The following is a 57,671-nucleotide window of genomic DNA, read 5'->3' as shown; positions in this document are numbered from 1 at the left end:
ATCGTCGGCGAGGAGTTCGGCGAGAAGGCCGGCGTCACCAACCGCAAATGGGTGCTCGACCCGATCGACGGCACGCGCAGCTTCACGGTCGGCCGCGCGATCTTCGGGACTTTGATCGCACTGGTCGAGGATGGCTGGCCGGTGCTCGGGATCATCGACCAGCCGGTCCAGCGCGAGCGCTGGGTCGGCGTCGCCGGGCGGCCGACGACGCTCAACGGCGTGCCCGTCCGAACGCGCGCCTGCCGCGAACTGGCGGGTTCGACGATCGCCACCACCAGCCCGCACCTCTTCGACGAAGACGACGTGCAGCCGTATTTGGCGCTGGTCGCAGCGATCTCCGGCGGCAACCCGAGGCAGGGCCCGGTGTACGGCGGCGACTGCTACAATTACGGCCTGCTCGCGAGCGGCCATCTCGATGTTGTCTGTGAATCCGGCCTCAAGATCTACGATTTTGCCGCGCTGGTCCCGGTGGTCGAAGGCGCCGGCGGCATGATGTGCGACTGGAACGGCGACCCGCTGACCGCGGCAAGCGAAGGCCATGTGCTGGCGATCGGCGACCCCGCCCGCATGGACGACGTGCTCGAGGCGATGCACCGGTTGCAGCATGGACAAGACCATGGGCACGGCCACTAAAAGTCCCCCTCCCGCCTGCGGGAGGGGCTAGGGGAGGGCACGACGTACGTACCGGCGTCCGGCCCGCGAGGCGATCCCCTCCCCCGACCCCTCCCGCGAGCGGGAAGGGAGCAGAAGCGCATAAACCGCTTCGCCTCCTACTCGCACTTTGGTCCGTCATCCCGGCGGACGCCGGGACCCATGGACGCGGAACGCTAGCCATCCACGCGCGCCCAACGATCGGCAACGGCGCCAGCCTGATGCCAGGATGGGCGATCTAGGGAGGGGACCGCACGGTTAGCCCCCGCGCCCTCAGAAAATCCCTAGAAACTTCTTCCGCTGTGCCTTGCCCTCGGAGCGGGTCGGCTTCCCGTCCTCGGCCTTCGCCGTCGTCCCGCGCCCGACATCATCGCGCGCCTCCCCCTTTGTCGTCCGCTGCGCCGCCGCGGTTGCCCCTGCCAGCACCGGTCCGCACGCCGTCGACTTCGCATCGCCCACATCGACGAACGCCAGGATACCCGCCACCGGCGTCGCCACCAGTGCCAGACCGAGCCCGCTGCCGACGCGCGCCAGCAGGTCCTTCGAGATTACCTGCAGCTTCGGCGCGGCGAACATCCCGCCGACACTCACCGGCGACTGCCCCGCGAACAGGCTGAACTTCTTCGAATCCGCGCGAAATGCGAGGTCGACCGCCTCGTTGCGGAAACTGAACCCGCCGCGCCCGACGATGACGTTCTTGCGCGTGTCGATCAGGATCGGATCCGCCGCCGCAACGCCGCCGCGGACGGTAAAGCCGACCAAACCGCAGTTCATCTGCACCGGCTCGTCGAGCTTCCCCTGGAACATCCGCTGCGCGAACGTGCCAATGTCGAGTTCGGCGAGCTGCACGTTGCGGACCGACAGCGCCCCCGATGGCAGCACGAACGCGATCCGCCCCCGCGACGACGCGAGTGAATCGTGGATCGAGTCGCCACGCCCGTCGAGCTTGATTCGACCCTTGACGGTCCCGGTCGTCCCGGCCTCGGTCAGCCCATAGCCCTTGAGCAGCTGGCCCAGTGGTGTCGGTGCGAGACGAATGTCGTAGGACACCGCGCTGGGTCGCGCGCGCGTATCGAAGATGACGTCCGAGGCCACGTTGCCGCGCGCCATCGAGAAGGTAAGCGGCGACAGCGCTAGTCGCCCGCGCTCCAGATCAAGCGTCAGGTCGACGTTGGAGATCGGCAGGTTACGCGACTTTACCTTGCCGATCGTCCATTTCAGGTCCGCATCGAAGATCTGCATCGTCGCGACCGGCAAATTCCCGTCGGGCAACAGGCGCTGCGGTGCGGCGCCCGTCGCCGCCGCCGCCGCCACCGCGCCGCGCGTTTCGACGATGTCGGGATTGAAGCCGATGAACGGCGCCGCGTCGATGATGTCGAGGCTCTTCGTCGTCAGCACGGAGTCGAGATGGATGCGCTCGCCATTGACGATCGTCAGCTTGCCCGCGAGATCGGTCCGGCCAGCGATACCCCGCAGTCGCGTAAAGGCGTACTCGTCACCCTGTTTGATGAGCTGCGCGCGCAACTTGTATTTCCGCGTGTTCGGAATCGCGACATCGATGATGCCGAGCAGCGTCGACAGGTTGGCGCCGCGCGCGGTAACCGCCAGCGGCACGTTCTCGACATCGGCGATGCTCGGCAGCGTCCCCGCGACGTCGATGATGTTGCCCGCCGCCCGCGCCCGCGCGACCAGCATGTTCTGGCCGCGATTAGCGGTCGCATCCGGCGACAGCAGTTGCGCGGTCAGCGTGAACGGCGTCTCGCGCAGTCGGCCTCGTCCTGTCAGCCCGACCGCGCGCCCGATCGTCGCGTCGACCGATCGGATGTCGGCGATATTGAGGTCCGCGACGATCCGCATCCGCGGGTCGAGATAGCGCACCGACGTGCCGGTCACCGTCGCGACGTCGATCCGCGGAAACTCGAGCGGCTTGCCCCCCTTCTTCTCGGAGAACGTCCACGTATTCGCGCTGTGCGCCTTGTTCCACTCCAGATCGACGTCGCCGTTGACGAGATCGAGCCAGTAGAGCCGCCGCTTGCCGAAGATCAGCGACAGCGGCGCGATCCGCGTGTCGAGCTTGTCGGCGCGGAACAGGTTCGGCCGGCTCGCCCAATCGGGGTTCGAGAGTGTGAAGTTCTCCGCGTACAGCTTGATCCGGAACGGCGCGAAATAGAGCTGGAAATCGCCGCGCACGGTCAGCGTCCGGTGGGTGAGCGACCCGACGACCCGCTCGAACGGATGCTTCAGGAAGCGCCCCTTGGTGATATACAGCACTAGCCAGATCGCGACGATGACCGCGACGATCCCCAGCAGGATGTTGCGGATGATCCGCCACTTGCGCCATTTTCGCGTCTCGACCGCAATCGGCGCCGGCGCGGGAGCCGGGGAGGGGGCGTCGATCGGCGGCGTAGGGCTGGCGTCCATGCAGGCCCTATCGCATGGCAATCGCGCGAGTTCCACAATGCGGGGTCCGCGACGGTTGATATTTGCGACCAATGCGGATAGTGCGCCCGCTTCCTCGAAGGGAACGCATTCGACGAATCGCCCGGCCAGTGTGGGCTGCCGCGGCGATTTCAGCGTCCTCCTTCGTAACCGAAAGGATAAAAATGCCCAAGCTGAAGACCAAGAGCGGCGTCAAGAAACGCTTCAAGCTCACCGCCACCGGCCTGCTCAAGCACGGCGTCGCCGGCAAGCGTCACCGTCTGGCGCATCACAACGGCAAGTACATCCGTCAGAACCGCGGCACCAAGCTGCTGTCGAAGGCCGATACCGCAGCAGTGAAGGCCTGGGCGCCTTACGGCCTGCGTTGAGCTGAGAAGGAATTAGACAATGGCACGCGTAAAACGGGGTGTTACCACCCGCGCCAAGCACAAGCGTATTTTGGTTCAGGCGAAGGGCTATTATGGCCGTCGCAAGAACACCATCCGCATCGCCCGTCAGGCCGTCGAGAAGGCCGGACAGTACGCATATCGCGACCGCAAGGTTAAGAAGCGCACGTTCCGTGGCCTCTGGATCCAGCGCATCAACGCCGGCGTCCGCGCCGAGGGCCTGACGTATTCGCAGTTCATGCACGGCGTGAAGCTTGCAGGGATCGAACTCGACCGGAAGGTCCTGGCCGACATCGCCATGCACGAGGGCGCTGCGTTCAGCGCGATCGTCGCACAGGTGAAGGCGGCGCTTCCCCAGGCCGCGTAATTCGCGACTGAGGTGAGTTTCGGGAGGGCGTCGGTGGGATACCACCGGCGCCCTTTCTGCGTTTGGGTGTTCTCGCTTGGAGCGTGACTGAAGCGGGACGCCCCGAAATCGTCACCTCTTGTACCCATCTGTCCCGCCCACCCCTCCTCCGTCATCCCGGCGAACGCCGGGACCCACGGTTACGGCGGACCCGGCGATAACGTGCTAACATCACCCGCCCGCTACCGTGGGTCCCGGCGTCCGCCGGGATGACGGAGTTAAAATCACGGATGCTAATGATCCGGGACGCGGTGATCAGGGGAGCACGAAATGCGCGAAACCTTCCAGCCGTGCGTCTACATCCTCCACTCCCGCCGCCACGGCACGCTCTACATCGGCGTCACCTCAAACTTGCTCGCAAGGCTGGTTCAGCACCGAGAGGGGTTGATCCCCGGCTTCACTCGCCGGTACGGCATCAAGCGTCTCGCCTATTACGAGATGTTCGACACGATGGAGGCCGCGATCGTACGCGAGAAGCGGCTGAAGGAATGGCGAAGAGCGTGGAAGATCGACCTGATCGAAGCGCACAACGAAAGTTGGGACGATCTGGGTATCGGCCTCGGGCTGCCCCGCCTAACCGAACCCGCCCTGGGAGTATGACGTGACCGAAGACCTGAACCAGATGCGCGATCACATGCTGACGGCGATCGCCGCCGCATCCGGGCTCGACGCGCTCGACGCGTGCCGGGTCGAGGCGCTCGGCAAGCAGGGCACGATCACCGCGCTGCTCAAGACGCTCGGCAAGATGACGCCGGAAGAACGCCTCGTCCAAGGCCCGCTGATCCAGGGCCTCCGCGAAGCCGTCGCCAACGGCATCGCCGAGCGCAAGGCCACGCTCGAACGCGCCGCGCTCGACGCGCGTCTTGCCAGCGAAACGCTCGACATGACGCTCCCCGCCGACGCCACGCCCGCCGGCACGATCCACCCGGTCAGCCAGGTCATGGACGAACTCGCCGAGATCTTCGCCGACCTCGGCTTCGCGGTCGCCACCGGTCCCGAGATCGAGACCGACTGGCACAATTTCACCGCGCTCAACATCCCCGAGACGCACCCCGCGCGGGCGATGCACGACACCTTCTATCTCCAGCAGGGGATCGACGCGAAGACCGCCGGCACCGCCGACGAGAAGACGACCTTCTCGCTGCTCCGCACGCACACGTCGCCGGTCCAGATCCGCACGATGTTGAGCCAGAAGCCCCCGATTCGCATCATCGCCCCCGGCCGCACCTATCGCTCGGACTCGGACGCGACGCATACGCCGATGTTCCACCAGGTCGAGGGCCTCGTGATCGACAAGGGCATCACGCTCGGCCACCTGAAGTGGACGCTCGAGACGTTCGTGAAGGCGTTCTTCGAGCGCGACGACATCGTGCTCCGCCTGCGCCCCAGCTACTTCCCCTTCACCGAGCCGTCGGTCGAGATCGACGTCGGCTACACGCTGGTGAAGGGCAAGCGCGTCGTCGGCGGCGCCGAGCCCGATGGCTGGCTGGAAATCCTCGGCTCCGGCATGGTCCACCGCAAGGTGATCGAAGCGTGCGGGCTCGACCCCGACGAATGGCAGGGTTTCGCGTTCGGCTGCGGGATCGACCGCCTGGCCATGCTCAAATACGGCATGGACGATCTCCGCCCGTTCTTCGACGGCGATATCCGCTGGCTCAAGCATTACGGTTTTTCGAGCCTCGACGTCCCCACCTTGTCCGGCGGAGTCGGCGCATGAAGTTCACCCTCAGCTGGCTCAAGCAGCACCTCGAAACCACCGCCACGATCGACCAGATCGTCGAGGCGCTGACCCGCATCGGCCTCGAAGTCGAAGGCGTGGAGAACCCCGGCGAGAAGCTGGCCGCGTTCAAGATCGCCAAGGTGCTCAGCGCAGAACGCCACCCGCAGGCCGACAAGCTCCAGATCCTGTCGGTCGACGCCGGTAACGGCCCGCTGCAGGTCGTCTGCGGCGCCCCCAACGCGCGCGCCGGTCTGGTCGGCGTGTTCGGCGCACCCGGTGCCTACGTCCCCGGTCTCGACATCACGCTCAAGCTTGCGAGCATCCGCGGCGTCGAATCCAACGGCATGATGTGCTCGACGCGCGAGCTGGAACTCGGCGAGGACCATGACGGCATCATCGAACTGCCCTCGGACGCGCCGATCGGCACGCCGTACCCCGACTATGCCGGCCTGACCGATCCCGTCATCGATGTCGCGATCACGCCCAACCGCCAGGACTGCATGGGCGTTCGGGGCATCGCCCGAGACCTCGCCGCCGCTGGCCTCGGCACGCTCACGCCGCTGACGTTCGACGCATTCACGAGCGAGGGCGCAGGCCCCGACGTCCGCACCGACGACACTGCCGGCTGCCCCGCGTTCTTCGCCCAAACGGTCACTGGCGTAACCAACGGCGAATCCCCCGAGTGGATGCGCCGCAGCCTGATCGCGATCGGCCAGAAGCCGATCTCCGCGCTCGTCGACATCACTAACTATCTGATGATCGACCTCGGCCGCCCGTTGCACGTCTACGACCGCGCGAAGCTTTCCGGCGGCCTCGTCGCGCGGAAAGCCAAGGACGGCGAACAGGTCGTCGCGCTCAACGGCAAGACCTACACGCTCGACGCGACCATGACCGTCATCGCCGACGACGCTGCCGTGCACGACATCGGCGGCATCATGGGCGGCGAGCATTCGGGCATCTCCGCGGACACCACCGACGTGCTGATCGAATGCGCGTATTTCGATCCCGACCACATCGCGCGCACCGGCCAGAAGCTGACGCTCGCCTCCGACGCGCGCAGCCGCTTCGAACGCGGCGTCGACCCCGCGTTCCTCGAAGATGGCCTCGCGATCGCCACCGCGCTCGTGCTCCACATCTGCGGCGGCAGCGCGAGTGAAGTCACCCGCTCGGGCGAAGCTCCGCTCGAACCCCGCGTAATCCACTACGACCCGCGCCTCAGCGCAGACCTCGGCGGCCTCCACGTCGCCCCCGAGCGCCAGGCGCGCACGCTCCTGTCGCTCGGCTTCACGATCGGCGCGATCAAATCGGCCGATGCGTTCAGCGACGCGCTGTTCTCGACGATCGAGGGCAAATGGCCGGTCACCATCCCGACCTGGCGCCGCGACGTCGACGGCCCCGCCGATCTCGTCGAGGAAGTCGTCCGCATCGAGGGCATCGGTTCGATCCCATCGACACCGCTCCCGCGCATGCCCGGCGTCGCCAAGCCCACCGCCACGCCCGAGCAGAAGCTCGAGCGTCGTGCACGTCGCGCGGCAGCAGCCCGTGGCCTCGACGAGGCGGTAACCTGGAGCTTCCTCTCCGACGCCGAAGCCGCGCCTTTCGGTGGCGGCGCGTGGACGCTCGCCAACCCGATCAGCGAAGACCTCAAGGTCATGCGCCCCTCGCTGCTCCCCGGCCTGCTCGCCGCTACGGGACGCAACCTCAAGCGCGGCCAGCAAAGCGTTCGCCTGTTCGAGATCGGCCGCCGCTACCTGGCGGACGCCGAACGCGCGACGCTAGGCGTAGTCCTCGCCGGCGACCGCCGCCCCCGCGGCTGGCGCGAAGGCAAGGCTGCGAGCTTCGACGCGTATGACGCGAAGGCCGAGGCGATTGCGCTGCTCGCGGCCTCGGGCGCGCCGGTCGATAACCTCCAAGTGATGGGTGAGGCCGGCGACGCTTGGCACCCGGGCCAGTCGGGCACGCTCCGCCTCGGGCCGAAGACGGTGTTGGCGAGCTTCGGCATGCTCCACCCATCCGTGCTGAAGGCGTTCGACCTCGATGGCGCGGTGGCCGCGGTAGAAGTCTACCTCGACGCGATTCCGCCTAAGCGCGCCACCGGCTTCGCGCGTCCTGCCTACACGCCGCCAGCACTCCAAGCAGTCCGCCGCGACTTCGCGTTCCTCGTGCCCGCGGCGCTCGCCACGGACACGCTGGTCCGCGCGGTCAAGGGGGCCGACAAGGCCGCGATCGTCTCCGCCCGGGTGTTCGACGTGTTCACCGGCGCTGGGGTGGAGGACGGCCACAAGTCGGTCGCGGTCGAGATCGTCCTGCAACCGACCGCCAAGAGCTTCACCGACGAAGAGATCAAGGCGATCGCCGACAAGGTGGTAGCCACGGCAGCAAAACAAGGCGCGACCCTGCGCGTTTAACCGTGCCCTCACCCTTCCCACGGCCAAGCGGCCGCGGGCCCCTTCCCTTACCCCGAGGGGAGAGGGAGAGACGCCGAAGGCGGCGAGGGTGAGGTTACGTGCTGGCGTCCTCATACCACCCCGGCGAAGGCCGGGGCCCAAGTGGCAAGGCCATCGTGATGAAGCGATGCCCTTCGTTAACACCGTTCTCCAATTGGGCCCCGGCCTCCGCCGGGGTGGTGCTGATGTCGCGGGTTGTCTTGTGAGCGTTACGCGGCCTCGCGCGTTAAGAATGACGGAAGGAACCCCATGACCGACCTGATCACGATCGCCAACGCCCACCTCACCGCCCAAATCAACCCCCACGGCGCCGAACTCACCCACCTCCACGACGCCGACGGCCGCGAGTTGATGACCGACGCCGACCCGGCATTCTGGACCGGTCGCGCGCCGGTCCTCTTCCCCGTCGTCGGCGTCGTCAACGAAGGCGTCATCCGCCTCGACGGCCAGGCCTACCCGATGCAGAAGCACGGCTTCGCCCGCCACTCGACCTTCGAGGTCGTCGCACAGACCGAAACCTCCGCCACCTTCCGCCTCACCGACAGCGAGGAAACCCGGAAAGCCTACCCTTTCGCGTTCGCGCTCGACATCGTCTTCACGCTCGACGGCGCGACGCTCGCGATCGAGGCGCGCATCCACAACCGCACCGACGCGGCGATGCCGGCAAGCTTCGGCTTCCACCCCGCCTTCGCCTGGCCACTCCCGTACGGCGAGTCTCGCGCAGACCACCGCATCACGTTTGACGCCGACGAACCCGGCAAGTTGAAAGCGATCAGCCCCGACGGCCAGATCGCCATCGACGAACGCCCCTCGCCGGTAGAGAACCGCGTGATCGCCCTCCGCGACGAACTCTTCGCGAAGGACGCCCTCGTCTGGGATCCGATCCACTCCGACGCCGTCACCTACGGCGCCAAGACCGGCCCGCAACTCCACATCGCCTTCCCCGACACCCCCAAGCTCGGCATCTGGACCAAGCCCGGCGCGGCCTATGTCTGCGTCGAACCCTGGCACGGCATCGCCGACCCCGAGGGCTATACCGGCGATTATCGCGACAAACCCGGCGTGTTCGAGATCCCCGCCGGCGGTACGAAGCGCATCGAAATGAGCGTGACGCTGGTCCAGGAGCACTGACGAACTCCCCTCCCTGAAAGGGAGGGGCAGGGGGTGGGTCGGTTTCCGCATCACGGCACGGTTGCGACCAAAGCTGACCGACCCACCCCCAACCCCTCCCTTCCAGGGAGGGGAGAGCGTTGCGTTTGGGGAGCAGAGTCGCTCCTGCCACCGGTCCTCATCGAGGCCCCCTCTGTCCTACACGCCCCGCATCTGCCAATAGCACGCGATGATCGCTGCATGCCGCCTCCTCCCGATCCCGCCGCGTCCCGCGCGGGAAGGGGATTGCGAGCGGCACGTAGCCTGAACTTCCTTACCTTCCGAGCCCAGACTCGGCTCACCGGACCCACGCCATGACCCAATTTCCCCGCCGCACCTTCGCGATCATCTCTCATCCCGATGCCGGCAAGACCACGCTGACCGAAAAGCTGCTTTATTTCGGCGGCGCGATCCATCTCGCCGGCGAGGTGAAGGCGCGCGGCCAGACCCGCCGCGCCCGCTCCGACTGGATGAAGATCGAGCAGCAGCGCGGGATATCGGTCACCTCGTCGGTGATGACCTTCGAGCGCCAGGGGATCACCTTCAACCTGCTCGACACGCCGGGCCACGAAGACTTCTCCGAGGACACCTATCGCACGCTGACCGCGGTCGACTCGGCCGTCATGGTGATCGACGCCGCCAAGGGCATCGAGCCGCAGACGCGCAAGCTGTTCGAGGTCTGCCGCCTGCGCAACGTGCCGATCATCACCTTCGTCAACAAGGTCGACCGCGAGGGCCGCGATCCGTTCTCGCTGCTCGACGAGGTGGCGGAGATGCTCCAGCTCGACGTCTGCCCGATGAGCTGGCCGGTCGGCATGGGCGGCGAGTTCGAGGGTGTCTACGATCTCTACGCCAACACGCTGAGCCGCCCCGAAGGGGACAGCCGCGAGTTCATGGGCAAGGCGATCCCGTTCACCGGCATCGACGATCCCGAACTCGCCAAGATCCTCAGCCCCGAAGCGATGATCCGCCTGAACGACGAAGCCGAACTCGCGCAGGGCGGCTATTCGAGCTTCGACCCCGAGGCCTATCGCGCGGGCAACCTGACCCCCGTCTATTTCGGCTCGGCCCTCAAGGACTTCGGCGTTGCCGAACTGATCGCCGCGCTCGCCGACTACGCCCCGCCACCGCGCGCGCAGCCAGCCGAGCCTGCGCCCGTGTCCCCGGACGAGCCCGAAGTCACCGGCTTCGTGTTCAAGGTGCAGGCGAACATGGACCCCAACCACCGCGACCGCATCGCGTTCATGCGGCTGTGCTCGGGCGTGTTCAAGCGCGGCATGAAGCTCACCCCGACCGGCCACGGCAAGCCGATCGCGGTCCATTCGCCGATCCTGTTCTTCGCGCAGAACCGCGAACTGGCGGATGAGGCATTCCCCGGCGACATCATCGGTATCCCCAACCACGGCACGCTGCGGGTCGGCGACACGCTTAGCGAGAAGGCCGCGATCCGCTTCACCGGCCTGCCGAACTTCGCGCCCGAAATCCTGCGCCGCGTTGTGCTCAAGGACTTCACCAAGACGAAGCAGTTACGCAAGGCGCTCGACGACATGGCCGAGGAGGGGGTGACGCAGGTGTTCTACCCCGACATCGGCTCGAACTGGATCATCGGCGTCGTCGGGCAACTCCAGCTCGAAGTGCTGCTGTCGCGATTGGATGCGGAGTACAAGGTCGCGGCCGGGCTCGAACCCGCTCCCTACGAGACCGCGCGCTGGATCACGGCGGAAGACCCGCTGGAACTGAAGACCTTCGCCGAGATCAACCGCGGCGCGATGGCCAAGGACCGCGACGGCAACCCCGTCTTCCTCGCCAAAAGCGCTTGGGAAGTGAACTACATCGCCGAACGCTATGCCAAGATCCGCTTCGCCGCGACGCGCGAACGGTAACCGCAAACGGTACAGGGGTGGGGCGTGCTAAGCCGCTCCGGCTCATTCCTGTTCCCGCGTGGTAGAGGCGGTGAAAGCAAAGCAGTCAGCGCCGTCGTACAGAGCCCGGTGAAGAGGGGCTTAGTTCGGCGCTAGGCAGTGTCCTTCTTCGAAAGCATGCGTCGATTGGACGCCGCTTCCTCGAAACGCCACCGGGTCACGCCCGTTCCCACCGCGGTATCTAACCCCGCGGACGCACGGCCTTCAACGCGATCCGGACCGGCTGCATCGTCTCGGCCGGCTTGAACGACAGCAGCATCACCAGCGCGACGCCAGCAATCGACGCCGCGCCGAGGAATCGCACGAAGCGCTCGCCCGTCAGCGGCGCGCCACAGTGGAACAGTGCGGCCGTAAGCACGAGCGCGGCGACGAGGCGTAGCGCACGGATCGCTGACGGCGCGGCTATCCCCAGATCGCGGCGATACCGGAAGGAGGTTGCCGCCAACAGCAGCCAGCCGAAGAAGCACAGTATCGTGGCTTCAAGCATGAACGGTCTCCGATTGTGGTTTGCGGATCTTCGCGACGGGCCTGCTCCGGGCGGAGCGCCACGCGCCGAGTGCAAGCATCGCGGCAATCGCGAGCATGGCGAAATCGAATGCCGCGAAGAGCGTGTCGTCGGTCAGTATCGATTGAGGCAATCCGCGCGACGTCGTCAGCGTATTGACCACCGGGATCGCCGCGAACGCTGCGGCGCCAATCGCGAACCCTTCGGTCCACGCGCGGCGGGCTGGTCGCAACAACTGGAACACCGCAACGGCGCTCCATAGCCAGAACATCGTGGCGACCTCCGCGTCGGCGCGGTTTGGGGTTTCGGCGGGGATCAGGCGGTTAGCGAGCAGGTAGGCGGCCATCCCGATCGGCAGGCCGGCGATGACACCGATGTTCAGCCGCTCGACCAGCTTCAGCCCGAAGAACGGCATCGCGCCCGGCTTGCGACGCTTGGCGGTCCACAGCAGCAGCCCGGTTCCGACCATTGCCGCACCGGTGAGACCGAGCACGAAATACGCCCAGCGCAACGCCGGCCCCGCGAACTGCGCGACGTGCAGCCCGAGCATCACGCCGGCGGTCGCGAGCGCAGGCCCGACGCCGCCAGCGCCCTCAAGGAACCGCCCGTCGCTGCCCGCATAGGTGACCGACGGACCGCGTCCGTTGAGCGAGGCGTTCGCATGGCGGTACAGCGTGACCGTGCTCGCGGCGTCGTTCGGGTTGCGCACCACGAGGGTCGCGACTCGCGCACCGAAGCGTCGCTCGGCATCCGCGACTAGCGGGCCGATCGCCACCAGCGGCTTGGCCACGCCCTGCGCCTCGCGCTCGGTCGGCGTGCCGAACGCCGCCTGCGCGAAATTGGCAGGCTTGGCGTAGTTCGCGGTGACCGGCCACGGCATGTACATCGCCACCAGCGTGATCAGCCCGGTATAGGTGATCATCGCGTGATACGGCAGCGCCAGCACCGCCGAGACGTTGTGCGCGTCGAGCCAGCTGCGCTGCCCCTTGTTCCAGCGCAGCGTGAAGAAGTCGGCGAAGATCCGCTTGTGCGTGATGACGCCCGACACGATCGCGCCGAGCATGAACATCGCGCACAGCCCGGCGAGCCAACGTCCCCACGGATGCGGCAATTGCAGCTGGAAATGGAAGCGATAAAAATGCTCGCCGCCGCGGGTCTCGCGCGCATGCACGACATCGCCGGTCGCGGGATCGAGCACGATCTCGGGTGCGCGCTGCCTGGGAGTCCTGGGCTCCGGCTTGCGCTGTTCGAAGACCCGCGTCACCGCGGTGCGGGCATCCGGGAGGTAGACGTACCATTGCAGATCGTCCGCGCCGACACGCTGCATGTGCGCCACCGCAGTCTCGGCGGCGTGGGCGCTGCTGACCGGCTTCGCGCGAAATTCCGGCTGCATCCACTGCGTGATCTCGGGCCGGAAATAGCTCGCCGTCCCGGTCAGGAACATGGCGAACAGGATCCAACCCGCCAGCAGGCCCAGCCAGCCGTGGATCCATGCCATGCTCTGTCGCAATGTGGTTCTCGCAGCCGAACTCACGGACGAACGCCGAGCAGCCAGAGTAAGCCGCCGCCGACCAGTGCGATTCCCCACACAAGCGCTGCGACCCGCAAAACGCGGTGTTCGTGGAAACACCAGAGGGCGATGCCTGCATAGATCGCGAACGACAGGATCATGCCCCAGCTCGTCGCTTCGACGCGCGCGATCGGGAGCAGGCGGGCGAGTAATGTCGCCAGCACTGCCGCCGCGGCATAGCCGCCGACCAGCGCGGTCGTGCTCCGCAACGCCATGATCCAGACCACGGGACGGATTGTCCGGCCCTTGGGAAATGGGCCGGGTTTCGGGATCCGACCGTGCATGAACATTCTGTCATTTTTCCTTGCGGTGCGTGCCAACCGTCTTTAGCGGCCCTTGCGAGTCATTATCAATATCAAAAGTGGACGGCGTAATGCGGGGACGATTTATAGGCGGGATGCTGCTGGGGACCGCTCTAAGCAGCGTCGGGACGCCGGTGTTCGCGGCAGATCTTATAGCGGCGTCGGCGCCGACCACGGCCCGCGATGCGGCGGCGACCGACGACGATACGCAGACTCGCAGCGACGAGATCGTCGTCAGCGGCGAGCGCATTCGCAAGACCGGCAGCACCGGCACCAAGACCGAGACGCCGCTGATCCGCACGCCGCAGGTCATCACCAGCATCGACGAAAAGGAACTGACGCTCCGCAACGCGCTGTCGATCAACCAGGCGCTCGGCTATGTCGCGGGCGTCTCGCCGAACCAGCGTGGCAATGTCGCTACCCGCTACGACCAGCTCTACGTCCGCGGCTTTGCGCCCGGCCAATATATGGACGGCATGCGGTTGCTCGGCGGAGTCTATTCCACGCCGCAGATCGACTTCCACCTCGTCGAGCGTGTCGACGTGATCAAGGGGCCCGCGTCGGTCCTTTACGGCAACTCGACGCCGGGCGGGCTGGTCAACCTCACCAGCAAGGTTCCCTATGCGGAGTCCGGCGGTCGGATCGAGCTGGCGGGCGGCAATTTTAACCTGTTGCGCAGCGCGATCGACGTGAACCAGCCGCTCGACAAGGACCACAAATGGCTGTTCCGCGTGATCGCGGGTGCGGAGCGGTCGGACGGGTTCGTCACGATGACCGGCAACCGGCGCTATTACGCGCGGCCGATGCTGACCTTCGCGCCCGACGACGCGACCAGCGTGACCCTGATCCTCAACTATCAGCGCGATCCGGAATCGGCGTCGTATAGCGGCGTGCCGGTCTATGGGTCGGCACTCACCAACCCGTCCGGGCAGTTCGCGACCGACTTCAACGTGAGCGAGCCAGCGTACGAAGCGTTCGATCGAAAGCAGAAGTCGGCGACGCTGCTGTTCCGCCACGATTTCAACGACAGCCTCAGCTGGGCGACGAGTGCGCGCTACCTCGACGTCGATCTCCACTATCGCCAGATCTACCTGTCGGCGTTCGCCACGACAGGCACGGGCGCCAATCGCAACACCGATTTCTCGACGATCGTGCGCGGCGGGGGCGGGTCCGACGAGTCGTTCCGGACGATCACGATCGACAATCACGCGGCCGCCAAGTTCGCTACTGGGCCTTTGCAGCACACGCTGCTCGCCGGCGTCGACTGGCAGAACAACCAGGGCAATAACGACCAGCAGTTCAACACCGGCGTCACTGCCGATCCGGCGACCAGCATCCCGAACCTGAACCTGTTCGCGCCGGTCTATGGCGGGGTGCAGCCGAGTTTTGCGCTGACGCAGACGCGGAATTTTCGTAAGATCGACCAGGTCGGTGCCTATGTGCAGGACCAGATCGCGATCGGCGGGCTGCAACTGATCGCGAGCGGGCGCTACGACTGGTACGACCAGACGACGGTGAACCGCAACGCCGCGGCAGGGGCGGCCAGCGGCGTGACCCGGCTTCACCAGACCGCGTTCACCGGACGCCTCGGCGCGCTGTACGAGACCAAGTTCGGCCTGGCGCCCTTCGTCAGCTATTCGGAAAGCTTCGAGCCGCAGACCGGCACCGCGTTCGACGGCGCAGCGTTCGTGCCCGTTACCGGTCGCCAGTACGAAGCAGGCCTGAAATACCAGCCGCCCGGCACCAGCGCGCTGTTCACGCTCTCGGCCTTCGATCTGCGTCGCCAGAACGTACCGACGACCGATCCCGCCAACCCCAATTTCTCTATCCAGATCGGCGAAGTCGCAGTCCGCGGGATCGAACTCGACGGGCGCGGCGAGATCACACCGGGCCTGACGGTCACGGTCGCCGGGACCTATACCGATCCCGAAGTCACGCAGGGCACGCCGGTCGTCGGCACCGGCGATCAGCTCAGCGGCGTCACCGGCACCAAGCCGCTCGGTATCTCCACATGGAGCGCATCGAGCTTCGTCAATTACGACCTGTCACGCGGCGGCGGCGGCGGCGCGCTGTCGGGGTTCAACATCGGCGGCGGCGTCCGCTATGTCGGCAAGTCGGACGGCACCGCCACGCGCGTGGCGGCAGGCCAGACGCTCACCACCCGGTTCCAGTCGCCGGGCTATGTGCTGGTCGACGCGGTACTCGGCTATGATCTCGGCAAATTCGACGACTCGCTCAAGGGCATGAGCCTGACCGCGAACGTTGCGAACCTGTTCGACAAGCGCCACATCGCCAGCTGTTTCTTCGTCAACAGCTGTTACTTCGGTGCCTCGCGGACCGTCGTCGGATCGCTCCGCTTCAACTGGTGAGGCGGTTGCGCTGGCGTTTCGTTCGCAACGGACGGGACGTCAGCGCATATCCTCAATCGGCGCGGTCAGGATGACGCGCAGGCCGGGCATGTTGTCGTCCTGTTCGATCGTGCCCGACAGTCCGGCGACGACCGCCTTCATCATCCGGCTGCCAAAGCCCTCGCGCGTGCCCGATTTGCCGACGCCCTGGTCCGCGACGATCAGGCGCAGCCGGTTGCGGTGCTGTTCCAGCACGATCTCGATCGGTCCGGCGCGACCCTCATAGGCATATTTGCTCGCGTTGATCACCAGTTCGGTCAGCACCAGCCCGATGTTCACCGCGCGATCGGTCGCGACCAGGATCGGCGCGAGATCCAGGCTCATCCGCGCTGCCCAATCCTCGCCGAGCGAGGTCTTCATGTCGTCGGTCAGCTCCTCGAGATAGCGCGACAGGTCGACCGACTCGACCTGATCGTCGCGGTACAGGCGACGGTGAACCAGCGCGACCGCCGCGAGCCGGGCCTGCGCCTCGGCGAGATGCTCCTTCACCTTTGCGTCGTCCGACGATTTCGCCTGGAGAGACAGGAACGCGGCGACCAGCTGGAGGCTGTTCTGGACGCGGTGATTGACCTCCTTCATCAGGACGTCCTTCTGCGCGATCAGGATGTCCTTGTCGGCGAGCGTGCGTTGCAGGTCGCCGTTGAGAAGACGAAGCCGCTGGTTGACGTGCGCGTCGTGGAACGCCCGGCGCAGACGGTGCGCCGCCTCGATCTCCTCGCGGGTCCAGCGCCGCGATCGACCGCTGACCGCCTGCGTCCAGGACTCGAACGACGTACGCGGCGTGAGGACGGCGTTGGGGTCGACCGAAACCGCCTTGTGCGGATTGCCCGCCCATTCGACTTCCTCGATCTGCTCGGCGCGGAACCACAACAGCATCGCGCCTTCATCGATGAGCGGGAGCGCGAGCACGCCGCTGGCGGCCGCCCTGTAGGTTTCGGCGCGGGGATAGAGCGAGGGCAGTTCGTGCGTCGCGAACGGCTCAATCCCGTTCTGCGTGACCGCCCATTCCGCCAGGTCGAGCACGTCCTCCTCGGCGGGGCACAGGCCGTGCATCGCCACCACCGCGCCGTCGACGAACGCGAAGCCGTCGCCGTCCAGCATCCGCCTGAGGTCGTCGCGCAGTGCGGTGACGATGCTGCGCGGGGCGGGGTCGGTCGCGAGCTTCGGGATGACCGCGTCTTCCGCCGCCCGCAGCCGGAGCCGTTCGCGGTAGGTCTCGGCCTCCTCCTTCGCGCGGATCTGGCGGGCGAGGCCACTCGCCAGAGTCGACGAGGCCGCGCGGATATCGGGGGTCAGCACGCGCGGCGATCCGTGATGGCAGGCGATCATGCCCCACAACAGGCCGTCCTTGACGATCGAGATCGATGCCGACGCCGCGACCCCCATATTGGCGAGATAGCGCAGGTGGATCGGCGAGACGCTGCGCAGCGCGACATCGCTAAGATCGAGAGTCTCGAACCCGGCCGGTCGCAACATCGCAGGCGCATAGTCGATCGCCGGAATCGTCCGCGTCCGGTTGCGCACATACAGAGCGCGCGCTTGCCGGGGGATGTCCGAGGCGGGAAAATGATGGTTGAGGAAGGTGCCGAGTCCCGACACCTTGTCCTCCGCCATCACGCGTCCGGCCTCGTCGTCAAGGAAGCGGTAGACCATGACGCGGTCGAAACCGGTCAGTTGCCGGAACGCGATCGCCGCGCGCTCGCACAGCGCCTGCAGATTGCCGGCGCGTTCGAACGTCATCGCCATCGCGTTGAGCCGGCCGAGCATCGCCGCGGCGGTGACCGGCACGCCCGCGATCGGTTCGAGCTCGACCAGCACGTGATCCGCACTGCGGTGGAGCGTGACGTCGAAGTGTTCGGAAACCCCGGTTACCGGCGCGCCGGCCAGCGCGACTCCGGCGACCGTCTCGCTGGTCGCGAACAACGCCGCGATATCCTGCGCCAACAGCGCCGACAGGTCTCGTCCCAGCCAGTCGTCGGCCAGCCGCGCCTCGATATCGCCGGCCCCTGCGACGATCGCGAGGGTCGCGGCGTCGGCGACCAGCAACAGGCCGTGCGGCTGGATCGCGCCCGGTATGTGGATCGGCTCGCGGTCGCACGCGGTCAGGTCCAGCCCCACGTCCGCGGCGGGGATGGCAGTATCGCTCGGCACGCTCATGAACTGGAAACTCTCGTGATAGCACTCCGACCATGCCGCTACCGGTGGAACAAAGCAAATACCGGCAAGGGTTTAGAGTGTTAACCCAGGGCAGTATCGCGTGGCGCGCTCTCGGCATAGCGGCGCGCGATCACCGCGCAGGCGATCAGTTGCAACTGGTGGAACAGCATGAGCGGCAGCAGGATCACGCCGACCTGCGCGGGCGGGAACAGCACGCCGGCCATCGGCACGCCCGAGGCGAGGCTCTTCTTCGAACCACAGAATTGCAGCACGATCGCATCCTCTCGCGGGAGTTTCATTAGCCGCGCGACGGCGAAGGTAAGCGCGAGAACGAACGCGAGCAGCGCGGCGCAGAGCAGCCCGATCAGCATCAGGTCGCCGATCGACAATTTGGTCCACAACCCCTCGACCACCGCGGCGCCGAACGCGCTGTAGACCACCAGCAGGATCGAGCCACGATCGACCACCGTCAGCATCGCTTTCCGCCGCGTCACCCACGCGCCGATCCAAGGACGCAGCAGATGGCCAGCGACGAACGGCACGAGCAATTGCAGCACGATCGCCTCGACGCTGTCGATCGAGATCCCGCCGCTGCCCGATGCCTTCATTAGCACCGCGACCAGCGCCGGCGTGATGAGAATTCCGAGAAGATTGGAGAACGACGCGCTGCACACCGCCGCGGCGACATTGCCGCGGGCGATCGCGGTGAAGGCAATCGACGACTGAACCGTAGAGGGGAGCAAGGTCAGGAACAGCAGCCCGGCGGCCAGCGGTCCGTTGACGAACGGCAGCGCACTGAGCCCGAGACCGAACAGCGGGAACGCGACGAACGTCACCGCCAGCACCGCGAGGTGCAGCTTCCAGTTGCGCAGGCCTGCCCAGATGGCGTCGCGCGACAGCTTGGCGCCGTGCAGAAAGAACAGCAGGACGATCCCGATATCCGCCGCATAGCCAACGATCGTCGCCATCTCGCCGCGAGCCGGCAAAAGGCTCGCCAACACGACCGTACCGAGCAGCAGCAGGATGAACGGCTCGAAGACCGCCAGGAAACGTTGGGTCACGGGTGCGCTTTAACGTATGCATCCAGCGTCGCGAGATGGCCGCTGAGCGCCTCGTCGTCGAGGAAGCTGCCGAGGAAGCTGTTGCGGGCGAGCGTCACCACCTGCTCGCGCGACAGATTTTTCGCGCGCGCCGTCTGGCGGAAATTCTCGCCGATATAGCCGCCGAAATAGGCCGGATCGTCCGAATGGATCGTCGCGCGCAGGCCGAGATCGAGCATCCGGTCGATCGGATGGTTCTCGAGCCGGTCGACGTTGCGCAATGCGACGTTCGACAGCGGGCACACGGTCAGTGTCATTGCATCGCGGGCGAGGCGGGCGACCAGCGCCGGATCCTCCAGCGCGCGGTTGCCGTGGTCGATCCGGTCCACCTGGAGGATATCGAGCGCCTCGTGGATATACGCAGGCGGGCCCTCCTCGCCGGCATGCGCGCACAGCATCAGCCCGGCATCCGCCGACGCCGCGAACACGCGCGCGAACTTCGACGGCGGATGGCCGACTTCGGACGAATCGAGCCCGACGCCGATGAACTGGTCGAGCCACGGCTCCGCCTGCGCGAAGGTCTTGAACGCGTCCTCCTCGTCGAGATGGCGGAGGAAGCTCATGATCAGCCCGACCGACATGCCGTGCTTGGCCTGCGCTTCGTCGATGCCTGCGAACAGTCCGCGTGCGACGACATCGAAGGGTATGCCACGGTGCGTGTGCGTCTGCGGGTCGAAGAAGATTTCGGCATGCACCACGCCGTCTGCCGCGACCCGGTCGAAATAGGCGACTGCCAGATCGCGGAAATCCTCCTCGGTCTGGAGCACCGCGGCGCCCGCATAATAGATGTCGAGGAAGGTCTGGAGGTTGGTGAAGCTGTAGGCCGCGCGGACGTCCTCGACGCTCTTGAACGGGATCGCGACCTTGTTACGCTCGGCCAGCGCGAACATGAGTTCGGGCTCCAGGCTGCCCTCGATATGGAGGTGCAGTTCGGCCTTTGGCAGGTTCGTGATGAAGTCGCCGTAAATGGAAGGTGGGGTCATGATCCGTCCTGTCTTTGGTCGTCGTGGCCGCAACCATTCCGCGCGCCATGCACTACCGCAAGTGCGAAAGCCGTTGCATGACAATCCTGTCACGTTACCGAGCGCGTGAACGCCACTCATCAACCCGCGCCTAGCGAAGGACAGACTCGATGCCCACAGGACTGGTCGCACTGCTCGACGACATCGCCGGTATCACCAAGCTCGCCGCCGCCAGCCTCGACGATATCGGCGCGGCGACCAGCAAGGCGGGCAGCAAGGCGATCGGCGTGGTGGTCGACGATGCCGCGGTGACGCCGCGCTACATGGTCGGCTTCGAGCCGAAGCGCGAGCTGCCGATGATCGGCAAGATCGCGCTCGGCTCGTTCCGCAACAAGCTGCTCTTCATCCTGCCGGCGGCGCTGGCGTTGAGTGCGTTCGCGCCGTGGTTGCTGACGCCGTTGCTGATGCTCGGCGGCACGTATCTGTGCTTCGAGGGCGCGGAGAAGATCCTCGAGGCGTTCGGCGGCGGCCATGCCGAGGAGGTGGTCGACGCGCCGACCGACCCGAAGGCGCTGGAGGCGCAGAAGGTCTCGGGCGCGATCCGCACCGACTTCATCCTGTCCGCCGAGATCATGGTGATCGCGCTGTCCGACGTCGCGACCAAGCCGATCTGGGAGCAGGCGATCGTGCTCGCGCTGGTCGGCATCGTCATCACGATCGCGGTATACGGCGTGGTCGCGCTGATCGTGAAGATGGACGACATCGGCCTGCATCTGGCGCAGCGCAACGGCGCGGCGGTGCAGGCGCTCGGGCGCGGTCTGGTGAAGGGCATGCCGCTGGTGATGTCGGCGCTGTCGGTGATCGGGACCGCGGCGATGGTGTGGGTCGGCGGCCAGATCATCGTCCACGGCGTCGAGGATTTCGGGTTCACCGCTGTGCCGCACTGGATTCATCACACGGCCGAGAGCGCCGCGGCGGCGGTGCCGGTCGCGAAGGGGATCGTGAACTGGGCGGTGAACGCGTTCTTCTCGGGGATCGTCGGGTTGATCTTGGGCGGCGCGATCGCGCTGGGGTTGCATGCGGTGAAGGGCAAGAAGGCGCACTGATCCGGGGGAGCGTCATTCACGCCTCCTTGTTCTCCCGCGAAGGCGGGAGCCCAGTCTGGGTCCCCGCCTTCGCGGGAGAACAATTGAGCATAAGAAGCCGGGGACATGGGCTGCCGGGGCAGCCGAACCTCCCCACTAAGGCACCTCCCCGGCGAAGGCCGGGGTCCAGTTGGATAACGTGGCTAACTAAGGGTGCGCTCCGTTACTGCGACCTTCCCACCTGGGCCCCGGCCTTCGCCGGGGAGGTATTCTGTGGGATAGAGGGAGGTATTTTGTGGGAGAAAGCGGCCGCTACTTCGCAGTCCACTTCCCCATCCAGCCCAGCACTTCACCATACCATTGCCGCGAGTTCTTCGGCTTCAGCACCCAGTGGTTCTCGTTCGGGTTGACCAGTAACCGCGACGGAATCCCGCGGCGCTGCAACGCGGTGAACGTCGCCAGCCCCTGCGTGTACGGAATCCGGAAGTCCTTCTCGCCGGTGATCACCAGCATCGGCGTCTTCCACTTGGCGACGTAGTTGACCGGGTTCCATTTCTCGAACGCCTGCGGGTCCTCGTAATAGGCCTTGCCGCCATGCTCCCATTCGTCGAACCAGAGCTCCTCGGTCTCGTACGCCATCGCGCGCGCGTCGAACACGCCGTCATGCTGGACGATGCACTTGAAGCGATCGGGCCACTGCCCCTCGATCCAGTTCATCATATAGCCGCCGTATGACGCGCCGAGCGCGCAGGCATTGTCGGCATCGAGCCACGCGAACTTGTCGGTCGCGGCCTTCAGCCCCTTTTGCAGATCCTCGAGCGGCCAGCCGCCCCAATTGTTGCTGATCGCATCGGTGAAGCCCTGCCCGTAGCCGGTCGACCCATGGAAATCGACCGCGACCAGTCCGTAGCCGGCGCCTGCGAACACCGCCGGGTTCCAGCGATAGGACCAGCTGTTGTTGCTCGATCCCTGCGGTCCGCCGTGCACCATGTAGGCGATCGGGACTTTCCCCGCCGAGCCGTACGGCTTCACCGCATAGCCCCAGACGGTGTCGGCGTTCGCGCCCTTGAAGTTGAACCGCGTGACGGTCGGCATGTCGATCCCGGCGAGCTTCGCAGCGTTGACCTGAGTCAGGCGCTGCGGTGCGCCGGTGCCAAGACGAAAGAAATCGGCCGGTGCGGTGAGGCTGTCCATCGCCACCACCGGCCCACGCGGCGTGATCGCGACGGCGCCGACATGGCCCTCCTGCGTCAGCCGCGTGACGGCACCGGTGGTCGCATCGACGCGAAACAGCGGCGTCTCCTGCGTGTCGTCCGCCGTCACGTAGAGCGACTTCGAGTTCGGCGCCCACGCGATCGAGCCGACCGACCGGTCCCAGCGCTCGGTCAGCGACACCGTCTTGCCGCTGGCGATATCGCGCAGCGTCAGCACCTGGCGATCCGCCTCGAACCCCGGCCGGCGCATCGCGAAATAGGCGAGCGTGCGGCCATCGGGCGATACCGTCGGCAGGTTGTCGGTCGCCGTGTTCGCCGCGGTCAGGTTGACCGGGGCCGCAGAGCCGTCCGCGGGCACCGAGAAGATGTCGAGATTGGTCGACAGCGCCTCGATCCGCCCGGCCTCGCGCAGGGCGAAATAGACGGTGCGGCCGTCGGGGCTCCACGAGACTTCCTCGCCGCCGCCGAACGGCTTGGACGGCGCATCGCCGACCAGCGCACCGACCAGCGGAACGCCGTTCCCGGTCGCACCCGCGGCGGTCAGCGGCAGCACGAACAGCTGCGAGCGCGTGCCGTCCGCCCATGTATCCCAATGCCGCACGAACAGCTGGTCGTAGATCCGCCCGGCCCCCGCGTTCGGGTCCTTCTTGACCATCGCGGGCTCGAGGCTCGGTGCACCCGGCTTGCGATCCGCCCAGACGAGCAGCTTGTCGCCGGTCGGCGCAACCTTGAAGCCGCTGAACCCGCCCTTGAAAGCGGTCAGCTTGCGCGGCGTGCCGCCTGTGACGGGCACCGACCAGACCGCATCCTCGCCGCCCTTGTCGGACGTGAAATAGACCGTGCTGCCGACGATCTGCGGGTCGTTCTCGTTGACCTGCGGATCGGCGAGCAGCTTCACCGGCGTCGCGCCCGGCGTGCCGAGGTCGAGCCGCCAGAGATCGAAACGGCCCTTGTCCGCCGCGAGATCGGTTTCGCGCTGCGCCCAGACGAGCCAGCGTCCGTCCTGCGACGTGGTCGGCGCACCGACGCGGCTGAGCATCGTGACGTCGTCGATGGTGAGTTGCCGGGCGGCGGCGGGGGCACTCGCAAAGGCGAGCACGGCGAGGCTGGCGGAGAGCAGGATCTTCATGGCGTGCTTGATAGGACGCTTGCGAGATTGCGCGCAATCACCTCGATTGCTTGCCCGCTCAGCTTCGCTTGCACACCCCGGCTTCGCTTGCGTGAAAGCACCGGTTCAGATCATGGCGGTATCAGGTCATGATCGCCCAACGCCTCCAGGATCGCCTTGCATGTTGAAGTCTTTGATCCGCGGGACGGCGAGTGCGCTGCTTGCGGTTGCCATGGCGACCGCGTCCGCCGCGCAGGTCGCTCCCCCGCCCACGAGTGGCCCGGCGCATGTGCAGGCGCATGTGCAGTTGCCGGTCGATGCGCTGATGCAGGACGCGGGGGAATATGCGCGGCGGTTCGGCGTGCCGTTCGACGAGGCGTTGCGGCGGCTGCGGGCGCAGGGCGACAGCGTGCCGGCGACCGACGCGCTGCGCGAAACCTTCAAGGATCGCTGGGCCGGGATCGCGATCGAGCATCTGCCGACCTACCGGATCGTCGTGCTGCTGACCGGCACCGATCCTGTGCCGGACCAGCAGGTTGTCGCCGGCGGGATGACCGTTCCGATCGTCTTCCGCACCGGCGCGGCCGCGACGCGGGAGGCGGTGCTGGCCGCGATCACCACCTATCAGGCGAAGATCCGCGACTCCCTGCCGCATCCGCCCGGGCTGGGCGTGGACCAGCGGACCGGCGAACTTGTGGTGATGACTGCCAGCTCGGATGCGGATCTCGACCGGAACGGCGAATTGCGCGAGCGCATCGCGGCGATGACCGGCGTGCCGGTACGCATCGACGTCGTCGATCGGCCGCCGGTCGACATGCAGGCGGTGATTGCGCCCGCTGCACCCGCCGTGGCGCCTGCCTCAAGCGGAGCCATCGAGGGCGGCGGACGCGTGGTCGGTACCGTCGATGGCAAGCGCTATGCCTGCACGACGGGCTTCGTCGTGTCCGATGGCATCCGGAACGGCGTGGTCACCGCGGCGCATTGCCCGGACACGCTCTCCTATGTCGGCAAGCGCCCTTCGGACGGCAGCCGCGAGGACTGGCCGCTGGCGTTCGTCGGGCAATGGGGCTGGGGATATCAGGACGTACAGGTCAACATCGCGACCGCCCCGGGCATCGCCTACGCGCCGCTGTTCTATGCGGACACCGCCAAGACGCTCGCGCGGCCCGTCGCGACATGGCGCTACCGCACCAGCACCCGCGCGGGCGACTTCGTCTGCCATCGCGGCGAGCGGACTGGCTATAGCTGCGCGGTGGTGGCGATGGTCGATTTCGCGCCGGCGGGTGATCTGTGCGGCGGCGCGTGCCTGCCGACCTGGGTCGCGGTCGAGGGGCCGACGTGCAAGGCGGGCGACAGCGGTGCGCCGGTGTTCGAGGGCACCACTGCGCTAGGCATCGTCAAGGGCGGTACCTATCGCCGCGACGGCACGTGCCTGTTCTATTATTACATGTCGACGGATTACCTGCCGCAGGGCTGGACGCTGCTGCACCAATAGGGCGGCCGATTGTGTCTCCCCGCCAAGCGCTGTAGTCCCGCCGGGAACACGGTGCCGCCGAGCGCCGATCGGCGGCCTATCGACACGGGCGGAACATGGACTCCTCGGGCCTTGAGGCCGTTTTCCTCGCGAACCGCGACACGCTGCTGCGGTTTCTCCGCTCGCTCGGCGCGGGCGATGCGGCGGAGGATCTGCTGCACGAGCTGTGGATGCGGATACAGTCGGCGCCGACCGGGCCGATCGCGTCGCCGCTGTCGTATCTGTACCGGATGGCGAACAATCTGATGCTCGACCGCCACCGCGCGGTGCGGCAGGCCGAGAAGCGGGATCGGGAATGGACCGAGGCGACTGGTGGCCCCTCGCTCGATCGGTCCGAGGAGCCGTCCGCCGAACGCGTCGTGATCGCGCGCGAGCAGGCGGCGCTAGCGGAGACGGCGTTGCAGTCGGTCGGCGACCGGGCAGCGCGGATATTTCGACGGCACCGGATCGATGGGATCGAGCAGCGGACGGTCGCGGCGGAGTTCGGCGTGAGCCTCAGCACCGTCGAGGGCGACCTGCGAAAGGCCTATCGCGCGATGATCGATGCAAAGCGACGCTATGATGAGGCCTGATACGATCGTCTCCGTCTTCGGCTATAGGAGGCCATGATGGCGGAGCATGACGATATCAACGCGCAAACGCTGGACTGGGTAGTCCGGACCGGCAGCGACGCGTTCGACGACTGGCCGGCGTTCCACGCCTGGCTGGAGGCGGACCCGCGTCATGCGGCGGCGTATCATGCGATGTCGGCGGATATCGCGGAGATGGCGGCGACCGTGCGTCCCGTGCAGTCCGCGCCGATCGCGATGCAGCCTCCGCGGAGGCGCTGGCCGGTCTGGACCGGCGGCGCGATCGCGGCGTCGCTGGCGTTGTTCGTCGGCTATGAGGCGCTCGAAACGCGCGCGCACCCCTATGCTGTCGAAACCGCGGCGGGCGCCATGCGGACGGTGCAACTCGCGGACGGGAGCAGCATCGCGATGGGTGGTGCGACACGCCTGATGCTCGATCGCGACGACCCGCGGGTCGCGACACTGGAGCGCGGCGAGGCGATGTTCGTGGTCCGGCACGACGACAGCGATCCGTTCGAGGTGAGCGTCGGCGGCGCGCGACTGGTCGATGTCGGCACCGCGTTCGACGTGAAGTTCGCGCGTGGCGAGACCCACGTCGCGGTGTCCGAGGGCGCGGTCGACTATAACCCGGGACGCGACGGCATCCGGCTCGTGAAGGGGCAGGGGTTGGTCGTGCGCGACGGCGAGGCGACCGTGACCAATGTCGACGTCGCCAGCGTCGGGTCGTGGCGCGACAGCGTGCTGGCGTATGAAGGCGCGACGCTGGCGGAAGTCGCGGACGACCTGTCGCGCGCGCTCGGCGTCGACCTGCGCGCCGACCCGACAGTGGCGAAGCGTCCGTTCAGCGGTAGCATCGCGACCGCCAAGTTGTCGGGCGACCCACGGCTCGCCGCGCCGCTGCTGGGTGTCGCGATCCGCAAGCGTGGTGGCCACTGGGTGATGTCCTCCCGCTCGTGAGGATGCACGGATGTCTGGTCGTCGCGGCGCTCGCCGTCGCCGCTCCCGCGCAGGCGGGGCAGGGGGCGGTCGACTTGCCAGCGGGGCGTCTTGGGGACGCGGTGTTGGCGCTCGGGCGTCAGTCGGGGACGAGCATCGTCGTCGGCGATCCAAGACTTTGGGCGCGGCGCGTGCCGGCCGTGCGTGGGCGGATGAGCGCACGCGAGGCGCTCGACCGGCTCGCAGTCGCGGCAAACGCCGACGTCGCAGCCGCAGGACCGTTGGGATGGCGGCTCGTTGCGCGCGCGCCGCACGTCGCGATAGTCCGGGTGAAACGTCCGAAGATCGTGCCCGTGCCGGCACCGGCGGTCAAAAGCGCGGATATCGTCGTCACCGGCAGCAAGCGCGACGTCCGGTTGCGCGATTTCGCAGGGCAGGTGGCGTTGCTCGACGGGGCCGATCTCGCGCTCGGCGGTGCGGGCGGGACCGAGGCGATCCTCGCGCGGCTGGCCAGCGTATCGTCGACGCATTTGGGGGCGGGGCGCAACAAGCTGTTCATCCGCGGCATCGCCGATTCCAGTTTCACGGGGCCGACGCAAACCACGGTGGGCCAGTATTTCGGTGACTTGCGGCTGAGCTACAACGCGCCCGATCCCGATCTTCGGCTGTACGATATCGCGTCGGTCGAGGTGCTCGAAGGGCCGCAGGGGACGCTGTACGGCGCAGGGTCGCTCGGCGGGATCATCCGCACCGTGCCGAATGCGCCGGAGCTGGGCGCGGTGTCGGCGACGATCGCGGGCGGTCTGTCGGCCACGTGGCAAGGCGATCCGGGTGCGGACCTGGGCGCGACGCTGAACGTGCCGCTCGGCGAGCGGGTGGCGCTGCGCGTCGTCGGCTACGGGGTGAGCGAAGGCGGGTATATCGACAATCCGGTGCTCGACCGGCGCGACGTGAACCGGACGCGGATCGGCGGCGGTCGCGCGATGCTGAGGCTCGATGCGGGGCATGGCTGGACCGTCGATCTCGGCGGGATCGGGCAATGGACCAAGGGCGACGACAGCCAATATGCCGACCGCGACGCGCCTGCTTTGACGCGATCGAGCGCGATCGTGCAGGGCTTCTCGGCGGATTACACGATGGGGCAGGTGGTCGTATCGGGCGAGATCGGCGGGCTGAAGGTCAAATCCTCGACCGGGATCGTCGGCCAGACGCTGACCGAGCGCTACGACGCGACGCTGCCCGAAGGCGAGGCCCGCGTGTTCGCACAGCGCAACGCGACGTCGATGATCGCGAACGAGACGCGGGTCTGGCGGCCGATGCGGAACGGGTTCGGCTGGGTGGTCGGTGGCAGTTTTACGCACAACCGGACGCGGCTGTCGCGGTCGCTCGGGCCGGTCGATGCGCCGGCGCCGGTGACGGGTGTGACCAACAGCATCGACGAGGCGACGCTGTACGGCGAGGGGAGCGTGCAACTGGTGCGTGGCCTGACCGCGATCGCTGGCGCTCGGGTCACGCGGGCCTCGCTGGCAGGCACTGGCGAGGACGTCGCGCCGGCGCGGCTGGAGACCGTCGCGCTCGCCCGTGCGCGCGTGACCGCGGACCGGATCGAGACGAGCGTGCTGCCGTCCGCCTCGCTGATCGCCGCGGTGCTGCCCAAGGTGTCGCTGTACGGGCGGTACCAGCAGGGATTCCGCCCGGGCGGGCTGGCGATCGAGAGCGATTTCGTGCGACGGTTCGAGAATGATCGCGTGCGGACGCTGGAGAGCGGCGTGCGCTATGGGCTTGCCGGAATCGACAGCGCGTATCTGTCGGCGAGCGTGTCGCACACGATCTGGCAGGATATCCAGGCGGACTTCATCGACGCGACCGGTCTGCCGAGCACCGCCAATATCGGCGACGGGCGGATCTGGACGTTCAGCGCGGCGGGCGGATGGAAGCCGGTCGCCGGGCTGACGTTCGACGCGGGCTTCACCTATAACGACAGCCGCGTGACCGAGCCCAGCCCGGCGCTGTTCGTGGCGCTCGCGCGGATGAGCCAGGTGCCGAACATCGCGCGCTATGCCGGGCGGCTGGGCGCGGATTACCGGCGGGATGTCGGGCGGGATCTGGAACTGCGGGTATATGGGTGGGCGCGGTATGTGGGGCGGTCGCGGCTCGGGGTCGGGCCTGTGCTTGGCGAGGAGCAGGGGGATTATCTCGATACGGCGCTGACGGCGCGGGTTGGGCGGCAGTCGTTGGGGGTGACGTTTGGGGTGACGAATTTGACGGACAGCGTTGGCAACCGGTTCGCGTTGGGGACGCCGTTCCAGGTGGGGAGCGGGCAGATCACGCCGCAGCGTCCTCGGACGGTAAGGATCGGACTCGATGCGGCGTTCTAAGCTCCCCTCCCTGGAAGGTAGGGGTCGGGGGTGGGTCGGCTTCCGCGCATTCGAACGGTGGTGGCTCGAGCGGGTGAACCCACCCCCAGCCCCTCCCTTCCAGGGAGGGGAGCTAGAAGGTGCCGACGTTTACGCCTTGGCGTTTGCCAGCGCTCGCTGATCGGAGGGGAGCAGTGCGAGGGCGGTCTTGTAGCAATCTTCGACATGCGAATTGCCGACCAGCTTCATCGCGCCGAAGCTGATCGTCGCGGCCACCGCCGAGCCCGCGAAGGGGATGAACTTCGCCATCGATCCGACCGCGACGCGTGCGCCGACGCGGCGGAGGAGGGCGACGACGATGCGCTTGGTCACCATCCGGCCGATCATCGTGTTGCCGAGGCTCGACGCCATCACCAGCGCCTGCTGTGCGATCTGCGGCTCGAGCTTTTTCACCTGGTCGTGATCGAGGCCGAAGCGCTTGCTGATTTCGGGCAGCAGTTTGGTGAGCAGGCCGATGTCCGCGACGATATCCGCGCCGGGGATCGGCACGACCGCAGCCCCCGCCGACATCATCGAGCGCGTCGTGACGAGGCGCTTGCTGTCGTCGCGTATGCGGTCGAGTTCGGCGATGGTAGTGATCATGCTGGCGTTTCCCTGAAATTATCGAGCCGACAACGCGCCGCCGGGTTCCTGGTGCCACGGGATAATAGCGCGCGGTTCAAGGTTCGCGAGCCCCGCCTCCGTCCTCTTTTCGAAAACACATCGAAAAGGGTTCCGTATGCGTCGTCTCCTGCTGACCACCACCTGCCTGTTCGCGATCACGTCGCCGCTGCAGGCGCAGACCGTGATCGACACCAAGCGGACCGATGCGGTGCGGACCTCGACGATCAAGGCGGGCGCACCCGACAACATCCGCATCGCCGCGGCGGGTTCGGTGACGCCGACCAGCGGCACCGCGGTCACGGTCGACAGCGTCAATTCTGTCACCAACGAAGGTACGATCCAGGTCACCAACGCCGACGGATCGACCGGCATCCTCGCCAATGCCGGCACCGGCGGCGGCATCACCAACGCGGCGGCGGGCAAGATCATCGTCGACGAAAGCTATGTCGCGACCGATACCGACAAGGACGGCGACCTCGACGGGCCGTTCGCGGCGGGCACCGGACGCACCGGCATCCGCACCGCGGGCGCCTACACGGGCGCGATCGTCAACAGCGGCGCGATCACGGTGAAGGGCAACGACTCCGCGGGCATCTGGCTGGGCGGGCCGCTGACCGGTGCCTTCACGCATGACGGCCAGACATCGGTCACCGGCAACGGATCGACCGGCGTGCGGATCGCCGACGTCACCGGCAACGTCCGGCTCGCGGGCACGATCGCGGCGATCGGACAGGGTGCGGTCGCCGCGCGCGTCGACGGCGACATCGCGGGTGCGCTGGTGGTGCAGGGCGCGCTCGGCTCGACCGGCTATCGCTATGCGACGGCGCCGGCCGATACGACCAAGCTCGACGCCGACGACCTGTTGCAGGGCGGGTCCGCGCTGGTCGTCGCGGGCAACGTCTCGGGCGGTATCATCTTCGCGATCCCGCCAAAGGACGCGAGCACGACCGATACCGACGAGGACAAGGACGGTCTTCCCGACGCGACCGAAGGCTCGGCGGCGATCACCTCCTTCGGCGCAGCGCCGGCGGTGCAGATCGGATCGGCCACGCGCGCTGTCGCGATCGGTGCGATTGCCGGCACCGGGACCGGCTACGGGTTGATCGTCGATGGCGGCATCGCGGGTAGCGGCGTCTATGGTGGCGTCGAGGGCAATGGCCTCGCCATCGGTGGGCTTGGCGGCGCGGTGACGATCGCCGGCGGGATCGGCATCAACGGGACCGTCGCGGCGGCGGCTAACGGCGCGAGCGCAACCGCGCTGAAACTCGGCAGCGGTGCGTCGACCCCCGAAATCCGCAATGCCGGCACAATCTCGGCAGCCGGCGGCGGCACGGCGGCATCGCGCTCGACGGCGGTGCTGATCGACACCGGTGCCTCGGTCGCGACGGTCCGCAACAGCGGCACGATCAAGGCGACCGCACAAGCCGCCGACGGCACCGCGATCGGCATCCTCGACCGGTCGGGCACCGTCACTCTGGTCGAGAACAGCGGCGGTATCGGTGCTTCGGGTGCGCTCGCCACCTCCGAGCGTAACGTCGCGGTCGATCTCTCGGCGAACACGACCGGCACGATCCTCCGCCAGACCGCGGTCGCGACCGGCATCGCCGCGCCCGCGATGGTCGGCGACGTGCGCTTCGGCACCGGCAACGATCTGTTCGACGTGGCGGACGGCACCGTCACCGGCACCGCACGGTTCGGCAGCGGCAACAACCGCCTGGTGCTGTCGGGTGACGCGAACTTCACCGGCGGCGCGGTGTTCGGCGCGGGCAACGACGCGCTCGCGCTGGCCGGTACGTCTGTGTTCAACGGTGCGGCGGACTTCGGTGGCGGTACCGATACGCTGACGCTCGGCGGCACCTCGCGCTTCTCCGGCACGCTCGCCAACGCACAAGGACTCGCGGTCGCGGTCGCCGGCGGCACGCTCGACATCACCAAGGCCGCGTCGATCGCCTCGCTCTCGGTCACCGGCGGCGGCGTGCTCGCGGTGACGCTCGACAAGGCCGGCGGCACCAGCACGGCGATCCAGGTCGCGGGCACTGCGGCGTTCGACAAGGATTCGAAGCTCGCGCTGAAGCTCACCAGCGTCGTCGATGCCGAGGGACGCTACACGGTCCTGCGCGCCGGTACGCTGACGGGTGCCGCAAACCTCACCGCGACCACGACCCTGCTCCCGTTCCTCTACAAGGGCAGCATCGCGACCGGCACGGGCAACGAACTCGCAGTCGACGTCGCGCGCAAATCGTCGACCGAACTCGGGCTCAACCGCTCGCAGGCGTCGGCCTATGACGCGATCTACAAGGCGCTCGGCAACGACGCGAAAATCGGCGGTGCGTTTCTCAACATCACCGATGGCGACGCATTCCGCGGCTCGGTCCGCCAGATGCTGCCCGATCATGCCGGCGGCACATTCGAGGCGGTCACGATGGGCTCGCGCGCAACCGCCCGCGTGCTCGCCGACCCGCATGGCCCGTTCAAGGACGAGGGGAAGTGGGGCTATTGGGTAACGCAGGTCGCATGGGGCACGTCGAAAAGCGTCGCCGATACCGCAGGCTATGACATCAGCGGCTGGGGCGTTTCGGCTGGTGCGGAATACAAGACCGGCGTCGGCAATTTCGGGACCTCGCTCGCGTATCTGAACGGGCAGGATGCCGATGACGGCACCAACAACGAAGTGCGATCGAACCAGTATGAACTGGCCGGATATTGGCGCGGGCATTGGGGCGGTCTGCAGGCGAATGCGCGCGTCTCGGGCGCCACGATCACATTCGATGGTTCGCGTAATTTCAACGGTGCGATCGGTAGCGAAGCGGTCGATCGGACCACGAACGGCGATTGGAACGGCACGCTCTACGCAGCATCCGGCGGGCTGTCGTACGAGGCCGGCAAGGGCAAGCTGATCTTCCGCCCCGTCCTCGCGATCGATTACTACAAGCTCAAGGAGGACGGCTATAGCGAGACCGGCGGCGGTAAGGCGATCGACCTCGTCGTCCAGTCGCGCACCAGCGACGAACTCGCGGTCACCGGCAGTGGCGCGCTGGGTCTGAACTTCGGCGGTCCCGACTATCAGGACGGCTGGTTCCGCGTCGAGGCGGAGGGTGGCCGTCGACAGATCGTCGGTGGCGGCCTCGGCGCGACCACTGCGGCGTTCGAAGGTGGTCAGTCGTTCACGCTGACTCCCGAAAAGCGCACCAGCGGCTGGGTCGGCAAGCTGCGCGGCGTCGGTGGCAACGGCATCTTCAGGATGGGTGGCGAGTTCAACGCCGAACAGCAACAGGGCCGCGTCGCACTGTCGCTGCGTGCGAGCCTGCAGATCGGACTGTAGGCGGCGGCTGAGTTCGGGGGCGGGGCTTTTCGGGGTTAGTATGGCTCGTTTCCGCCCCCGGACTGTTGTCGGCGCATAGCGAGGAGCGAATATCATGGCCGAAGACCGTTTGAACATCGACACCAAGACCCTCGAGGACAACAGCGACCTTCGCCAGGTCGAGTTCGAGGCCGAGGTGAGCGAGGAACGCTATCAGTTCGCGGTCCAGTACGATGTGCTCGAAGCGCTCAGCGCCGTATCGCCCGAGGGTGAGGCGGTGACGATCTTCAAGCAGCATGCCGAAAGAATCGCTCAACTCGGCGTTGTCGCATTGGCCCGCGATCCCGACCAGGAGATCGTCGTGATCAGCGAGAACGATCTGGACTAGCGGCGTCTTCCGGCCGATCCTGTTTATCGATCTGGCAGCGTCGTCGGGACTGGTGGGAGACGGATGATGAAGTTGATCTGGACGGGCGCCGCATTGGCGATGACGATTGCCCCCGGCACCGGTGTTGCCGATGCCCAGAAAGCGAGCCCGGCGATCACGAAAGCATTGGCCGATCCCGCGCGGGGGGACCAGCACGGCGACGATGCACGCCGCAAGGCCGCCGAAGTGCTGGCGTTCTCGGGCGTGAAGCCGGGCAACGTCGTCGTCGATTACCTGCCGGGTGCGGGGTATTGGACGCGGATCTTCACCGGCATCGTCGGTCCCAAGGGGCATGTCTATGCGGTATGGCCGGCCGCCGGTGCGAAATACGCCGAGACGTCGCTGCCGGCGTTGCAGGCGCGCAGTCTCGCCAACGTGACGGCCGAGGTGCAGCCGACCAACCTGCCGACCTCGCCTCGGCCGGTCGACGTGTTCTGGACCGCGCAGAATTATCACGACATTCCCAACAAGGGCGCGGGCGAGCCGGCGTTGCGGGCGTTCGACGGCGCGGTGTTCCGGATGCTCAAGCGTGGCGGCACGTACATCGTCATCGATCACGCCGACGCACCCGGCAGCGGCATGAGCGGCACCGAGGTGCGGCACCGGATCGATCCGGCGGCGGTAAAGGCGCAGGTCCAGGCGGCGGGGTTCAAGTTCGTCGGCGAATCGACCGTGCTACGCAACCCGGCGGACGATCACAGCAAGGGCGTGTTCGATCCGGCGATCCGGGGCCAGACCGACCAGTTCGCCTACAAGTTCCGCAAGCCGTAAGCGGGTCTTGCGGCTGGTCGAAGGCGTCGGCCAGCCGTTCAGGGACGTCTTGAAAAGTTGCGCCTTACCGCGCCGAGCACGCCAGCACCGCAGCGTCGATCGCGGTCGCCGCGCCCGACAGCGCGTAGACGTCTGCGAATGGCCGTCCGCCGACTCCGACCGCTTCGACGCTCATGCTTCGGCCCGAGCGCAGCGCCGCGACGATCGCGCGATCGCTCGGTGCGTCGGTTGCCCAGGCGTCGAGACCGTTCGCGACCAATTGGAACCGCCGCTCGCCGATTGTCAGCGTCACGCCTGCCGATCGATCACGCTCGCGGCTGAGGCGGATATGGAGCGATGCGCGCAGGTTGCGTTTGGGCCAGGTCGCGATGCTGGCGAAACCGCTCGATCGGCCCCCGGCCATCACCGGCCGCGCGATCGCGTAACAGCGGTCGGGACTGGCGTCGCGGAAACTGCCCCAGCCCTTGTAGATGCCGATCGTGTCGCGTGAAGACACTGGCGCCGCGGCCACGAGTGATAACGCCGCGAGTACCCAAACCCCTTTCCCTGGAAGGGGGCGGCAGGGGGTGGATCGGCGCATCTGAGCCCTAGCGGTCCGACCATGCGGAAGCCGCCCCACCCCCAAACCCTCCCATTCAGGGAGGGCGTTAGAGGTTCGCAGCCGCGGTTTGAGGCCTTGGAGCCAACCAAGTCTCACGCCGGCGCGAATCCCGTACCCAGATGCGGGACGGTGGCCCGGCCGCTCTCGACCAGCGTCACCGACCCCTGCGGCAACCCCTTCGCGACAGGCGCACCCAGTATCGGATCGACCGCCGCCCCGGTCATCACGCCGAGCATCACGCGACTCGAAATCCCGTGCATGATGACCAGCCGGTCGCCGGTATCCTCCCCCGTCTCGGCAAGCCACCCGCTCACACGAGAGGCTATTTGAGCATAGGTCTCGCCATCCGGCGCAGGCTTGAGCGTACCGCCCGGCAGCATCACCGGCCCGACCTCGTCGATCACGTCCGCGTAATAGCGTCCGCCCCAGGACCCCATGTCGATCTCGACCAACCGCGGATCGGTCCGCGCACCATGCCAGTCGAGTTCCAGATGCTCGCAGATCACCGCCAGCGTCTGCAACGCGCGACCCGTCGGCGACGCCCACAGCGCCAGCGCCGGCTTCGCCCCCAGCAACCCGCGCAACGCCCGCCCAAGCTCGTCCGCCTGGGCGAAGCCCGCCCGCGTCAAAGGCGTATGCGCGGCATCTCCCTGCAACCGGTGCGCGGCATTGAACACGGTTTCGCCGTGCCGCGCGACGAAATCCCGACCCTTGCGTGGGTGTGGAGTAGCGCTTGAACGGGCGTCGGCGTCACCCTGCCGTTGGCTTGGAATCATAGCCCGCGTTTCAACCCCCTGTGGCGCAAAAGCAACGGATTTCCGTGTTTATCTGGGGTTCATGCAACGCTCCGGCGGTTGGTCCATTGGAGCGGTCCACCCCGCGTTTTGGGGTGACCAGATAGTAAGGAGTAACCCCAATGCGTACGCTTATCGCCGTCTCGCTGCTCGCCACCACCGCAGTAGCAGCACCCGCCCTCGCACAGACCAACCCGACCTTCACCGGCCCCCGCGTCGAGGCCACGCTCGGCTACGACCACACCGGCGCCGGCAGCAGCGTGTCCAACAACAACGGGCGCGACGACCAGAAGATCGACGGCCTGCTGTACGGCGGCGGTATCGGCTATGACATCGCCATGTCGAACAACTTCGTGCTCGGTGCAGAGGCCGAACTGACCGGATCGACCTCGAAGAGCGACCGCAACGACTATACCAGCGACTTCGGCTTCGGTCGCGTCAAGCAGGGCCGCGATATCTATGTCGGCGCGCGCGCGGGCTATGTCGTCGCACCGACGACGATGCTGTACGTCAAGGGCGGCTACACCAATGCCAAGCTGAACGTGCTCGCCGGCGACACCAACCAGACGACCGACACCGATTTCAATCTCGATGGCTGGCGCGTCGGGGCCGGTGCCGAGCACGCGGTCGGTCCGAACAGCTATGCCAAGCTCGAATATCGCTATTCGAAGTACGAGCGCAGCAACATCGACTATGCGACCGGCGGCACCAGCGGCCGATTCGACGTCGACACGGATCGCCACCAGGTGGTCGCCAGCTACGGCTTCCGCTTCTGATCGAACGGTGCGCGCGTTTTAACGCGACGTTTACCGTGATCAAAGAAGGGTCGGGGCGCTTGCTCCGACCCTTTGTTGTTGGGTAAGCCATCTGCGGATTGCCCCCAGCCCCGAGTCCGGCTGTGGCGGCGGGGGGAAATTTGATGAAGGCGACGATCGAACGCGCAACGCTCCTCAAGGGGCTGAGCCATGTCCAGTCCGTGGTGGAGCGGCGCAACACCATCCCCATCCTGTCGAACGTGCTGATCGAGGCGACCGCCGAGGGCACGCTCAAGCTGATGGCGACCGACCTGGACTTGCAGATCAACGAATCGATCGCGGCGGCGGTCGACCAGCCCGGCGCGACCACCGTGTCCGCGCACACGCTGTTCGACATCGCGCGCAAGCTGCCGGAAGGCTCGCAGGTCCAGCTCGCCGCGTCGGAAGGCCGGATGAGCATCGTCGCAGGCCGCGCGCGCTTCTCGCTCGGCACGCTGCCGCGCGACGATTTCCCGGTGATCGCGGAAGGCGAACTGCCTACCCAGTTCGAACTGCCCGCCGAGACGCTCAAGCAGATCATCGACAAGACGCGCTTCGCGATCTCGACCGAAGAGACGCGCTATTACCTCAACGGCATCTTCCTGCACGTCGCCGACGGCGACAGCTCGAACCCGGTGCTGAAGGCCGCCGCGACCGACGGCCATCGCCTCGCGCGCGTCACGTTGCCGCGTCCGGAGGGTGCCGAATCGATGCCCGACGTGATCGTGCCGCGCAAATGCATCGGTGAATTGCGGAAACTGCTCGACGAGGTCGACGGCTCGGTCGGCGTGTCGCTGTCGCCGACCAAGATCCGCTTCGACCTCGGCCAAGCGATTCTGACCTCGAAGCTGATCGACGGCACCTTCCCCGATTACAGCCGCGTGATCCCGACCGGCAACGACAAGATCCTGAAGATCGACCCGAAGAGCTTCATGGAAGGCGTCGACCGCGTCTCGACCATCGCGACCGAAAAAACGCGGGCCGTGAAGATGGCACTCGACCGCGACAAGATCACGCTGTCGGTCACATCGCCCGAGAACGGCACCGCGGCGGAAGAAGTCCCCGGTGATTACGTCGCGCTCCCGTTCGAGATCGGCTTCAACAGCCGCTACCTGATGGACATCCTCGCGCAGATCGACGGCGACATGGTCGAGGTGCACCTCGCCGACGCCGCCGCCCCGACGCTGATCCGCGAGAACGACAAGTCGCCGGCGCTGTACGTGCTGATGCCGATGCGAGTCTGATTCGGTCCTGCCTGCCGCTCCGTGTTATACGCGGAGCGGCAGGCAGGAGCCGGATCATGGACTCGATCAATATTGCTGATCTGAAAGACGAGCTAGGCACGCTCATCGACCGGCTCGAGGCCGGCGAGGCCGTCCAAATCACCCGCAACGGCCAACCCTTCGCCGCGTGACCCCCGAGGCACCGCCGCTGCCACGTCGCAAGCCCATCGACGTTCACGCCTTGGAGGCGTTGGCGAAGTCGCTGCCTTATGATCCGACATCTGCACGTGACCTCGTCCGGCGGATGCGTGACGACTCGCGGTATTGACCCTTTACTGCGACACCGCGGTGATGGTGTCGGCCTTCACGGCTGAGGCGCATAGCGAGCATGTTCGTGCTTGGCTCTCACAACAGACTGACGGTTTGATGATCAGCCATTGGGTCGTCACCGAGTTTTCCGGGGCGCTCGCGATGAAACGGCGACTGGGCGTCATCGACACCGTTGGCTGGAACGGTGTGGTGAAGGCGTGGCAACGATTTTGCGCCGGAGAACTGAGCGTTGAGCCGGTAACGGCAACCGATTTCGAGCGAGCGGCGACCCTGATGGATCGCGGTGATTTGAAACTTCGCTCCGACGATGCACTTCATCTTGCCATTGTCATGGACCGTGGCTGGTCATTGGCGACACTCGATCACGATCTTGCGCAAGCGGCTACGGAAATGCGCGTCGAAGTAGATACCGTCGTCGATTGACTCGTCGCCCTTCACTAACTACTAACAGCAATGTCAGTAAGGAGTCGACTCGATGGCGAAGCTTCCTCCGTTTCCCGGTACGACCGGTCGTCGCGATTGGCGCACCGCATTCGATGCGATCAAGAAATTGCTCGCGAACGGCGACGACACGACGCAGGTGTTCCGGATCATGCGCGCGCTGAACGTCGGCAATGCGCCGATGAATTACGCGCGGCTGATCGCCACCGAGCAGGGTGGGCGGATCGCCTATGACCGCGTCGAACTGGCGCAGCGTTTCTCCGACCCCGCGTTCGTCGCGAGCTTTGCACCCGGCACGGTCGGGGCGGCGTATCGCACTTTCCTCGAGACGACGGGCTATTCCGCGGACGGACTGGTCGAGGTTTCGCGGCTCGTGCCGTCAGAGGACGATCTGGCGCATCCCTATGCGTGGTTCGGCCGGCGGGTGCGCGACACGCACGACATCTGGCACGTGCTGACCGGCTACAAGGCAGACGAAAGCATGGGCGAAGCGGCACTCGTCGCGTTCAGTTACGCGCAGGTCGGCGGGCTCGGCTGGGCGCTGATCGGCTCGGCGGCGGCGTTGAAGAGCATGCGTGTTACGGGGAGCAAGCTGTTCGCGAAGGCGGTCTGGGAAGGCTATCGCAACGGGCGGAAGGCGAAGTGGATTTCGGGCGAGGATTATCTCGAACTCCTCCACGAACCGCTCGACGCAGCGCGCGCGAGGCTCGGGATCGTCACGCCGGTCGCGTATCTGCGGGCGCAGCGCGAACTCGGGCCGGCGCTCGCGTCGTATCTCAGCATGCAGAAGGCGGAGGTCGCAGCGGCGGCGCCCGCGACCGTGCTGGAGCGGATCGCCGCCTGAGCGCGGTTGGCGCGGGCCTGTCTGAGGCTGACGCGGGGCGAAAATTACGGCTAAGGGCGGTGCAATGCTCTCGCGCCTCGTCCTCACCGATTTTCGTAATCATGCCGACCTGACGTTGACGCCGGGGCCCGGGTTCGTCGTGCTGACCGGCGAGAATGGCGCAGGGAAAACGAATATCCTGGAGGCGGTATCGCTGCTCGCGCCGGGTCGCGGACTGCGCCGGGCCGCGCTGGGCGAGATGGCGCGGCAGGGCGGGGCAGGCGGCTTCGGTGTAGCCGCCACGCTGTTCCCGGAACGCGCAACAGTATTCCCCTCCCGCTTGCGGGAGGGGTCAGGGGCGGGCACGACGTACGTACTGGCGTCCGGCGTCGAGGAAAGCGCGCCCCTCCCCCGACCCCTCCCGCAAGCGGAAGGGGAGTTAGAAGAGGTGCGGTTGGGGGACGCTCCCGCAGCCGGCGAAGTCGACGTCGCCACCGGCACACTGGCCTCCGCCCCCGAGCGCCGCATCGTCCGCATCCAGGGCGCAACCACCATCGCCAACGCGCTCGCCGAGTGGCTCACGATCCTCTGGCTCACCCCCGCGATGGACCGCCTCTTCGTCGCCCCGGCGGGCGAACGCCGAGGCTTCCTCGATCGCCTCACGCTGGCCCTCGCCCCCGCCCACGCGCACCACGCCGCCCGCTACGACGCGGCGATGCGCGCGCGAAACCGCCTGCTCGCCGACGACGGCCGCCCCGACGGCGACTGGCTCTCCGCGCTCGAAGCGCAGATGGCCGAGCACGGCGCTGCGGTCGACGCCGCCCGGCGCGAGACCGTCGCCCTGCTCGGCACGAAGCTTGCGCATCAGGACGACGGCCCGTTTCCCCGCGCCGGCCTCACGCTCGAAGGCTGGAACGGCGACACCACCCGCCTCCAAGCCGACCTCGCCCAGGGCCGCGCACGCGACGCCGCCGCCGGCCGCACGCTCGTCGGTCCGCACCGCGTCGACCTCGCGGTCACGCATCTCGACAAAGCCCGTGCCGCCTCGCTCGCCTCGACCGGCGAGCAGAAGGCGCTCCTCCTCGGCATCGTCCTCGCCCATGCCGAACTGGTGGCGGAGCGAACCGGCCAGTCGCCCGTGTTGCTGCTCGACGAGGTCGCCGCACATCTCGATCCGGCCCGGCGCGCGGCGTTGTTCGAGCGGCTGTCGGGACGCGGGCAGGTGTGGATGACCGGCACCGAAGATGCGCTGTTCGACGCGATCGACAGCGGCGCGACGCGGATCGCGGTAGGCCACATTAGCCACTGAAAGAAAAAGATAATCTTCGGCTGAACACAGGCTGTCAATCGAGGTCACTGTGCGTTCAAGCGGCCGCGGGCAGAGCCCGTCCCATCGAAGATCACGGAGAGTACACGATGTCCCATAAACTTGCCCGCGCCGCCCTCGGCATCCTGATGGCCACCTCGACCGTCGCGCCTGCGCTGGCGCAGGGCCAGGCACGCTTCGATCCGCGCACGGCGCCCTGGACCCGGCCTGGGTATCGGCTGGTCGGCGCCGGCGTGCCGATCCTGTTTCCCGAGCTTCGCAATACACCGCGTGGCCGTGCGTTCGTGATGCCGAACTTCGACGCGAACGGCGACGGCCGGATCAGCCGCCAGGAAGCCGACGACGCCAACCGCGAATTCGCCCGGCTGGCCGGTCCGCGCCGCGACCGGTTCGACTGGGACGCGTACGGCCGCGATCCGCGCGGTTATCGTGGCGGCCGTGGCGGCACCACCGTGGTCGAGACCGTGACCACCTGGGATCGCGGCGCAATGCGCAACTACGGCTTCCGCCAGACACCGCGCGGCGCGACACTGACGCTGCAGGAGGACGTGTTGTTCCGCACCGACAGCGCCGTGCTTCGTCCCGGCGCGATCGAGAAACTGCGCCCGCTCGCCCGCTATCTGCGCGCGAACCCCGGCGTCCGCGTGTCGATCGACGGCTTCACCGATTCGCGCGGCACCGACGCGCACAACCAGGACCTGTCCGAACGCCGCGCAGCCAGCGTCCGCCAGGCGTTCGACGACATGGACGTCGTCCGCGCCCGCTTCAGCGTCGTCGGTCACGGCGAGCGCGATCCGGTCGCGACCAACGCGACCGCAGCAGGCATGCGCCTCAACCGCCGCGTCGAGGTGACGTTGCTGGGGCAGCGCGCGGATCGGTTCTAAAGACGACCTTGCCGCTCCTTGGGTTTCAGGGAGCGGCAAGCGCTTGAAGCGTTGCGGGCAAGATGCCCCTATTTGCACGCGCGTTCATACTGCTGCACATTCGCTCACAGAGCCCCCGGCGTGCGGGCGAATGGACTTGAGCCTGCCTGTCGTGCCACGCTCGGCGTACAGGGAGTATTCGAGTGATGAGCAAGCTGGCGATGCGACGGGCGTGGTTCCAGGTCCACAAGTGGATCGGGCTTATCCTGGCGATCCTGATCATTCCGCTGTCGCTGAGCGGCGCGGCGCTGGTGTGGCACGATGCGCTCGACCGGATCGTCGATCCGAGTCGCTATGCGGTGTCGGGAGCGACGATGCTCAGCCCTGACGCCTATGTCGCGGCGGCCGCGGCTCGGCTCGCGCATGGCGAGCGGATCGCGCAGTTGACGATGCCCGAGGATGGCGGCCCGGTAGTGATTGCGGCTGCGGCGGCGGGGAGTGCGCCCAAGCAGCCGGGGCCACCGCAGCGGACGATGGTGTATCTCGATCCGCCGACTGCGCGCGTGCTGGAGGTTTCGCCGTCGAACGGCGGGCTCGTGCGGTTCCTGCACGTGCTGCACGGGAGCCTGCAACTCCCCGGCGTCGGGCGGTCGATCGTTGGCTGGATCGGCGTGGCGATGATGGTGTCGTGCTTTACCGGGCTGTGGCTGTGGTGGCCGACGATCGGCAAGTTGACGCGCGGGCTGCGGTATCGGCGGCATCGTGACGTCGATACGAACCTGCATCACCTGTTCGGCTTCTGGATCGCACTGCCGTTGTTCGTGTTGTCGCTGACCGGGGCGTGGATCTCGTTCCCGCAATTCTTCGGGAAGATCACGGGGGAGGCCTCGCGGCCGAGGGGCGGTCCCGATCGCGGGGCGATGATGCGTGCGAAACCGCTGGAAAAACCCGCGCAGCCGCTCGATGTGGCGATCGGCAAGGCGCGCGCGTTGGCTGGGGGCGCACCCTTGCGCAGCGTCGCGTGGCCGACCGATCTGAGCGCGGACTGGACCGTGGCGTTCGCGCGCGGAGGTACGCCGGTGGGGGTGAAGATCGCCGACGATACCGGCGGCGCGACCGCGGCGCCGGCGCGGCCTCAGGGCGGCGTGGCGCGGTGGATGCGGCGGATCCACGACGGCACCGACATGGGTGCGCTGTGGCAGGTGATCATCTTTCTCGGCGGGATATTGCCGGCCGTGCTGGCGGTGACCGGCGTGATCATGTGGTGGCGCGCGCGTGGCTGGAAGGCGGAACTGGCGGCACGACGCGCGGCGTAAGCTTTCCCTCGCCCCCTCGGGGAGAGGGAAGGAGGAGCCTCTTGGCGACGGGAGGGTGAGGGGCTGTTGGAGTTAACGCCCGAGCCTCATGCCCCTCACCCTCCCACGCGAAAGTGCGCGCGGACCTCTCCCTCTCCCCTGAAGGGACAGGGGTTTTAGTTACCGCCCCAGCAGCACGCGCGCTTGGCCCGCAATCTGCGCCAGCATTGCCGCGTTGGGGACCGCCGCATGACGCGCGCGGTCGATGACGGCCTTGAACTGCGCGACGCGGGTGGCGTTCGCGAGTAGCCATGCCTCGACAGCGCCCTGAGGATCCTGCGCGCCGCGGCGCGCGAGGAACTCGAGCCGCAACTGCTGGAAATCGCGAGCGAGGCCAGCGATCAGCAAGCGCTCCCACGGATCTGTAGGGCTGATCCGGGCGGCATTCGCCTGCGCCCAATCGAGCCCCAGCGCCTGGCCGAGATGCGTGAACGCGCGCGTGAGGACCGTCTCGTCGAGCGCCATCCGCTCGCCGAGATCGGCCAGCCCGACCGCGCCGTCCATCTCGAACAAGCGGACCACCTTCCGCACCAGATCGCCCGGCGCACCAACCGCTTCGAGCTGCCCCGCGATACGATTGCTCTGCGCACTCGCCTCCTCGAGCAGCAGCGCCGCGGTCTGGCTGTCAAGCTGCGTGATGCCCTTCGCCAGCCGTGCGAGCACGTCGCCCGGTGCCGTCCCCGGCGCCGACACGCGCAGCAGGTCGGCGATCTGCGAGCGCGTCGCGACCGCCACCTCGTCGAACAGCGCGATCCGCGCCGCCTCGGGCATCACCGCCGTCTCGATCTCCGCCCACAGTGCCGGCAGGTCGAACAGGCGTTCGGCGACGACGAACATCGCCGCGATATCGCCCATCGCTGCACCTTCCTCTTCGGCCAGTTCGAACGGGTAGAGGATGCCCAATCGGTTGACGATCCGGTTGGCGAGCTTGGTCGCGACGATCTCGGGTCGCAGCCGATGCTCGTCGATCGCCGTCTCGAACCGCGCGCGCATCGCCGCCGGGAAGGCGGCGTGGAGGTCGGGCTTGAGCGCGTCGTCCTTGGCGATGTCGCTATGCTCGATCGCATCCTGCAACCCGAGCTTGGCCGTCGCCAGGAGCACTGCCAGCTCAGGCCGCGTGAGGCCGAGACCATCCTGGCCGCGACGCAGCAGGATATCGTTCGACGCGAGCCCCTCGACAGCGCGATCAAGGCGTCCGGCGCCTTCGAAGATCTCGATCACGCGAACATAGCTCGGCATCGTGACCGCGCCGTCCGCTTCCGCGATCGACAGCGCGAGCGTCTGGAGGCGGTTGTCCTCCAGCACCAGATGCGCGACGTCGTCGGTCATGCTGGCGAGCAGCGTGTTGCGGTCCTCGTACTCGAGCCGCCCCTCGATCATCTCGCGGTTGAGCGCGATCTTGATGTTGACCTCGTTGTCCGAGCAGTCGACGCCCGCCGAATTGTCGATGAAGTCGGTATTGATCCGACCCCCGCGCGCCGAGAACGCGATACGCGCCGCCTGCGTCACGCCCAAATTCGCGCCTTCGCCGATCGCGATCACGCGCACGTCCTCGGCGTTGACGCGCAACCGGTCGTTGGCCGGATCGCCGACCGCGACGTTCGCTTCGGACGCGGCCTTCACATAGGTGCCGATGCCGCCGAACCAGAGCAAGTCGGCCGGCGCCTTGAGGATCGCCGAGATCAGCGCGCCCGGCTCCATCTCGCTCGCGGTCACGCCGAGCGCGGCCTGCACCTGGGGCGACAGCTTCACGATCTTGTCGGTGCGCGCGAACACGCCGCCGCCCTTCGAGATCAGGCTGGCGTCGTAATCCGCCCAGCTCGACCGCGGCAGCGCGAACATCCGGTTGCGCTCGTCCCAGCTGGCCGCCGGATCGGGATCGGGATCGAGGAAGATATGGCGGTGATCGAACGCCGCGATGACCTTCAGCGTCTTCGACAACAGCATGCCGTTGCCGAACACGTCGCCCGACATGTCGCCGCAGCCGACCACGGTGATGCTCTCGCTCTGCACGTCGAGGCCGCGTTCGGCGAAATGCCGCTGGACGCTGAGCCATGCGCCCTTGGCGGTGATCCCCATCGCCTTGTGGTCGTAGCCGACCGAGCCACCGGAGGCGAACGCGTCGCCCAGCCAATAGCCGCGTTCGAGCGCGAGCGCGTTGGCCACGTCGCTGAACGTCGCGGTGCCCTTGTCGGCGGCGACGACGAAATACGGGTCCTCGCCATCGAGGATCGTCACGCCGTCCGGATGGACGACTTTGCCCTCGACGATGTTGTCGGTGATCGACAGCAAGGTGCGGATGAAGATCCGGTAGCTTTCGGTGCCCTCGGCCAGCCATGCGTCGCGGTTCGACGGGGCGGGGAGTTGCTTGGGATAGAAGCCACCCTTCGCGCCGGTCGGCACGATCACCGCGTTCTTGACGCGCTGCGCCTTCATCAGCCCGAGGATCTCGGTGCGGAAATCGTCGCGACGGTCGGACCAGCGCAGGCCACCACGTGCGACCGGGCCGGCGCGAAGGTGGATGCCTTCGACGCGGGGCGAATAGACCCACACTTCGCGCCACGGCACGGGGGCGGGGAGACCCGGAATCAGATGGCTGTCGAGCTTGAACGCGAGCGCTTCCGACGCGGCGGGCGTGAACGCGTTGGTCCGCAGCGTCGCCGCGATCAGATTGCGATACGCGCGCAGAATACGGTCGTCGTCGATCGCGGTGACCGCGTCGAGCCCCGCTTCGATCGCCTGGTCCGCCTCGATCGCGTTGCCAGGATGATCGGGGTGGTGGACCGCCGTGAACCGCGCGATCAGAGCGGCGGCAACCTTCGGCGCACGCCTCAGCGCGTCGACCACGGTGGTCAGACCATAAGGCAAGCCAGCCTGGCGAAGATACCGGAACCACGCACGGAACAGCACGATCGCTTCGGGACGCATCCCGAGTTCGACGATCAGCCGGTTGAACGCATCGTTCTCCGCCGCGCCCTCCAGCACAGCCGCGATCGCGCCTTCGAGCACGGGCGCGTCGCTCTGCTGTGCCGCATCGTTCGCCTCCAGCACGAAATCATGCACGAACGGCACGCTGTCGTCGCGCAACCGCGTCGGCAATTCGCCGATCACGCGGAAGCCGAAATTCTCCAGCACCGGGACTGCGTCGGACAGGGGGAGGGCACCACCCAGCTTGTAGATCTTCAGTTGCGGATCGGTGCCCGCTTCGCCCGGAACGAGGCGCACACCGCGCGCATCTGCATCGTTCAGTGCGGCGATGCGCTGGATGTCCTCGGCAGCTTCGGCCGCCGTGCTGAGGTTGCGATAGTTCTGTGGGAACGCCGCCGCCCATTTGAGCGCCAGACGCGCCGCACGCGGTGGCGGCAACGTCTCGACCAGGGCGGCCTCGACGTCCGACACCCAGCCGCGCACCATCCGCTGCAACCGGAGCGCGAGCGGCGCGACGTCCGGCATCCGGCCATCGCCGCGCAGATCGAGCGTGTAGCGGATCATCGCGACCTCGCCGTCCTCCAGCGCGATCGACCAGTTGAGCACGCTCGCATTCGCCGCCTCCGCCAGCATGTCGCCGATCGCGACGCGGCGGCTGGTAGTGACGTCGTCGCGCGGCAACCAGACGAACCCGAAGAGGTGACGGCCAAGCGCCGATTCGACGAGCACCAGCGCGGGCCGCGGCCGGTCCGCGAGGCTCATCGCGGTCAACGCCAGATCCTCCAGCGCATCGGGCGCGAACGCGATCACCAGATCGTGCGGGAGCGCGGTGAACGCGTGCGTCAGCGCCTTGCCGGCATGCCCGCGCGGATCAAACCCGAACTTCGCTTTCATTGCGGCGAGGCGCGTGCGGAGGACCGGTACGTCGCGCGGCATCGCCGCCAGCGCGGCGCTGGTCCACAGGCCACTGTAGATCGACAGTCCGGCGACCGTGGCGCCTTCCATCACCGGCACGACGACGAGGTCGAGCGGCACGGCGCGGTGGACGGTCGAGATCAGGTTCGACTTCAGGAGCAGCGGCGCGTCGTTGCCCGCCTCGAACCACTTGATCGCGAGTGCGCGCGAGGCCTCGGCAAGGATCGGCACGCGGTGTTCGTTGCGCGCGATACCCAGCGCGGCGTGACCGCTGCCGTCGCGATGCCAGATCTGATGCCCGAGCAGCGTCAGATGGCCGCCCAGGAACCACTGCAACAGAGCCGCGCCCTCGCCCTCGGGCAGCTTGGCGATATCGTCATCCAGCGCAGCCTGCATCGCGCGCCAGTCGGTCACCGCCGCGCGGACGTCGGCCAATACGGCGGTCAGGTCCTCGATCAGCCCGCGACGGTCACGCGCATCGGCGCGTTCCATCTCGAGATAGATCATCGATTCGGGGCGGCCCGCGCCCTGGCCGTCGGCGTCGATCGCGTGCAGCGTGCCGTCGGGCGTGCGCGTCGTGCGGACGACGGGATGGATGATCCGATCGACCGCGATGTCCTGCGCGCCGATCGCCGCGGCGATTGAATCGACCAGGAACGGCATGTCGTCGTTGACAATCGCGAGGCGCATGCGCCGCCGCGTGTCGTCCGCACTGATCGGCTCGATCGCGATCGCCGGCGCACCGTCGTCGCGGTGCGCGGCAGTCGCGGCCACGAACGCCGCGGCCTGCGCGACCTCCGCTGCCCCGAAGTCCTTGAGTTCGCCCGGAAGGGCCCGTTCGGTCAACCGGTCCGCAAGGGTTTCGGTGAGCGTTTTCAACGATTGGTTCGCCATAGGTCCGGGCCTATGCGCCCGCTATTCGCCTATCTCAAGGCTTGTGGCAGGTGCGAAGGGATATGCTGCGCCGCACCTAAGCCACGCCTAGGCTGCGGCGTGCTCGGCAACGGCGATCGCGGTTAGGTCGCCGTCATAGCCATCGAGGAAGCTCGGCAGCCCGCCGATCGGCACCTGATGACGCTGGGCATGCCGCAGCACGTCGGTGAACGTCGCGAGTCGGCCAGTATCGAAATTGGCGCCAAAGACGAGTTTAACGATCTGCGCCATCGCCGCAGCCTCTCCCGGCAGGCACGCGGTGGACAGCAGGGCGGCGAGATCGTCGCCTTCATCCTCGGCCGCGACGGCAAAATCATGCGCCCGACCCAATGCTCTGTGCAACGCGGCGCGGCTGCGGGCTTCGGCGGCACGGAAATGCGCGGCGCTCTCGCGCGCCACCGCCAGGTGCTCGCCCAGCGGTCCGGTCGGCACTACCCCCGAGGGCAGCGTATCCGAGGACAGCGTATCCGAGGGCAGGGGGTCGTCGAGCACGAGCTCCTGCATGACCGGAGCCGCGCTGTCGAAGCCGCCGCTCGGACCATCGGCCCAGACCTGCGCGGCCTCGCCCGAGGCCTGCGGCGTCGCGCGGACGGCGGCGTCGAGTTCGGCCGCCAGCGTCGCCTGCATGTCGGCGTCCGCGAGTTCCTTCCAGTTGATCACGCCAAAGATGAAGTCGATCGTTTCGCCGGACGATGCGAACGGCATGAGGATGCCGCGGTAGAGCGTCGTGCGCCCACGGCTGCTGACGAATTCCGCCTCGAAGCCGATCGGCGCGCGATTGGCGATGATCTGGAGATAATGATCGGTGAGGCGCGACAGCAGCGACCGGCTCGGCACGTCGGCGATCGTCGCAATCGGTCCCTCCAGCCCGCATTCCTCGCGCAGCGCCCGACCGAGATACGCGATCTTCGGGTCGCCCATGCCATGGCTGAAATCGAGCAGTACGCTGTGCGGGCCGAAATCGGTGATCGTCTCGGGCTCGAGGTTCGCGATCGACGGATAGGGGCGTCCGTCGAGCAGCGACACCCAGTGATTATAGGCGCGGACATGCATCCGCCGCTCGTCGCCGCCGAGATCGAACATCACGTCGTTGACGCCTGCGTCCGCCACGTCGTGCGCGGGGGCCGTAGCGCCGGGCCGGCTGTCATCTCGCCCGCGTACCGTATTCATACCAAACGCCCCCAAATTCACGGTAAGGCATATACGAGGTCATGGTAAAAGACCCGTAAATACGCAAACCGCTTGTCAGCGCGAAAACCCCCTGTTATGCGCCGCCCCCTCGACCGGAGACATCCGTCGTCGGGCCGCTTTAGCTCAGCTGGTAGAGCATCGCATTCGTAATGCGGGGGTCACAGGTTCGAGTCCTGTAAGCGGCACCATCGACATCTTGTTGAAAACAATCACATTTTTTTGTCTCCTGCCAGCTTTCCAGCGGCGACAACTCCGGTAGCGTTCCGGTGCATCGAGCCCGGAGCAAGCTTCTCAATCGAGGCGATGATGTGGTTCAGGGCGCGCACGACTGTCGGGAATTCACCGATGGCGTAGACCTCGGTTTGGCTTCCGGCACGGTGGCCCATGAAGCCTTCCAGATCCCACTTCTCCGCGCCGTTGTTGCGGGCGAGCGTTGCGAGGCTGTGACGCAGCAGGTATGGACGCCACTCGCGACCGGCCGGCATTTCGATATTCTTGAGCATCGTATCCCACGCGCGATCAACGTCTTGAATGGCGCGACCGTGATAGTTCACGAGCCAGCCCCGACCGGCGCGATCCGGTATCTTCAGCGCCATGTACGTCTCGTATTCTTCGCGCAGCCAGCGATCGAGCAGCGGCAGCACCGGCAGAACAGCGCGATGTTTCTTGTTCTGCGTGCGCCCCTGGGGATTGAGGTCGATCGTCGGTGAGCCGGGCCACCACTGCTCGCGATCCGGGGCGACGCTGATGTCGACGACCGCACCAGGGCGCGCGATCGTGCAGACCGAAGCAACGAGGAAAGCGTGGAGCGAACCGCGCTGACGATCAGGCTCGGCTGCATAGGCGAACATTTTCGCCAGCTCCTCGACACCGATTCGCGTGCGGCGCTGCCGCTGTACTTGGCGGGCTGGGAGCGGTTTGTAGATGGGTCGCTTGTCGGAGCGCGCAGGCTCCGCGTTCGCGGCATGATTTAAGACGGCGATCAACTGCGCGATCGATGCCTCGGTCGCGGCCGGCGAGCGCGGCCGGGACACAGTCACTTCGCCCTTGCCATTTCGCCATTCGACCGGCTGCAATCGAGACCAGGCGCGGAAGGCGTTGACGAAGACGGTGCCGCACGCAGTGGCGCAGCTCGTGGAGTGACCGAAGCGACTTTCCGCGCCCAAAGCCTGCTCCGCATCGAGGAACGCGACGGCATGTGCCAGCCGGCCCGAGATTGTGTCGGCTGAGGCACGCGTGTTGCCCCACTCGATTTTATAGTCTGCGATGGCGTCGGTCAGCAGATACGCCTGCGCCTGCGCGAGCGGCTGACCGCATGCGTGGCAGAACGCTGGTGCTTCGTTCTTGTCAGCTAGGTAGACCCTGTCGAGCGCCAGAATGCCCGCCGCTACGTCGCGTGTAGCCGTCGACGTGCTGCGCTCGCGTCGCGTTTCGCTGTCGTACCACCAGATGTAGAGATTGGGGGTCCGAAGGGTTCCGTCTGCCCGTTCATCTGCTGCAAGCCAGTATTTTCCTCTTTGGTAAAGCGGCGGAGTGCGTCGCGACATTGTGTCTGTTCTTTCAGGTAGTCGGCTACTGTGCGATTGATGATGTCGAAGAGCCCGAGGCTCCCGAGTAGGTCGAGGTCGGGTGAGTCTATCCGAAGCCCTTTCCCTCGCTCGGCAGCGCGGGTCATTTTCCCTGCTAGCTTCACGATTGATGGGGCGTTCATGCTGCCCCCTTGGCAGCGGTCCCGCCGACGCTCTTCGTGCTTTCGAACACACGACCATTCCGGCTACTTGGCTCTTTGTACTTGCGGTCAGGGTTAAGCGTCTTGCCGGCGACGGGTGGCGTTGCGCGAACGGTACGCGGAGCCTGCCGATTATCGATCGCTGCAACGGAAGCTGCTGTTGGGGCGGCCATTGACTTGGCGTTCATCATCAAATGCGTTCCGGCAAGGTGGTGACGTTCTCGGAAGCGCGTTCCGAGCGAAGGTAAGGGCGGACGTGTCGAAATTAGCGGGTGCGCTTGGCCTTTGGCGGTCGCAGGCGCGGCTTGCTGGTTACGCTGTACGCCTCGAGTAGCGACAGCCACCAGCGGACCAATAAAACTTGGGAAGCCTCGCTAACCGGGCAGGGCCTCGGCACCGACTCCAACGAAGCGTACGGGCCAGCCGGGTTGCTAGGTCCCACGATCATGCGGAAGTTCCGTCTTTCGAACGGTTCCAGACTTCGTATAGAACGGCTGTGACGTCGACAGCGATCATGGACTTTGCGCCATCCCCGGTGGCCTCGTCGCTCGCTTCCGCGCCCCATGCAAAGCGATATTCCTCGCCTTCGCCGGTCCGCCAAAAATAGGTCATTTCTTCAAGGTCGGCGCTGTAGCCAGCGGGATCATCCGCGTCTGGTTGCTCGGTGACGGTCAAATAAGCGTCCAGGTGCCGGTAAAAGTCCTCGCGTTCCATCTTCTCCCGGATTTCGATGATTTCGCGAGTCAGGCGCCTTTCTCCGTGAATTTCACCTGCTGCTGCGAGCATAGCCGTCTTAAGTTCCTCTCGCTGCTCTGCTTCGGAAAGCGCGACGGACGCTTCCACAATGCGCGGGTGCTGGTCACGATCGAAGCCTGGTGAGTTTACGAGGTCCCGTAACTCTGCCCGCTTCAACTCGCTCGCGACGAAATTGCCTTCGATGATAAAAAGCGACCACAGGCCATAAACTTGGTCACGGTTCAGACCAAATCCGTCGAAATAGGCAATGGCCTCGCGATAGACGCGGCCTATCGAAAGCATCCCCTCAATATTCACCCCGAGGATACGGAGCTGGTTCATGATCGCGGCGATATTCGCCTCATACCAAGGAAAGCGGAGCTTGAAGCCGGTCCCCGTAGGCGCTGCAATCGGACGCAGCACACCCCCGCGAACCCAAAACGTCATTACGTCTCGAGGAATTTCAGCCTTGGCCATGATATCGCCGCGTAGAATCGGCTCGTGGTTAGGCATCGGCCTTCCTCGTGAACAACTGCTACCAGCCATAAGTGACAAAAAGTCACTCTGCAAGACGTGATTAAAAATGCTTTGCCCGTCAGGGTGTACGAAACGATGATGCGGTATCGAGCTAAACCGCTTTATTTTTGCCGGTCAGCGGATCGAGCGCGTGTTCGGTCACCTGAAACGTAACCTTAAGCTACGAACGCTCAAGCTGCGGGGCCTGGCCGGAGCAGTCGAGGAGTTCACTTTGGCTGCCGCGACATACAATCTCGGCTGCTTGCCCGGCAGGAATCGCCGGTCTGATACGCGGCGCTTCTTACAAAGCCATTCGTTACCAGCCATCGGTGACGCCGATCCCACGCAAGCGTTTTCAACAGTCTCAGTCGGTTTTACATCGTCAGATTGCTCATTTTTGGTGGAAAGCGGTCTGGCCGCTTTGGGGCGCAATCGGCGAAAGAGGACGTTCGTTCAGGTGACGGGGCAGGGGGCTGCACCGCCCGTATCTGGTAGATAACGGAATGGTAGCTCAGAGGCGGGTATTGCGGGAAGTTGCCCTTCATTCAGACTCGCATGATCAGCGGATAAGAGATCGACGTATCCACCAGTGATGGTGCTTGCCGCGATGCCGGTGATGTCGCGCATTTCGCTCAGCTAGCGCTTCTCGCTAAGGCGGGTGCCGCAAGGAACGTACCCCTTTGCGCAGATGCCCGATGGCCTGTTAAGCCTTCGAGGCCGTGTTGAGCAGTCACCTCATTTCCAAGCTGCCGACCTACCTGGTTCGGCTTCAGCTCACCTATCAAAACGCAGGTGAGCGCCGTCTCTCCGAGATCATCCTGCATTGTCATTACGCCACGATCGAGGATGCGGCTTACGACAACTGGAATGGCGGCATGTACGGGCACGATGTGGTCCTGTTCCTGCCAGTAGAAACGCTGTCCTTCGTGGGGCTGGACGAGCTGGAGGAGGTCCGTAAGCGGCTGCTTGCCGACCTGAACACGCTAGGCGACGGGATCGACAACGAGTGGTTCAATGCGTTGCGCCTAGACCTGAACGACGACAATGATCCCGAATACCAGCGCGCCGTTCCGTTCTCCAAAAAGCTACCCGTCAACCCTGATGCCGTCGAGTTCTGGAAGCCGGGTCTTGCGCGTGTGTTCGTCAGTCACCGCGATCTCTACAAGAAGGAAGCTCGTGAACTCGGTGAGGCGCTGGAGGAGTATGGCATGTCCTGCTTCATCGCTCACGACACGATTGCGCCGCTTGCTGAGTGGCGGGACGAGATCATGAAGGGGCTGGAGACGATGGAGGCGATGATCGTCTTCATGACGGACGACTTCCAGGATAGCCTCTGGTGCCAGCAGGAGGTTGGATACGCGCTTGGCAAGAGCACGCCGATCGTGCCGCTCAAGCTAGGCAGCAAAGACCCGCCTGGCTTTATATCCCATCTCCAGGCGATGCGCGGCAGCATGGATAACCCGTACGCGGCCGCCAAGGGGCTGTTCCCGCTAATCGGGAAGGCTCTCGGGAGGCAGGAGCGCCTTAACGAGGTGTTGATTACTGCCTTCTGCGAGTCCCCCAGCTATTCCGATACCAAGGAGCGGTTTAACCGAATGGAGGCCAGCGTTAAGTCGCTGACCGATGCTCAGCTTCAGCAGATCGTGGCGGCGTTCGCTGGGAACGGCCAACTCAATGGCGCTGGGCATCTGACGAGCAAGTATGAGCGGCTCCGTTATTTTCTCGAAAATGCCACCCGTCGTAAGTTCACGGTTTCACGCGGAGTCATCTCAGAGCAGAAGTCGGCAGCGGCTTTCGCAGACGATGACGCTGATGTGCCGTTCTGAGCGCTACCCCGGAGAAACACGCGCCGATGTCTATCACTACAAACCCGGACAAGCTGGTCGACCTCAGGATCGCATACCTGAACATGATACAGGGTGTGATCTCCCGCATGTCGAGTTTCAGCGCGAGTGCGAAGAACTTCTGTATCACCGTCAACGCTGCCATTATCGCGGTCGCCTTTCAGAAGCAGGTGCCCTGGCTCGGCATGGGAGCGGTCATGGTGCTGGTGCTGTTCGGGCTGATGGACAGCTACTACCTGTCTTTGGAGCGCCGCTACCGCGCACTTTACGAGGACGTGGCAGGTCGGCCACTCGACGCCCTACCGGACATGAGCTTGAAGGCGGGTGCGCCAACCTGGAAATGCTTCGGGGGATCGATCGGCAGTGTGTCCGTGTTCCCGTTTTATCTTTTGCTGATGGCCTCAATGGGCGGCCTGTTGTATCTTGCTAACCATGTGCAGTCCGACTCCTCCAAAGCTGCCGTCGCTGGCGTTGGCGGCCCTGCTGGGTCAGCAAAAGAGCGCGCTCGGCAACCAGCCGCTCTCACCTATCGTGGAGGCGCTCTTGAAGGGCGCAAACCCGCCCCAGCCAAACGCCCTCGGGAGTCTGTTCTCAACGCCGGCACCAACACCAACGCCAGCGCTGGGGAGCCTGTTCGGCCTCGCTAGCCCACCGGCCCTAGGCGCGGGCATTGGCAGCAAGGCGCTTGGCAGCATTGGTTCGCCGGTCCCGCCTATGGCGCCCACGCCGCGCAACGTCTTCTACAGTTTCCACTATGACGACGTCATGCGGGTCAACCACGTCCGGCAGTTAGGTAAGATCAGGCCGACGGATAAGGGGCGGAACCTGACGCCGCGTGATCGGAGCCTGTGGGAGAGCGTCAAGCGCACTGACCCGGCCAACCTCAAGCGGGTCATCAACGCCGGCCTGAGTGGCACATCAACAACCTGCGTGCTGGCCGGCTATCAAACTTGGTCGCGGGAGTGGGTGCGCTATGAGATCGCCCGTAGCTTGATGCGGGGCAACGCGCTGCTCACCGTTTACATCGACGGCTGCAAGTGCCCGAACGAGGGGTATGGTATCCGTGGCAGCAATCCGCTTGCAGCGATGGCGCTCGGCTGGGACAATCGCATCTATGAGCACCGTGGCGGCGAGTGGGTCATCTACCGTGAGGTCGAGGGCAAGGTGCCCGCCTGGCCTAAGTGGTTACCTAGGCCGTCTGAAGGGCGAGTGATGCCTCTAGACCAAGGCGCGCCTGCCTACGACTGGATCACGGATGACGGGTATAACAACCTAATCCGCTGGACTAATTTGGCAGCGTTGAAGGCTGGGAAGTAAGGAGACGTGAAGGCGCCGGCTTGAAGGACCGAAAACTAGCACGGTTCGACTGCAAAGTAGCACCGGAGCCGACGACCGTTTTCGGAAAGGCGTGAGCGCTCGTAAGTGACCGGTTGTAGGTCTCTTTCCAGGCCCGCTTCCTAATGTTGTTGCTATGTTTACACAAAGATGCGGTAAAACGGTGCGGCGAACCGTCTTACCCTAACGGTCTTCGGCATAATGCGGGGCAGTTGGTATGAAGCTGAGCAAAGTTTTCGCAAGGTTCTACAAGTCTTTCAACTTCGACCATCACCGCAAGGCCCATCCCGACGCGCAAGAGCGCGCCTGGGAGATGATCGGCGAGGAGTGGTATCCCTACATCGAAGTCTCGATTGACCGTTTGATCACGACGGTCGTCGGCGCCAACGAGTCGGGCAAGAGCCACCTCCTGAGGGCGATCGAGATCGCGGTTACGGGGGAAGGCTTCCAGCATCAGGACCTCTGCCGCTACTGCGACTTCTTCAACGTCGAGCGCGGCAACGACTTCTGGCCGCATCTCGGGGTCGCGTGGGACGAGGTCACGCCCGACGAAGCGAAGCTGATCGCCGAGGGGCTGGACGAGGCACCACCGCGGTTCACGTCGTTCCAGATGTTTAGGCAGGGCCCGGACGTGCTGCACCTGCTGTTCCCGGATGGGCGTGGAGGGTTCGTGCGTCGCGAACTGGAAGGTGGGGCGGCGCGGTCGTTCGGCAGGAACGTGCTGCCGAAGCCGTTCCGCATACATCCCGGCGTGGGGCTGCCCGGCGCGCTTCCTGTCGACCAAGTCGCGCCGCCCGAGGGGCGGCCATCACGGGGCCGATCGCATGACCGCAGCCTCATCGCGCTGGGTAAGGCGGTCTACGAGCAATGGCGTCAGAGCCCGAGCGATTTCGCGCAGCGTAGCGCCGGCATCGTGCCATCGCTGGCCGGGATCTTCTCAGAGATCGATGAGGATGGATCAGTGTCGGACTCGGAGGCCCTTTCCTTCGATCTCGCGCGCAGGCTCCTGATCCAGCTTGGCAACGTCGAGCCCGAGCGTCTGCGCGAGCTCTCTCGCTTTCTCTCGATCGGGGAGAATGGACACGCGGCCGCTCTGGCGGACAGCATCAACCATCAGCTCGAGCGGCGTTTGAATTTCCCGAAGTTCTGGGTGCAAGATAAGGACTTCCAGCTCGTCGTCACGCCGCACGAGCAGGAACTCGTCTTCACGATCCGGGACCGCACGGGTACGCAGTACACCTTCGACGAGCGCAGCGAGGGGCTGAAGTACTTCCTCTCCTACTTCATCCAGTCCCAGACCCATCAGCCCGATGCCGTCCGCTCGGAAATCCTGCTAATGGATGAGCCGGACACCTTCCTGTCGGCAGAGGCGCAGCAGGACCTGCTTAAGATCTTTGCCGAGTTTGCCGAGCCCCAGTCGGGCGCGAGGCCGGTGCAGGTCGTATACGTGACGCACTCGCCATTCCTCCTCGATAAGAACCACGCTGAGCGGATTCGCGTGTTGCAGAAGGGGCGCGGCAGCGACGGCACCCGCGTCATCGGCAACGCCTCGCAGAACCACTACGAGCCGCTCCGATCCGCCATCGGCGCATACGTCGGCGAGACGGCCTTCATCGGGGCGTGCAACCTCCTGGTGGAAGGCGTGTCCGACCAGGTGCTTCTCGCCGGAATGTCGCGGGTCATTCAGCGCGGCGAGCGGGTGGGTGAGGCCGAGGTGCTCGACCTCAACAGGATCGTGCTGGTGCCGTGCGGCTCGGCGAGCCACGTGCCGTACATGCTCTACCTAGTGCGGGGACGCGACAGCGACATCCCGCCGGTGCTCGTGCTCCTGGATTCGGACGGCAGCGGCGACGAGGCGGCGGCCGTGCTCCGCGACGACCCCGCCATGTCGCGGCTGATCAAGCCCGAGTTCCGGATGCAGATCGGCGACTTCGACCTTCTGGCCGACGAGCAAAGGAAGGTTCTGGAGCCCGAGGACCTTATCCCCGTCGACCTGGCGGTCGCGGCGGTCCACCGCTACTTCGAGCAGGTGAGCCGGTTCCGCGAAGGACCAGCGCGCACGGTGGACGGCGACGCCATTGCGGCGCTGGTCTCCGGCGGCGCCGGCCTCGTGGCGGCGCTGAAGGCCGTGGCGAAGGCGCAGGGTTCGCACGTCGACAAGATCGGGTTCGCGCGCGCGGTCGTGGAGCTCTGCGGAAGGCCGCCCGAAGGTCTCGGCGCGTCGGTCGACGTCCTCAAGGCGCGCATGCGCCGGCTCTTCGTTGAGCTGAACGCGCGTCGACGCAGGGCCGAGCAGGAGCGGCTCCGAGACAAGGCCACCCAGCGTGTTGAGCAGCAGCGCAAGATATTCTTTCGCGACAACCCAGATGGCGCGACCAGGGAGCAGGCCGTGTTTCTGCTCGAGCGGATCGAGGAGGTGCTGGACGACTCGCTCGACGCGGAGGCGATCCGGCAGGACATGCTGTCCCTGCGCCATCGCTTCGACCTCGGTGGCGATCCGCTAGAGCCGGTGCCTGACTATCCCGGCTTTAAGCGCAGGATGGACGTACTGAAGGACGCCCTGTCGAGGTCGACGGACGAGGAGGCGGTCGGGTTGCCCGCCGTGACCGAGGCCGCCGCACGTGACCCAAGACCGAAGGCGTCCCGCCCAAGGACCGAGCGCGCGACGGTTGGTGGTCGCGGGTCGCCGGCGCCGCGACGCCGCCGAGCGCCGCGAGAGCCGTCGGCCGAATAACAAGGAGATCGGCGGAAATGGGGCATGAACGAATGGCAAAAGGCAGGAAGTGGCCATGACATCCCGAATAGCCGAAAGTGGGTCTTGCCTGTCACCTGACCAAGGGTGATATTTAGGACGGGGCGGAGCTGAATAGCTGGAACTCATGCGTATGCGTCAGCCAAGCGGCTT

At 66.3% G+C, this 57,671-nt stretch carries 45 protein-coding genes, 1 tRNA gene and 1 pseudogene (2 of these 47 cut by a window edge); 31 read left to right on the top strand and 16 right to left on the bottom strand.

Annotated elements, in window-relative coordinates:
* Nucleotides 1-633: the 3' portion of an inositol monophosphatase family protein gene (locus tag H8S47_RS04095; protein ID WP_187502644.1), read on the top strand. It extends 192 nt beyond the left edge of the window; 633 of the gene's 825 nt are visible here — the last part of the coding sequence; its start codon lies beyond the left edge, outside the window; its stop codon occupies nucleotides 631-633.
* Nucleotides 634-924: 291 nt separating this feature from the next.
* Here the strand turns inward: H8S47_RS04095 and H8S47_RS04090 are convergent, their stop codons facing one another.
* Nucleotides 925-3,072, bottom strand: a complete 2,148-nt coding sequence (locus H8S47_RS04090; RefSeq protein WP_187502643.1) for an AsmA family protein — start codon at nucleotides 3,070-3,072, stop codon at nucleotides 925-927.
* A gap of 182 nt (nucleotides 3,073-3,254) precedes the next feature.
* On the opposite strand from H8S47_RS04090, the gene rpmI reads away from it, so the two are divergent.
* The 7 genes from rpmI (at nucleotide 3,255) to H8S47_RS04055 (ending at nucleotide 11,081) form a co-directional block, all read left to right on the top strand.
* Entirely contained in the window at nucleotides 3,255-3,458 is a 204-nt protein-coding gene (gene rpmI, locus H8S47_RS04085; protein ID WP_031395289.1) for a 50S ribosomal protein L35, read from the top strand.
* A gap of 19 nt (nucleotides 3,459-3,477) precedes the next feature.
* Nucleotides 3,478-3,843 carry a 50S ribosomal protein L20 gene (gene rplT / locus H8S47_RS04080; protein WP_056054375.1) on the top strand — a complete coding sequence of 122 codons (366 nt, stop codon included), beginning with the start codon at nucleotides 3,478-3,480 and terminating at the stop codon, nucleotides 3,841-3,843.
* 309 nt (nucleotides 3,844-4,152) lie between these two features.
* The gene (locus H8S47_RS04075; protein ID WP_187502642.1) at nucleotides 4,153-4,482 is read left to right on the top strand and encodes a GIY-YIG nuclease family protein; all 330 of its coding nucleotides are present in this window, start codon (nucleotides 4,153-4,155) and stop codon (nucleotides 4,480-4,482) included.
* Nucleotides 4,483-4,504: 22 nt separating this feature from the next.
* Complete coding sequence (gene pheS, locus H8S47_RS04070) at nucleotides 4,505-5,599, top strand: phenylalanine--tRNA ligase subunit alpha (protein ID WP_187502678.1); 1,095 nt, start codon at nucleotides 4,505-4,507, stop codon at nucleotides 5,597-5,599.
* Complete coding sequence (pheT, locus tag H8S47_RS04065) at nucleotides 5,596-8,010, top strand: phenylalanine--tRNA ligase subunit beta (protein ID WP_187502641.1); 2,415 nt, start codon at nucleotides 5,596-5,598, stop codon at nucleotides 8,008-8,010. Before pheS ends, pheT begins: the two co-directional genes overlap by 4 nt.
* Before the next feature lie 288 nt (nucleotides 8,011-8,298).
* The gene (locus H8S47_RS04060) at nucleotides 8,299-9,180 is read left to right on the top strand and encodes an aldose 1-epimerase family protein (protein WP_187502640.1); all 882 of its coding nucleotides are present in this window, start codon (nucleotides 8,299-8,301) and stop codon (nucleotides 9,178-9,180) included.
* 332 nt (nucleotides 9,181-9,512) lie between these two features.
* Nucleotides 9,513-11,081, top strand: coding sequence for a peptide chain release factor 3 (locus H8S47_RS04055; protein ID WP_187502639.1), 1,569 nt, complete (start codon nucleotides 9,513-9,515; stop codon nucleotides 11,079-11,081).
* A gap of 220 nt (nucleotides 11,082-11,301) precedes the next feature.
* On the opposite strand, the gene H8S47_RS04050 is transcribed toward H8S47_RS04055, so the two are convergent.
* Genes H8S47_RS04050 through H8S47_RS04040 form a run of 3 tightly spaced genes read right to left on the bottom strand, consistent with a single transcriptional unit; the run spans nucleotide 11,302 to nucleotide 13,479 of the window.
* Entirely contained in the window at nucleotides 11,302-11,607 is a 306-nt protein-coding gene (locus H8S47_RS04050; protein ID WP_187502638.1) for a DUF3325 family protein, read from the bottom strand.
* Complete coding sequence (locus H8S47_RS04045; protein WP_187502637.1) at nucleotides 11,600-13,123, bottom strand: PepSY-associated TM helix domain-containing protein; 1,524 nt, start codon at nucleotides 13,121-13,123, stop codon at nucleotides 11,600-11,602. Before H8S47_RS04045 ends, H8S47_RS04050 begins: the two co-directional genes overlap by 8 nt.
* A 32-nt stretch (nucleotides 13,124-13,155) precedes the next feature.
* A complete protein-coding gene (locus H8S47_RS04040) occupies nucleotides 13,156-13,479 on the bottom strand; it encodes an iron transporter (RefSeq protein WP_187502636.1) in 324 nt (107 codons plus the stop codon).
* 89 nt (nucleotides 13,480-13,568) lie between these two features.
* Between H8S47_RS04040 and H8S47_RS04035 the strand changes: the two genes are divergently transcribed.
* Nucleotides 13,569-15,866, top strand: a complete 2,298-nt coding sequence (locus H8S47_RS04035; RefSeq protein ID WP_214654924.1) for a TonB-dependent siderophore receptor — start codon at nucleotides 13,569-13,571, stop codon at nucleotides 15,864-15,866.
* A gap of 39 nt (nucleotides 15,867-15,905) precedes the next feature.
* Here H8S47_RS04035 and H8S47_RS04030 read toward each other — a convergent pair whose 3' ends face one another.
* The 3 genes from H8S47_RS04030 to H8S47_RS04020 all read right to left on the bottom strand — a co-directional run bounded on the left by H8S47_RS04030 (nucleotide 15,906) and on the right by H8S47_RS04020 (nucleotide 20,145).
* A complete protein-coding gene (locus H8S47_RS04030; RefSeq protein ID WP_413243619.1) occupies nucleotides 15,906-18,056 on the bottom strand; it encodes a histidine kinase dimerization/phosphoacceptor domain -containing protein in 2,151 nt (716 codons plus the stop codon).
* 86 nt (nucleotides 18,057-18,142) lie between these two features.
* Nucleotides 18,143-19,123, bottom strand: a complete 981-nt coding sequence (locus H8S47_RS04025) for a bile acid:sodium symporter family protein (RefSeq protein WP_187502633.1) — start codon at nucleotides 19,121-19,123, stop codon at nucleotides 18,143-18,145.
* Nucleotides 19,120-20,145 (bottom strand): adenosine deaminase, encoded by a 1,026-nt coding sequence (locus H8S47_RS04020; protein WP_187502632.1) that lies wholly within the window; start codon nucleotides 20,143-20,145, stop codon nucleotides 19,120-19,122. Before H8S47_RS04020 ends, H8S47_RS04025 begins: the two co-directional genes overlap by 4 nt.
* Nucleotides 20,146-20,294: 149 nt before the next feature.
* Between H8S47_RS04020 and H8S47_RS04015 the strand changes: the two genes are divergently transcribed.
* Nucleotides 20,295-21,230, top strand: a complete 936-nt coding sequence (locus tag H8S47_RS04015) for a DUF808 domain-containing protein (protein ID WP_187502631.1) — start codon at nucleotides 20,295-20,297, stop codon at nucleotides 21,228-21,230.
* Between the two features lie 291 nt (nucleotides 21,231-21,521).
* On the opposite strand, the gene H8S47_RS04010 is transcribed toward H8S47_RS04015, so the two are convergent.
* Complete coding sequence (locus H8S47_RS04010; RefSeq protein WP_187502630.1) at nucleotides 21,522-23,552, bottom strand: S9 family peptidase; 2,031 nt, start codon at nucleotides 23,550-23,552, stop codon at nucleotides 21,522-21,524.
* 160 nt (nucleotides 23,553-23,712) lie between these two features.
* On the opposite strand from H8S47_RS04010, the gene H8S47_RS04005 reads away from it, so the two are divergent.
* The 4 genes from H8S47_RS04005 to H8S47_RS03990 all read left to right on the top strand — a co-directional run bounded on the left by H8S47_RS04005 (nucleotide 23,713) and on the right by H8S47_RS03990 (nucleotide 28,948).
* The gene (locus H8S47_RS04005) at nucleotides 23,713-25,026 is read left to right on the top strand and encodes a chymotrypsin family serine protease (RefSeq protein WP_187502629.1); all 1,314 of its coding nucleotides are present in this window, start codon (nucleotides 23,713-23,715) and stop codon (nucleotides 25,024-25,026) included.
* Nucleotides 25,027-25,121: 95 nt separating this feature from the next.
* Complete coding sequence (locus tag H8S47_RS04000) at nucleotides 25,122-25,637, top strand: RNA polymerase sigma factor (RefSeq protein WP_187502628.1); 516 nt, start codon at nucleotides 25,122-25,124, stop codon at nucleotides 25,635-25,637.
* A 36-nt stretch (nucleotides 25,638-25,673) separates the two neighbouring features.
* Complete coding sequence (locus H8S47_RS03995; RefSeq protein ID WP_187502627.1) at nucleotides 25,674-26,591, top strand: FecR family protein; 918 nt, start codon at nucleotides 25,674-25,676, stop codon at nucleotides 26,589-26,591.
* 2 nt (nucleotides 26,592-26,593) lie between these two features.
* Nucleotides 26,594-28,948 carry a TonB-dependent receptor gene (locus H8S47_RS03990; protein ID WP_187502626.1) on the top strand — a complete coding sequence of 785 codons (2,355 nt, stop codon included), beginning with the start codon at nucleotides 26,594-26,596 and terminating at the stop codon, nucleotides 28,946-28,948.
* 129 nt (nucleotides 28,949-29,077) lie between these two features.
* Here H8S47_RS03990 and H8S47_RS03985 read toward each other — a convergent pair whose 3' ends face one another.
* A complete protein-coding gene (locus H8S47_RS03985; protein ID WP_187502625.1) occupies nucleotides 29,078-29,569 on the bottom strand; it encodes a hypothetical protein in 492 nt (163 codons plus the stop codon).
* A gap of 136 nt (nucleotides 29,570-29,705) precedes the next feature.
* Here H8S47_RS03985 and H8S47_RS03980 point away from each other — a divergent pair, with 136 nt between their 5' ends.
* The 3 genes from H8S47_RS03980 to H8S47_RS03970 all read left to right on the top strand — a co-directional run bounded on the left by H8S47_RS03980 (nucleotide 29,706) and on the right by H8S47_RS03970 (nucleotide 34,089).
* A complete protein-coding gene (locus H8S47_RS03980; protein WP_187502624.1) occupies nucleotides 29,706-32,912 on the top strand; it encodes an autotransporter outer membrane beta-barrel domain-containing protein in 3,207 nt (1,068 codons plus the stop codon).
* 94 nt (nucleotides 32,913-33,006) lie between these two features.
* A complete protein-coding gene (locus H8S47_RS03975; protein WP_187502623.1) occupies nucleotides 33,007-33,279 on the top strand; it encodes a DUF1488 family protein in 273 nt (90 codons plus the stop codon).
* Nucleotides 33,280-33,345: 66 nt separating this feature from the next.
* Nucleotides 33,346-34,089: a class I SAM-dependent methyltransferase gene (locus H8S47_RS03970; protein WP_235982596.1), complete on the top strand. Its 744-nt coding sequence runs from the start codon at nucleotides 33,346-33,348 to the stop codon at nucleotides 34,087-34,089.
* A 64-nt stretch (nucleotides 34,090-34,153) separates the two neighbouring features.
* On the opposite strand, the gene H8S47_RS03965 is transcribed toward H8S47_RS03970, so the two are convergent.
* Nucleotides 34,154-34,669, bottom strand: a complete 516-nt coding sequence (locus H8S47_RS03965; protein WP_187502621.1) for an invasion associated locus B family protein — start codon at nucleotides 34,667-34,669, stop codon at nucleotides 34,154-34,156.
* A 113-nt stretch (nucleotides 34,670-34,782) separates the two neighbouring features.
* Nucleotides 34,783-35,466 carry a histidine phosphatase family protein gene (locus H8S47_RS03960; RefSeq protein ID WP_187502620.1) on the bottom strand — a complete coding sequence of 228 codons (684 nt, stop codon included), beginning with the start codon at nucleotides 35,464-35,466 and terminating at the stop codon, nucleotides 34,783-34,785.
* A gap of 140 nt (nucleotides 35,467-35,606) precedes the next feature.
* On the opposite strand from H8S47_RS03960, the gene H8S47_RS03955 reads away from it, so the two are divergent.
* The 8 genes from H8S47_RS03955 (at nucleotide 35,607) to H8S47_RS03915 (ending at nucleotide 42,601) form a co-directional block, all read left to right on the top strand.
* Complete coding sequence (locus H8S47_RS03955) at nucleotides 35,607-36,260, top strand: outer membrane protein (protein WP_187502619.1); 654 nt, start codon at nucleotides 35,607-35,609, stop codon at nucleotides 36,258-36,260.
* A gap of 143 nt (nucleotides 36,261-36,403) precedes the next feature.
* A complete protein-coding gene (dnaN, locus tag H8S47_RS03950) occupies nucleotides 36,404-37,522 on the top strand; it encodes a DNA polymerase III subunit beta (protein WP_056017955.1) in 1,119 nt (372 codons plus the stop codon).
* A 56-nt stretch (nucleotides 37,523-37,578) separates the two neighbouring features.
* Entirely contained in the window at nucleotides 37,579-37,692 is a 114-nt protein-coding gene (locus H8S47_RS18635; protein WP_214654923.1) for a type II toxin-antitoxin system Phd/YefM family antitoxin, read from the top strand.
* A 133-nt stretch (nucleotides 37,693-37,825) separates the two neighbouring features.
* Nucleotides 37,826-38,254: a type II toxin-antitoxin system VapC family toxin gene (locus H8S47_RS03940; protein WP_268932979.1), complete on the top strand. Its 429-nt coding sequence runs from the start codon at nucleotides 37,826-37,828 to the stop codon at nucleotides 38,252-38,254.
* 52 nt (nucleotides 38,255-38,306) lie between these two features.
* Nucleotides 38,307-39,116: a Coq4 family protein gene (locus tag H8S47_RS03935; protein WP_187502617.1), complete on the top strand. Its 810-nt coding sequence runs from the start codon at nucleotides 38,307-38,309 to the stop codon at nucleotides 39,114-39,116.
* A gap of 64 nt (nucleotides 39,117-39,180) precedes the next feature.
* Nucleotides 39,181-40,404 carry a DNA replication/repair protein RecF gene (locus H8S47_RS03925; RefSeq protein ID WP_235982595.1) on the top strand — a complete coding sequence of 408 codons (1,224 nt, stop codon included), beginning with the start codon at nucleotides 39,181-39,183 and terminating at the stop codon, nucleotides 40,402-40,404.
* Nucleotides 40,405-40,511: 107 nt separating this feature from the next.
* A complete protein-coding gene (locus H8S47_RS03920) occupies nucleotides 40,512-41,306 on the top strand; it encodes an OmpA family protein (RefSeq protein ID WP_187502616.1) in 795 nt (264 codons plus the stop codon).
* A 185-nt stretch (nucleotides 41,307-41,491) separates the two neighbouring features.
* Entirely contained in the window at nucleotides 41,492-42,601 is a 1,110-nt protein-coding gene (locus H8S47_RS03915) for a PepSY-associated TM helix domain-containing protein (protein ID WP_187502615.1), read from the top strand.
* 159 nt (nucleotides 42,602-42,760) lie between these two features.
* On the opposite strand, the gene H8S47_RS03910 is transcribed toward H8S47_RS03915, so the two are convergent.
* Nucleotides 42,761-47,377, bottom strand: coding sequence for an NAD-glutamate dehydrogenase (locus H8S47_RS03910; RefSeq protein WP_187502614.1), 4,617 nt, complete (start codon nucleotides 47,375-47,377; stop codon nucleotides 42,761-42,763).
* 87 nt (nucleotides 47,378-47,464) lie between these two features.
* Nucleotides 47,465-48,586: a PAS domain-containing protein gene (locus H8S47_RS03905; RefSeq protein WP_187502613.1), complete on the bottom strand. Its 1,122-nt coding sequence runs from the start codon at nucleotides 48,584-48,586 to the stop codon at nucleotides 47,465-47,467.
* Nucleotides 48,587-48,719: 133 nt separating this feature from the next.
* Between H8S47_RS03905 and H8S47_RS03900 the strand changes: the two genes are divergently transcribed.
* Nucleotides 48,720-48,795: transfer RNA gene (locus H8S47_RS03900), tRNA-Thr, on the top strand.
* A 21-nt stretch (nucleotides 48,796-48,816) separates the two neighbouring features.
* Here H8S47_RS03900 and H8S47_RS03895 read toward each other — a convergent pair.
* Both H8S47_RS03895 and H8S47_RS03890 read right to left on the bottom strand, forming a co-directional pair.
* Nucleotides 48,817-50,154, bottom strand: a complete 1,338-nt coding sequence (locus tag H8S47_RS03895) for a site-specific integrase (RefSeq protein ID WP_187502612.1) — start codon at nucleotides 50,152-50,154, stop codon at nucleotides 48,817-48,819.
* 626 nt (nucleotides 50,155-50,780) lie between these two features.
* The gene (locus H8S47_RS03890) at nucleotides 50,781-51,584 is read right to left on the bottom strand and encodes a hypothetical protein (RefSeq protein ID WP_187502611.1); all 804 of its coding nucleotides are present in this window, start codon (nucleotides 51,582-51,584) and stop codon (nucleotides 50,781-50,783) included.
* A gap of 139 nt (nucleotides 51,585-51,723) precedes the next feature.
* On the opposite strand from H8S47_RS03890, the pseudogene H8S47_RS19255 reads away from it, so the two are divergent.
* The 5 genes and pseudogenes from H8S47_RS19255 to H8S47_RS03865 form a co-directional block, all read left to right on the top strand.
* Nucleotides 51,724-51,875, top strand: a pseudogene (locus H8S47_RS19255) (transposase); the annotation flags it as partial.
* Between the two features lie 434 nt (nucleotides 51,876-52,309).
* Nucleotides 52,310-53,413 (top strand): toll/interleukin-1 receptor domain-containing protein, encoded by a 1,104-nt coding sequence (locus H8S47_RS03880; RefSeq protein ID WP_187502610.1) that lies wholly within the window; start codon nucleotides 52,310-52,312, stop codon nucleotides 53,411-53,413.
* 26 nt (nucleotides 53,414-53,439) lie between these two features.
* Nucleotides 53,440-54,078, top strand: a complete 639-nt coding sequence (locus tag H8S47_RS03875; protein WP_187502609.1) for a hypothetical protein — start codon at nucleotides 53,440-53,442, stop codon at nucleotides 54,076-54,078.
* A 67-nt stretch (nucleotides 54,079-54,145) separates the two neighbouring features.
* Nucleotides 54,146-54,748 (top strand): TIR domain-containing protein, encoded by a 603-nt coding sequence (locus H8S47_RS03870; protein ID WP_187502608.1) that lies wholly within the window; start codon nucleotides 54,146-54,148, stop codon nucleotides 54,746-54,748.
* 235 nt (nucleotides 54,749-54,983) lie between these two features.
* Nucleotides 54,984-57,500, top strand: coding sequence for an AAA family ATPase (locus H8S47_RS03865; RefSeq protein ID WP_187502607.1), 2,517 nt, complete (start codon nucleotides 54,984-54,986; stop codon nucleotides 57,498-57,500).
* Nucleotides 57,501-57,656: 156 nt separating this feature from the next.
* On the opposite strand, the gene H8S47_RS03860 is transcribed toward H8S47_RS03865, so the two are convergent.
* A protein-coding gene (locus tag H8S47_RS03860) for a LysR family transcriptional regulator (RefSeq protein WP_235982594.1) crosses the window boundary here: on the bottom strand, nucleotides 57,657-57,671 show its 3' end. 915 nt of this gene lie beyond the right edge of the window; only the last 15 of its 930 coding nucleotides appear in the window; its start codon lies off the right edge, out of view; it ends in the stop codon at nucleotides 57,657-57,659.

Origin of the sequence: Sphingomonas albertensis (assembly GCF_014358075.1) — a bacterium.
GTDB lineage: Bacteria > Pseudomonadota > Alphaproteobacteria > Sphingomonadales > Sphingomonadaceae > Sphingomonas > Sphingomonas albertensis.
The sequence above is the reverse complement of the archived record's forward strand: the minus strand, read 5'-3'. Positions and strand labels throughout refer to the sequence as shown.

Bases quoted from the DNA above. Each gene is read 5' to 3' on its own strand.
- H8S47_RS04090 (WP_187502643.1), bottom strand. From the start codon at position 3,072: ATGGACGCCAGCCCTACGCCGCCGATCGACGCCCCCTCCCCGGCTCCC.
- rpmI (WP_031395289.1), top strand. From the start codon at position 3,255: ATGCCCAAGCTGAAGACCAAGAGCGGCGTCAAGAAACGCTTCAAGCTC.
- rplT (WP_056054375.1), top strand. From the start codon at position 3,478: ATGGCACGCGTAAAACGGGGTGTTACCACCCGCGCCAAGCACAAGCGT.
- H8S47_RS04075 (WP_187502642.1), top strand. From the start codon at position 4,153: ATGCGCGAAACCTTCCAGCCGTGCGTCTACATCCTCCACTCCCGCCGC.
- pheS (WP_187502678.1), top strand. From the start codon at position 4,505: ATGCGCGATCACATGCTGACGGCGATCGCCGCCGCATCCGGGCTCGAC.
- pheT (WP_187502641.1), top strand. From the start codon at position 5,596: ATGAAGTTCACCCTCAGCTGGCTCAAGCAGCACCTCGAAACCACCGCC.
- H8S47_RS04060 (WP_187502640.1), top strand. From the start codon at position 8,299: ATGACCGACCTGATCACGATCGCCAACGCCCACCTCACCGCCCAAATC.
- H8S47_RS04055 (WP_187502639.1), top strand. From the start codon at position 9,513: ATGACCCAATTTCCCCGCCGCACCTTCGCGATCATCTCTCATCCCGAT.
- H8S47_RS04050 (WP_187502638.1), bottom strand. From the start codon at position 11,607: ATGCTTGAAGCCACGATACTGTGCTTCTTCGGCTGGCTGCTGTTGGCG.
- H8S47_RS04045 (WP_187502637.1), bottom strand. From the start codon at position 13,123: ATGGCATGGATCCACGGCTGGCTGGGCCTGCTGGCGGGTTGGATCCTG.
- H8S47_RS04040 (WP_187502636.1), bottom strand. From the start codon at position 13,479: ATGCACGGTCGGATCCCGAAACCCGGCCCATTTCCCAAGGGCCGGACA.
- H8S47_RS04035 (WP_214654924.1), top strand. From the start codon at position 13,569: ATGCGGGGACGATTTATAGGCGGGATGCTGCTGGGGACCGCTCTAAGC.
- H8S47_RS04020 (WP_187502632.1), bottom strand. From the start codon at position 20,145: ATGACCCCACCTTCCATTTACGGCGACTTCATCACGAACCTGCCAAAG.
- H8S47_RS04015 (WP_187502631.1), top strand. From the start codon at position 20,295: ATGCCCACAGGACTGGTCGCACTGCTCGACGACATCGCCGGTATCACC.
- H8S47_RS04010 (WP_187502630.1), bottom strand. From the start codon at position 23,552: ATGAAGATCCTGCTCTCCGCCAGCCTCGCCGTGCTCGCCTTTGCGAGT.
- H8S47_RS04005 (WP_187502629.1), top strand. From the start codon at position 23,713: ATGTTGAAGTCTTTGATCCGCGGGACGGCGAGTGCGCTGCTTGCGGTT.
- H8S47_RS04000 (WP_187502628.1), top strand. From the start codon at position 25,122: ATGGACTCCTCGGGCCTTGAGGCCGTTTTCCTCGCGAACCGCGACACG.
- H8S47_RS03995 (WP_187502627.1), top strand. From the start codon at position 25,674: ATGGCGGAGCATGACGATATCAACGCGCAAACGCTGGACTGGGTAGTC.
- H8S47_RS03990 (WP_187502626.1), top strand. From the start codon at position 26,594: ATGCACGGATGTCTGGTCGTCGCGGCGCTCGCCGTCGCCGCTCCCGCG.
- H8S47_RS03985 (WP_187502625.1), bottom strand. From the start codon at position 29,569: ATGATCACTACCATCGCCGAACTCGACCGCATACGCGACGACAGCAAG.
- H8S47_RS03980 (WP_187502624.1), top strand. From the start codon at position 29,706: ATGCGTCGTCTCCTGCTGACCACCACCTGCCTGTTCGCGATCACGTCG.
- H8S47_RS03975 (WP_187502623.1), top strand. From the start codon at position 33,007: ATGGCCGAAGACCGTTTGAACATCGACACCAAGACCCTCGAGGACAAC.
- H8S47_RS03970 (WP_235982596.1), top strand. From the start codon at position 33,346: ATGAAGTTGATCTGGACGGGCGCCGCATTGGCGATGACGATTGCCCCC.
- H8S47_RS03965 (WP_187502621.1), bottom strand. From the start codon at position 34,669: ATGCGCCGATCCACCCCCTGCCGCCCCCTTCCAGGGAAAGGGGTTTGG.
- H8S47_RS03960 (WP_187502620.1), bottom strand. From the start codon at position 35,466: ATGATTCCAAGCCAACGGCAGGGTGACGCCGACGCCCGTTCAAGCGCT.
- H8S47_RS03955 (WP_187502619.1), top strand. From the start codon at position 35,607: ATGCGTACGCTTATCGCCGTCTCGCTGCTCGCCACCACCGCAGTAGCA.
- dnaN (WP_056017955.1), top strand. From the start codon at position 36,404: ATGAAGGCGACGATCGAACGCGCAACGCTCCTCAAGGGGCTGAGCCAT.
- H8S47_RS18635 (WP_214654923.1), top strand. From the start codon at position 37,579: ATGGACTCGATCAATATTGCTGATCTGAAAGACGAGCTAGGCACGCTC.
- H8S47_RS03935 (WP_187502617.1), top strand. From the start codon at position 38,307: ATGGCGAAGCTTCCTCCGTTTCCCGGTACGACCGGTCGTCGCGATTGG.
- H8S47_RS03925 (WP_235982595.1), top strand. From the start codon at position 39,181: ATGCTCTCGCGCCTCGTCCTCACCGATTTTCGTAATCATGCCGACCTG.
- H8S47_RS03920 (WP_187502616.1), top strand. From the start codon at position 40,512: ATGTCCCATAAACTTGCCCGCGCCGCCCTCGGCATCCTGATGGCCACC.
- H8S47_RS03915 (WP_187502615.1), top strand. From the start codon at position 41,492: ATGAGCAAGCTGGCGATGCGACGGGCGTGGTTCCAGGTCCACAAGTGG.
- H8S47_RS03910 (WP_187502614.1), bottom strand. From the start codon at position 47,377: ATGGCGAACCAATCGTTGAAAACGCTCACCGAAACCCTTGCGGACCGG.
- H8S47_RS03905 (WP_187502613.1), bottom strand. From the start codon at position 48,586: ATGAATACGGTACGCGGGCGAGATGACAGCCGGCCCGGCGCTACGGCC.
- H8S47_RS03895 (WP_187502612.1), bottom strand. From the start codon at position 50,154: ATGTCGCGACGCACTCCGCCGCTTTACCAAAGAGGAAAATACTGGCTT.
- H8S47_RS03890 (WP_187502611.1), bottom strand. From the start codon at position 51,584: ATGCCTAACCACGAGCCGATTCTACGCGGCGATATCATGGCCAAGGCT.
- H8S47_RS03875 (WP_187502609.1), top strand. From the start codon at position 53,440: ATGTCTATCACTACAAACCCGGACAAGCTGGTCGACCTCAGGATCGCA.
- H8S47_RS03870 (WP_187502608.1), top strand. From the start codon at position 54,146: ATGGCGCCCACGCCGCGCAACGTCTTCTACAGTTTCCACTATGACGAC.
- H8S47_RS03865 (WP_187502607.1), top strand. From the start codon at position 54,984: ATGAAGCTGAGCAAAGTTTTCGCAAGGTTCTACAAGTCTTTCAACTTC.